Here is a 57671-nt window from a genome sequence, read left to right on the forward strand (position 1 = left end):
ATACCGGTCAGGGTCGCAATGTTGTCCCAGAACGTGATCGTGGAAACGCGCAGGCCCTGCGCCTCAAGCCACTTACGCAGTGCGGCTATCTGGGTGCTCTTGCCCGCGCCGTCCACGCCGGAAAAACTCACAAACATTTTGCGAGGCATCATCGTATCCGCATCATCCTTCTCAACGAGACTCGTACACTCAAACGCTATGGCCGGCTAGAGCTGGCCATGGAGAGGCCGGCGACCGTACCCACTGCTACTGCTCCGCCAACGATCAACCCGACCCGAATCATCAGCGCCTTCTTGCGCTTCTGTTTCGATGGGGCGATGGCCGCACCCGCCGGCCGTGATCCCGCCACGCCGCTGGGCCTTGTGTAAGGCCCTGCCGCGGTGCCCACCGGTTTCTGCACATCCTGCGGCTGCGCATCCTGCGAGTGCGACGCGAAACCAGGCTCGGCATCAGGCGCCTGCGGAATATCCGCGCCTGACTTGGCAGTCTGCTGATCACCACTCTGCGCGGGTGCTTGCTGCTGGGCGGTAGACTGCTGCTGCGCCGGCTTAGATGACGCAGGCTCTTGCGCCTGCAGCACCGCCGCTTCGCTCATCTGCGCCGCGACCATCAACACCAGAACTGCCGCGATCTGCTTACCGAATCTAAGAACCAAGGTGTGTTTCATGTCCTGTACTCGCTCCTTTCCGGGCCCAGGATGCGTATCTCTACGCAGCGTTTTCGGCGGGAACATTGGCCGCAGCCACCCCAAGGGGCGCAACAAATGCTCCTCGACGTTGAAAGCTATCCACAGCCTGCTCACTGGTTTCAAAGATCCGGAAGAGCTGGTCGATGCGGAGGCCGCGGAGGCCCTCCTTCCCCGCAACAGACAGGCCGGCGAGCCGAACGTCGCCATTCCGTTTCATTGCTTCTTCCAGGCAGCAGAGCAGCAGGTGAATTGCAGTCACATCCATCTCGCGCATGCGCGAGCAGTCAAGAACAACCGCGGGGCGCTCAACGTTCATTGCCGCCCTCAGATCGTTCATCAACACAGTCTCACTGCGGCGATCGAGCTTTGCCGGAAGCTCTCTCACCACAACGGGCTTCGATCGAAAGGTCATAGTTAAAAATTCCTTGAGCATCTCTATTCTTCCTTCGCAAACCTTCTTTTAACTTGCATCCCGCAGCACGCGTGCCAGCTCCGATTCCGGATTCCGCACCGCGTGCGACAGCACATTGCGCCCATAGCGGAACAAAGTGACAAGATTGCTGTTGTACCAGCAACACTCCGTCATGTGCGGCGATAGCCCGCAGAGGAAGCGCAGTTTCCTCAGTCGCGGCGGACTCGCCAGAATGGCTGCCGTCAAACGGTGGTTTCCATCCAGCACCGTCACCGGCTCGTTCTCGTTCACGCCGATGAGGATCACCGCTGCAAAGTCCGCCGCGTCGTGACTCAGGCATTCGCTCATTGCGTGGATCTTCTTCACAAAAGAATCCTCAAGCAGGTGCTTCCGGGTCCGCATGCCTTCGGCCACTTCCACGGCTGAGAAGCTTCCACGCGCCACCTTGCGCCATTGCGCGCGGGGGAAGATCCGGATGTTCTCGAGATCCGCGTGCCCAACTTCAACCTCGTACCACTCGGTATCGGTGGGAAGTTCCTTCCACAGCGCAAGGTGGCGGATGAACAGCAGGGCCTTCCTTTTGGCGTTCTCTTCAACATCTTCAAAATGCGGATTCTCTATCAGCCACTTCATCGACTTGTAGTCGCGGAACTCGGGGCAATGAAAGTCGCTCTTCAGGAACTCCGCAATGACCTCGTCCTCCGCCACCCGACGAATGAGCCGGAACGGCCGATCGCTCGGGCCGTGCGCCAAATCTGCCCCGCCGGTAAGCGAGTTCCACAGGAATGGCACCGCAATGAACACGAACAGCACAACCATCAGCGCCAGCTGCACCAAAACCACTTCTCGCAGATTCGAGTGGAAGAAGCAGATTGCAGCAATCAATACGCCACTGAATGCAAGCTGCACGTAACTGGTGTTGGCAATCTTGTACGACATTTCGAAGGTGATGATTACCGCACCGAGCGAGTAGATCACCGTAGCGAATGCGTAAAGCGCCAGCAGATAAGAGATGCTGTAATGACCCGACGCCTTGAACTCTGCGCCGAACAGATGCGTCCAGAGTGATGACGGTGCGATACATAGCCCCAGCGCGATCGCTGTCCCCGTGCCCAGCACCAGCATCAGCGACGTTGCTATCACGCGCAGGTCGCGCCGCTCTTCCTCGTCTCCGCCCGCCACCAGCGGGAATGTGGAATTGACCACCGCCTGCGACAGCGAGAAGATCACGCGGCCCACCATCGCTACCGCCGCGTAAAGGCCGGCTTCCTTCGCGGCAAAATAGTGGTTCACCATCACGATGCCGCAGTTGTTGATGAGCATCTGCCCGGCAAAGAACACCGCGGACTGGCACGTCTCGCGAATGACATACGAGCGCTCCAGCGGGTTGCGCATGTTGCCCTGCGTCTTCACCCGAACCGCGTAGTAGGCGACCGCGATCGCTGCGGAGTTCGCCACGATCACCCCGCGCACGCCCATGCCCATCAGGATCAGCGTCAGCGATCCCCCCAGCCGCACCGCCTGCTCGAGAATCATGTTCATCGCGAGTGCGCGAAAACCGCAGGCGCCCTGAATGTAACCGCGCCGCGTGCCCAGCGGAACATAGAACGCGGCGCCGATGGCGATCAGCGCCACGAGGCTCACGTCAGGCAGATTCAGATAGTCGGCAACCGGACGTTCGAAGATCGTGAGCCCCAGCGCAACGATGATGCCGCAGGCCCACGCTCCCCGATGAAAGAAGCGATAGACCGCCGACTTGCCTTCCAGCGTCGGCTGCTGCGCCACCACCTTAGCGGAGATGATCTGAAACGCGAGCGTCAGAGCCGACAGCAGTGTCAGGATCGTATAGACGACTGTTGCGTGACCGAACCCCTTGGGACCAAGGAAACGGGCGATGGCAATGTTATAGGCCAAATTGATGGCCATCGTGAGCCCGGAGCCCGAAAGCAAAACAAAACTACCCCGGATAATGCGGGCCTGAAGCGACCTCGGCTGTTGGGTGACGGAATTCACCACTCTACTTCACTCCAGTGCGGGAATAAATTGGGATCAGAGGCAAATCGAAGTTAATTTTCGGCAACAAGTATTCGGATGCGCAGTTCGGAATCATGGCTGCTCCGAGGGCAGGATTTGCACTCCTGCAACCTGCAGCAACCCCCAACGCTTCTAATCATGTACCGATGTTGCGACTTACTTCTGCAGCCCTCTTGCTATTTCTGTCGTTCCATGGTTGTTCCGGCCCCGACGCCGCGCAGATCCAGCCTTTGAAGCACAAGGCGGTCGGTCCCGCGCCCCAGGTCCTCGCCCTCTACGAGGCATGGTGGGGACATCCCAACCACATCAATATTGGCTATTCGTCTCACGATCCGGCAGTGGTGTCGCGCCAGATGAAACAGGCCAAGGCGATGGGCATCTCCGCGTTTGTCGTGGACTGGTACGGCGATCGCGAGCCCTTCATCGACAAGAGCTACGAAGTCCTTCAAACACAAGCCGAGAAGAACAAATTCCAGATCGCCATGATGTACGACGAAACGAACGACGATGACGGCGCCACCGACGAGGCCATTGCCGATCTCACCATGTTCCACGAGACGTATCTGTCACCGAAGGCTTCCGGCCACCAGGCTTATCTAACCTATGAAGGCCGGCCCGTCATCTTCATCTTTCCCAAGGGCGGCCACACTGACTGGGACAAGGTGCGCAAGCTCGTCAATCAGTGGAAACCCGCTCCGATCCTCATCCAGGAGAACCTGCCCGGCAAATACGCGAACGATTTCGATGGCTTCTACGCGTGGATCAATCCCGGCCAGGCCGGCTGGAGCGCCGACGGCAGCAACTGGGGCCAGCAGTACCTCGACGATTTCTACCGCACCATGGGCTCGAAATACTCTGACAAGATCGTTGTGGGCGGCGCGTGGTCGCAATTCAATGACAGTAAGGCATCCTGGGGATTGAATCGCCGCATCGCCGCGCGTTGCGGACAGACCTATCGCGAGACATTCGACTACTGGCGCAAGATCTTCCCCAGCGATCCGCCGCCCTTCATCATGGTGGAAACCTGGAACGATCACGAAGAAGGCACAGCAGTGGAGAACGGCCTGCCGAATTGCAGCAACCCGTCGCAAGGCCCGCTCTCACCCGCTGCGGCCGTCACAACGCCGACGGATAAAAGCTCGCCGCCCGCTAAGGACTAACCTCCTCACGACCGTAGTGCAAGGCCGGAGCCCACATGCTCCGGCCTTTCGTCTTTTACCAGAACGGCAAATCCGCGCCGTCCGATTCCCTGCGGTGCGCCTGCTCTCCTATAGTGGTGTTCATCGCTTTCGCGCTGGACGAACACCCCGAACATGCTTCTTGCCCTTCTCGGCACTCTCACCATCCTCGGGCTCATGGCCGCGATCCTCAGCAAGAGGGTCTCGCCCATGGTCGCGCTCACAGCCTTCCCGGTCATCGCATCGCTGTGCGCCGGCTTTGGCCTTCAGACGGGCAAGTTCATGCTCGCCGGCATAGAGGCGATCTCGGGTGTCATCGGCATGTTCGTCTTCGCCATTCTGTTCTTCGGCATCATGACCGACGCCGGGATGTTGCAGCCGTTCATCGCATGGCTGCTGCGGGTGGTCGGCCGCAAGCCGTCGCGCATCGTTCCCGGCACAGCGCTGCTCGCGCTGCTGGTTCATCTGGATGGATCGGGCGCGGTCACGTTCCTTGTGACCATTCCGGCGCTCCTTCCGCTCTACGAAGAATTGGGAATCGATCGCCGCATCCTGGCATGTGTCGCCTCCATGGCAGCCGGCGTGAACTTCCTCCCCTGGACCGGACCCATGCTCCGCTCCTCGGCGGCATTGCACATTCCGGTATCAACAATCTTCGTGCCCATGGTCGCTGTTCAGGCAGTGGGACTCGTCTTCGTCTTCACCGCATCCATCCTGCTCGGCCGCCGCGAAGAACGCCGCCTCCAGGGCTCCGCAAGCATGATCCCGAATGCAGTCAATGCGACTGCACCAAAAGCACTGCCGCGCAACTTCGCCTTCAATGTCGTGCTCACGATTATCGTTCTTGCGGTCATGATCAGCGGCAAGGCCGATCCCGTAGTCGTATTCATGCTCGGAACGATCATTGCGCTCACCGTCAACTTCCGCGATCTCAAATCACAGCAGGAACGAATCACGGCGCACGCACCGGCCGCCATCCTCATGGCGAGCATTTTGTTTGCAGCCGGCGCATTCACGGGGATCATGAAGGGGACCGGCATGATCAATGCGATGGCATCAACCGCGGTGCAGCATCTGCCTCAGCACGGATTGCGCTTGATGCCGCTTGGGCTCGCCATCCTTTCGATGCCGCTGAGCCTCTTCTTTGATCCCGACTCGTTCTACTTCGGAGTTCTGCCCGTGCTTGCCGGCGCCGGAGCGCATGCGGGCATTCAGCCTGTGACCATGGCTCAGGCCTCGCTGATCGGCTTGCACACCACCGGATTCCCCGTCAGCCCGCTCACGCCCGCAACCTACCTGGTCGTCGGCCTGTCAGGAATCAGTCTCGCGCAACATCAGCGTTACACCATTCCATTTCTCTTCGGCGCGTCGGTGCTGATGACCGTCGCCGCGCTTGTATTGGGAATCATTCCGCTCTGAACAACTGGAGGGAACGCATTGAAGACTGTACGTATCGGCTGCGGCGCCGGCTACTCGGGCGACAGAATCGAGCCAGCTGTGGAACTCGCCGCCAAGGGCTCTCTCCAATACCTCGTCTTTGAATGCCTCGCCGAGCGCACCATTGCCCTCGCACAGAAAGCGCGCATGGCCGATCCGGACGCGGGATTCGATCCTCTTCTCGAGGAGCGCATGGAGGCCGTGCTTCCCCTCTGCGTGAACAACGGCATCCGCATTATCAGCAACATGGGAGCCGCAAATCCCGAGGCCGCCGTAGCGCGGACCCAGACCATCGCCCGCCGCCTTGGCTTCAGCGGATTGTGCATCGCCGCAGTCACTGGAGACGACGTGCTGGCGCAGATGCGTTCGGGCGAGGTCCCAATCGAGTCCCTCGAAACCGCACTTCCCGATCCGCAGACATGGGTCTCCGCCAATGCCTATCTCGGTGTCGCGCCGATTCTGAAGGCACTCGAAGATCGCGCGGACATTATCCTCACCGGCCGCGTCGCCGACCCTGCGCTGTTTCTTGCGCCGCTGATCCACGAGTTCGGCTGGTCGCTTGAAGATTGGAACCTCCTCGGGCAAGGCACGCTCGTCGGCCATCTGCTGGAGTGCGCGGGCCAGCTCACGGGCGGATACTTCGCCGATCCCGGCTACAAGGACGTGCCCGGCCTCGCGCATCTCGGGTTCCCTATCGCTGAGGTCATCCCTGATGGGAGCGCCATCTTCAGCAAAGTGGAAGGCTCGGGCGGCGTGCTTAATCGCGCCACCTGCACCGAGCAGCTGCTCTACGAGATCCAGGACCCGGCAGCTTACTTCACGCCGGATGTCATTGCCGATTTCTCTCAAGTCATCATCGAGGAGATTGGCCCGGATCGCGTTCGCGTCACTGGAGGCCGCGGGCGTGCCCGCCCTGCTACTCTCAAGGTCTCCCTTGGCTACAACGATGGATTCATTGGCGAGGGTCAAATCTCCTTCGCCGGTCCCAACGCAGTGCGTCGCGCTGAACTGGCACGCGACATCCTGGCCGAGCGCCTTAACGGAAGCGGCATTTCTGAGCTGCGCTTCGATTTCATCGGAATGAGCTCCGTTCACGGCCCGCAGCTCTCAGCAAGCGCCCCCGAGCCGTACGAGGTGCGTCTGCGAGCCGCGGGAAGAGCCTTTTCGCGACGCTCCGCAGCGCGCATTCAGCAGGAAGTCGAGGCGCTCTACACCAATGGCCCCGCGGGGGGAGGCGGCGCTTCCGGCTCAACGAAAGAAGTGCTGGCCATCCATTCCGCACTCATTCCGCGCGATGAAATTCAGTACAACATCAACATGAGGGCTTCCTAAGATGCGTCTGATCGACATTGCTCATGCCCGCGCCGGCGACAAAGGCAGCATCGTCACGCTGTCACTCACTGCCCGCCGCGCAGAGGACTTCCCGCTGCTGGAGCAAGGCGTCACAGCGGCTCGCGTCGCCCAGCACTTCGAAGAATTTCTTGACGGCCCTGTTCAGCGCTACGAACTTCCGCAACTTGGTGCGCTGAACTTCGTTCTGCGCAGGAAGAGGGAATATGGCGTAACGCGCTCGCTGGCGCTCGACGCACACGGGAAATGCTTCTCGTCTGCCCTGCTTGCAATGGAGATTTAGGGCGAGAAAAGAAAAAGCGCGGCAGGTTTGCCGCGCCTCTCTTCCGTTGAACCGGCACTCAAGCGCCGGCACATAAGCAGTTAAGCAGCCCTGGTGACATCGTTTCCGTAGGCTTCGGCAGCGGAGATGGCGTAAGCTTCGCCCACCGTGCCGTACCCGCCCGGCAGCGCGATCATGCCAACCTGGCTCGCGATCTTGACCTGCGAACGGTGCACCTGGCTAATAAGCGACAGCGGACGGTTGCGGACTTCATCATACACGCGGCCAATGTACTCGCCCAGGATGCCGATCGACAGCAGCAGCAACCCGCCCATGAAGAAGACCGAGGCAGCGACGCCGAAGCCGGCCGTCACAATGGCCGACGTAGGCAGCGCCATGCAAAGCGCGAGCATCATCGCCACTGTCGTTGAAAAGCCCATCAACGCAAAGCTGAGCCGCAGCGGCTTGTAGCTGAAGCTGGTGATGGCATCCATCGCATACTTGATGCGGCTGATGAACGAGAGCTTGCCCTCGCCACCGAGTCGGTCGTTGCGATCGTAGTAGACGATCGAGTTCTTGTAGCCCACCCATGCCCGCAGGCCAGGCAAATACCGGTTCTTCTCACGCATCGCCAGCACTGAGTCAAGCGCCTTGCGATCCATGAGGCTGAAGATGCCCGCGTTGAGCGGAATCGGATAGTCGGCCAGTGCGCCGAGCACGCGATAGAACATCGGGAACAGGAATGCGAGGAGTTTGCGGCTCTCCTGGCGGCTGCGGCGCACGCCCACAACCACCTCGGCGCCTTCACGCCATGCGTCGATGAGCTGCGGCAGAACCTCAGGCGGATCCTGGAAGTCGCCGTCCATAAGGATGATCGCGCGGCCGCGCGCGGTTTGAAGGCCAGCCGAGATCGCGCCCATGTGGCCCCAGTTGCGAGAGAGCTCCACGACGACGACGTGAGAATCTACGGCCTGCAGTCCTTTCAGAAGCTCCAGTGAGGAATCTGTCGATCCGTCGTTCACGTAGACGACTTCCCAGTCGTCCACCACGCCCTTGAGAGCGCTGGCTACTGCCTCGTGGAAACGAACGACGAGTTCTTCCTCGTTGTAGATGGGGACAACTACTGAGACCATATATCCAAACTCCTGAGTCTTATTCTTTTTTTGCGTGCGAATGCACTTTCTTGTCGTTCTATCTTGCTAATCTTCGGGCCCGTTCTATCAGCGCTTCCCGGCCCTACTCTGCCTGCAAAACCCGAACCCGCCAGCGAACTTCCGTCGGCGTCATCACCACCACATACCGCGCGTGCACCGGCTGCGTGGCTACAACCTTGTCCTTATCGCTCACCTGCATGTCGTACTCGACATTGTCGACCAGTTCCACGGAGAGACCCTCAGGCGAATAAAAAGCGATCTGAATATCGTGCGAGCGATCCTGATAGCTTGTCTTCATTCCCAGTTTGGCCTGTTGCCGAATCGTGTCGGCTAGCTTTTGCTTTGCGGTTCCGACAAAGTCGCGATCGAGCAGTTCGGGGCGATTCTGTTCGAGCGCAGCCTTCAGGCTCTGCCATGATTCGATGTAGTTTTTAACCACTGCGGTTGCAGTCTGATCTGCAAGAATTCGCGGTCCCTCTAGGTGAGACGGCTCCACGTGCACCGCCGCCTGCGCCAGAATCCCCACGGATGCCGCGCCAAATGCCGTGAATAGAACAAGAACGGACCTCAGCATGGCCTACTTCCCCCAATGAATCTGGTTGCCGAGCACAACGCCGCTGGCCACCGAAATGTTCGCTCCTGGATACGCCGGCATCTCCACCTTCGCCACTCCGCGCTTCAGCGGGACATCTACGATGGATTGCGCGCCGTTATATGTCTCCGTGAACGTGACGATCGTGCCATCCGGAACAGCATTCCCACTGCAGTCGTGCACCGGATCTGTCTCAAGCGCAATCTTTTGCCCTGAAGGCTTCGCGCTCATTCGCAGCGTGCACGGATCTCCCGGCACCTGGCCGATAATCCTCGTCGAGGAAACGTCGCCGGCCTTGGCGATGAAGTGCGCCGCGCCTTCTTTCGGCGAAGAATCCATCGCGATCCAAGCAGCGCCGTTTTTCGACTGCGCCGTTCGGTTCTCGCTTGCACCCGACGGAGTGGTCAGGCTGAACGAGATCGGCGTCGGCGATGTCACCAGGTTCTTGTACGAATCGAACACGTACACCGCCCCGGTGATGCCGTTATGCAACCCCACGGGCAGCCGCGAAGGCCGTGCCAGGAAGTTGACATCGGCCACCTTCGCCGGCGTCACGTCGAACGACACCACATCGTTGGGCGCGCTCGACACGAAGGCCACGTAGCGTCCTGCATTATAGAGCGTGCCTTCCGGAATCGAGATCGCGCCACCCAGTTGCGCGTCGCGCTTGATCACCTGCCCGATACCGACGATGTAAAGCGTGGCCTGTCCGCTGCCGCCGCTTTCAATCGAGAACGCGCTGCCCGCCTGCACCGTCTTGGGAGCCGTCAGCTGTCCGAACGCCGGCGTAACAGCCATGGCGGCCAGCAGCGCGATCACCTTGCGCTTCACGCCGCACCTCCCATGCTGTAGGTCGACACAACCGTGCGCTGGCTCGCAATCTTGCGCGACAGATCCTCTGGAATGTGGATGTTGAACGGAACGGGCGTCTGCGGTAGCAGCGCGCGATCCACATACTGGTCTGCCACCCACACAATGTTGCCGTCCTTGTCGTAGAACGTACCCAGCACGTGCGCAATGTTTGCAATCTGGCCGCTCTGGTTCACCACACTGCCGGTCAGCGAAGCGTCCGGCGCAGGATTGATCTTGACGTTCTGAATCTCAATCACCGGATCAGCCGATGCCGGAATGAGCTGCGAGAACGGCTGCATGTTCACGCTGCCCACACTCGACAACTGCACATCAGGGAACTTGATGAGGAAGGGCGTGACCGCCTTCGGCAGCAGCAGGTGCGAAATCTTGTCGAAGCTGCCTTCGGTCGCAATCGCCTGTTTGTTCTTGTCCATCACCGTCGCGTTCACGGCAACATAGGCAGGCACCACGTCCTCGTTAAGAAGCTCGCCCATGATTACGAGGCCGTCGGCGCGCTGCACAGGGTGCATGTCGATGATGCGCACATGCGGCGCATCCACGTCCTGCGAGCCCCAGTCATCGCCGGCGCCGCGATAAATCACGTCCCACCGCAGGTAGTTCACCGGAATGACCTGCGGAGGCAGCGCAGCTTCTTTCGTTACGGGCCACTCCACTTGCCACTCGCCGCCGTTGCGCACCACGCGCACGTTGCGGGTCGACACGGAATCACCAACCACCGTAGCCCAGTGCAGCTTCACCTGGTAGTCTGCCTCGCTGTCGGACTCGTGCGTCGGACGCGTCTCGAAGTTCTCCAGATGCGAGTAGGTGCGCAGGTTGGGATAAGCGCCCGTCACGTCGTGCATGAAGTCCGATTCCGTGAACTGAGCCTTATTTGCCAGGCTGTTATAGGCCTTGCCCCAATTCAGCGCGCGGATATCAGCGCCAAGGTTCTGCAGCGCAGCAGCAGGCGTGCCGCTCGACTGCACCAGGTGCTTGTCTGGCGCGTACCCCTGCGCGGCCTTTACCGGCCATAGAGTGCCCCAGACAACGAGAACAATTGTGATGGCACCAAGCACAACAGCAAGAAAACGTCCGTTCTTCACGACGCCAACCTCCCGGGCACAAGCCTTTCCTCTTGGGGATATTCCTCTTCGGCAAGTTCTTCATCGCGGCGCTTCGAGGGAATCAGAACCACCAGAATCGCAAGAATGCTGCTGCCAAAGGGCAGAATGCCCCACATCAGTCCCTGCCAGTGCGGCGGAATCTGCGGTGCGTTAACGGGCTGGAAGGGCGGCACCCCATCCTTGCCCCAGACAGTGACCGTGTTGTCCTCGAGTCGGTCAACCGGACGCCAACCTGCGAATGCCAGCAGAGGATCGTAGTAGTTGTCACGAGAGATGATCCACTTCAGACCGTATTTGTCTGCGTGGTTGAGGATGGCGCGCAGCGCGTCCAGACCAGCCTCGCCAAAGCCCCTCGAGTTCGTCAGCGTGCCGGCGCCGTACTTCTGAAGTTCGGGCAGCAGACGGCCGGAATTCCATTCGCCATCTTCACTGGGCGCGTCCGTCAACATCGCCAGCCGCGCAATCTTGTTGCCAAATCCCAGAGTGATGTAGCTGTACTTATCGTGGCCATCGCGGTTGAGCCACTGGGCAATGCTGTCGACCTTGAAGTCTTCAGCCTCGGGCGGATGGTAGGTCGTCCAACCCACCGCCAGCGCGCAGCTCAGCGCTGCCAGAACCCCCAGCGTGGCCGCCCCTTTCATGCGGAAGCGATCGATGACCTCAACCGCAAGCAAGCCGATGAACGGCAGAGCCAGCAGCGAAGCCCAGTAGCTGAATCGCTCCATGGTGAGCACTTCGAATGCGCGGCCCAGCAAGATCCGGCCCACCGGTGTCGTCCCGCCCAGCCCGATGAGGAACGCAAGCCAGAAGCCGAAGAACAAGGGCCGCAGGCGCGGGGATGCCGCGCCCCGCAGGAAAATAAACGGTAGGGCCAGAATCATCGCGCCATAAGGAACGATGAAGTAGTTCATTCCGTAGAGCGGCGTCAGGATGTAGTTGGCGCGGCTGGGGTGCGGAATCGGCGTCTGCGTTACCGGATAGTGAATCAGCGCGATCCAAAACGGCAGAATCACAATCGCGACTGCCCCTGCCACCAGCAAAACCATGGCTACTGTACGGGCGAAGAGGCCGCCGGCTGATGTTCCATCGCCCTCGCGGCGATCGATGAACGCCAGCGCAACTACCGGCAGCGCGAAGAAGAATGATCCAAACAGCAGCGTCGCGTGGTGCGCTGCGGCAGCGGCTGCGAACAGCACCAGGGCCTTGATGAATGCGCTGAACCGTCCGTGACGAATCCACTCATAGAGGAATGGCAGTGCGTTCAGATAGATAGGCGCGGCCGAAGTCGTGCCCAACTGACCTGCGTTGTAGACTAGGAAGCTTTCCGCGCCAACAAATACGCTCGCCAGCGCCGCGAACGAAGCCGCGCGCGGGCTCACCCAAAGAGCGGCAAACCGATACACGCCTACAGCCAGAAGCAGGATGGCAATCAACTGCACTGCCATGTAGGCCAATTCGAGCCCAAGCACGTGCGAGAACATTGCCACCCACTGCTGCGGCAGCGGCGGATACGTAGCCTGCGAGAAGCCCGCATACCACTTCGTGTTCCATGGATCGAACCAGTGGTGCACGTAGTGGGAAGCAAAGAAGATGTGGAAGTTCGTGTCGTACGACTTCAACGGTAACTTCATCAGCAGAAGCGGCAAATGCACTGCAACGACCGCCATCAGAATCATGCTGATTGGGATCGGCCGTTGAGACGGCGTGAGCGACTCAGAGTTCTTCACAAGAAGCCTCGTTGAAAAGAGCGAAAAGCCAGATTCCCCCAGGTTTGCTCTCTTCGGAATTTGCGTCGCGCCGAACTCCCGCCAACCAGATCAGGCCTAAAAGCCACCGGGGTTTGTCGGGAGAAATGACTCGGACACGCAAGTTGTTCGATTCATAGAGAGCGCCGAGTGGTTGCTTTGCGGAGAAATCTCGAGCTCCGTGTCACCCAATCGGTCGCCACTCCGGACCTCAAGCCAACATCAGGAGCAGATTTCGAATCCAAATACACAACGCGAGTCCGCCGATTCTGCCTGGGGTTTTTTCAAAAAGAAAAATGAAAGCTACGATTGCACCACTTAAGATCGCCTTTGTATGGGCACTGCTCGGAGCCGCCTGCACGCTCAGTGCTCAGACGTTCCAGGTTGGCCCCGACACGTCTCAGAGCCCGCAAGCCAAGCAAGGCCAGAAGAGAGACCAGAATCAGAGCCAGCAGCTTGGCTTTGGCTCCGGTCTGCAGAACGCGCGTATTGCCCGTGCCGCGGAGATGGCGTTGCAGCGCGGCGACAAGGCGCAAGCCCTGAATTATGCACGCCTTGCGGTGAAAGCCGCGCCCAACGATGCGCAGCTTTGGTTCCTCCTCGGTTACGCCGCGCGCCTCAACAATCGGCTCTCCGAGTCGGAGCAGGCGTACAAACACGGCCTCAGCCTGAGCCCTTCCGCGCTCGGCGGACAGTCCGGACTCGCGCAGGTCTACAACCAGGCCGGCCGCTCGAGCGATGCCGAGAAGCTGTTGAAGCAGGTCATCAGTGCCGATCCCAACCGCCGCGACGACGTCCTCCTTCTCGGCGAGCTGCATATGCGCGCCAGGGATTACGAAGGCGCACTCGACTGGCTCATGCGCGCCGAGCGGCTCCGGCCCGACGCGCGCGCCGAAGTTTTGCTCGCAATGTCGTATCAGCAGCTGAAACGCATGGATCAGGCCAACCACTATCTGGAACTGGCGCGCCACCGTGACCCCAACAATCCCGACGTGGAGCGCTCGCTCGCAGGCTTTTACCGCGATGTGGGCAAGTACGAGGAAGCGATCAAGGCGCTCCAGGCCATCAAGAATCCAAAACCCGACGTCATCGCCGAGCTTGGCTTTACATACCAGCTCGCCGGCAAAATGAATGAGTCTGCGAAGACCTATGCCAGGGCCGCCAACGCCGCGCCTAAGGACATCAATCTGCAGCTCTCCGCCGCACAGGCTCAGGTGGCAGCAGGCGCCCCGGAGGATGCCGATCCATTCCTCAGCCGCGCCGCCTCCATTGAAGCCGACAACTACCGCCTGCACGCAATCCGCGCCGGCATCGCGCGCATGCAGGATCGCAACGACGATGCGATCAAGGAATACCAGGCAGCCATCGCTCACCTGCCCGCCACCCCGAGCGAAGGTCCGCTCTACGGCGTTCAGTTGCATGTCGAGTTGATGCAGCTCTATAAGAGCACGGGCGACGACAGCGCCGCCGCCCAGCAGCTCGCCACCGCCCAGCAGCAGATCAACGCAATCAACGAGCAGGGCCTTGGCCGCGACGCATATCTCCGCCTTCGCGCCGTCATCAAGCTCGCTCTGGGCGATACCGACGGCGCGCTCGCTGACGTTCGCGAGGCGCTGGCCTTAAACGCAGAGAATCGCGACGACCTGCAGCTCGATGGCGACATCCTCATGAAGTTGGGCCGTGCGGAAGACGCTATCGCAGCCTACAAGAAAGTGCTCGTGATCGACCCGAAGAATCGTTTTGCGCTGATCTCTCTCGGGTACGCCTCACGCGCCGCCAACCGCCCCGATGATGCGGAGAAGTACTTCAAGCAGCTCGCTCAACTTGATCCTTCGTCCTACATTCCCTATCTCGCTCTCGGCGATCTTGAAGCGTCACGCCGTCAGTTCACCGTTGCACAGACGAATTACAGCAAGGCCTACGCCCTGGCGCCGAAGCGCTCCGCCATCGTTGCAGGTGGTATGAACGCGGCTATCGAAGCTCACAACATGAATCTCGCTGGCGAATGGGCCGGCCGCGTGACCGAGGCCATGAATCGCGATCCGCAGGTGCTGCGCGAACGTGAACGGTACCTCAACTTCAAGGGAGACTACGCACAGTCCGCCGCGATTGGCGAGCAGGCCATCAAGGTGCTTCCGCACGATCGCGATGTCGTGGTCTACCTCGGATACGACTATTTGCGCCTGGAGAAGTGGCAGCAGCTTCTGACGCTTGCCAACGACAACACGCCCAAGTTCCCCAAGGAGCCTGACCTTCCGCTCCTTGCCGGTTACGTGCACAAGCATCAGGGCGAAAGCGAGCAGGCTCGCCAGGACTTCACGGAAGCATTGACCCGCGATCCCGAAGTGGTCACAGCCTACGTAAACCGCGGCTACATGCTGAACGATCTGCACCAGCCGCAGGCTGCCGCCAACGACTTCGAACAGGCCATCAAGCGCGAGCCGAAGAACGGCGAAGCGCATCTTGGCTTGGCTTACTCCTACCTCGACCTGAACAAGCCGTCCGCTGCTCTCAAGCAGGCCGAACTCGCCGAACAGACCATGGGCGATCACAAGGATATCCACGTGATCCGCGCGACTGCTTATGGCCGTCAGGCCATGCTGAACAAGGCTGTCGAAGAATATCGGGCCGCGCTCAAGTTCGATCCGAACGACGGCTCCCTTCACCTTGGTCTCGGCAACGCGCTCTTCACTGAGCGCAAGTATCACGATGCCGTCGATGAGCTCAACACCGCCGCCAAGTTCTCGCCGAACGATGCGAACATCTACGCAATGCTGGCGCGCGCTTACGCCAACCTCGACGACCGCGATCAAACGACGAAGAATGCCGAGACAGCCGAGCGCCTGGCGAAAAACGCCCCCGCTCCGGACAATGACTTCCAGGAGCCTTTGCAGAGCACCATCTATGTCCAGACTGGCCAGGCCTTCAGCACCATCGGAGACCAGAAGGCCGCAATGGATCGCTTCACGCGCGCTCTTGAAGTTCCAAAAGCCAATCGCCTCACCGTACGTCTCGCCATCGCGCACCTTATGGCTGAGCAAGGCCATGAAGACGACGCGCAGCGGCAGGTCGCGCTCGGCCTGATGGAAGCCGGCGCCGGCGAAACCAAGCCTGCCTCCGGTCCTCAGTTCATTCAGGCTGCCGACGTCTTCCGCAGCCTCCATGAGTACGATCTCTCGCAGCAGTATCTCGAGCGTGCAAAGATGGCTGGCGCGCCTGATCCGGAAGTGCGCATCGGCATGGCGAACAACTACCTCGCCGTGGGCGACACCGCGCGCGCAAAGGCCGAGTTGGCTGCGGTCAGTGCATCCACTGACGGTACGCCCGATTACCAGTTCCTTCTCGCGCAGGCCAACGTCTTCCGCCAGGAGCATCAGTCCGCTCAGGCACTCACCTCGTTCGCGCAGGCCTCGAATGCCGAAGGCGAAGACCAGACCGCCCAGCAAGGATTGCTGCAGGCCGGGGGCGAAGAAGGTTGGCGCATCACGCCGACCGTCAGCATGCTCTCCGACGTCTCGCTCAGCCCCATCTACGAAGACTCCACCGTCTACGTCCTCGACGCGAAGCTCGATACCGCCACACCCATCACTTCGGGTCAGACCAGTCTGCTTCCACCACCGCGTTCTTCACTCCAGACGCAGTGGACGAACGCATTTCACCTTCACTTCACGCCGGCGTTGCCGTTGAGCGGATTCTTCCAGTTGCGGAACGCCCGCGGACAAATCTCCGTTCCCGCGACCAACTCGATCGTGAATCGCGACACGACCGACTACACGTTGAACCTGGGTGTCGCTCCCACGGTCCGCATGGGGACCAATGTCGTCACGTTCAATAGCGGCGTCCAGACATCGATTCGCCGTGATTCCGAGTCGCCTGCCGAGATGAACCAGAACCTGCTCCGCCTGTTCACCTATGTGAACACGGGCTCGTTCTTCAACGCGCTGTCGGTCAGCGGCTACGTGATTCACGAGTCCGGCCCGTTCACTGATAACAACGGCCTCAGCTCAAGCCTGTTCACAGCGGCCGTCGACTTCCGTGTCGGCTCGCCCTGGGGCAAGACTGCACTGCTCACCGGATGGGGAACAAGCAAGCAGACGTTCTCTCCACGCAACTTCCAGAACTACTTCACCTCCAGCTACATCGGAATGGAGCGCCGCTTCGGCGAGCATCTCGATGTCCGCGCGATGCTGGAGTTCCTGCGCGCCTGGCGCGTAGTAGACACGAACAACGGAATCGCGCAGAACCTTCGCCCCGCCGGCTGGCTCAACTACAGCTTCAAGCGCAACTGGAACGCGCAGGTCTCCGGCTCCTATTCAAGCGTTCGCAATTTCCACGACTACGACGCGATTCAGACGGGCTTCTCGGTTTCGTACGCAATGCCTATCCACCGCAAGTTCGCTGATGAGAGCGGACAGATGATGCTGGCCTACCCGATTCGCTTCTCGGGCGGCCTGCAAAATGAAACCTTCTTCAACTTCCCCACTGGGAACAATAATCAGCTTCGGCCGTATATCGGAATCACAATATTTTAAGGCGGATAAATCATGAAAATTTGCCTGGTAGGCACCTTTCCTCCCAGTGGACGCCAGTTGAACGAATATGCATTTCACATCGCGCGAGAACTGCGCCGGCATGAAGACATTGAACTGACAATCCTCTCTGATGAATTGACCGAGTGCGAATTCGCCACCGACGAAAACGGCAACCCGCTCAACATTGAAGAGCAGTCCGAACTGCCCGGGTTCAACGTGGTGCGCTGCTGGAGATTCGGCAGCATGAGCAATCCGGTGCGCCTGCTCAAAGAAATCCGCAAGGTCGATCCGGATATCGTCTGGTTCAACCTCGTCTTCTCCAGCTTCGCCACGCCGGAGAATCCCGTTGCCGCCTTCGCCGGCTTATCGGTTCCTGCGCTTGTGCGCGCCGCTGGATACTTCACACACATCACGCTCCACCATATCCTCGAGCACGTTGACTTCGCCGCCGCCGGCGTGAAACGCGAGCGTCTCTTCCGCATCGGGACAGAACTCGCCACCAAGGCGCTCCTCAAGGCAAACTCCGTCTCCGTTCTGCTGCCTGGTTATCACCACACTCTGCTCACCAAATACGGAGCCGAGAATGTGCTGCTTGGCACGCATGGAACTTTCGCCACGAGCGCCACTCCACCCGACTTCAGCATGCGCGGCAATCCTAACAAGCGCATCCTCGCGATCGGCCATTGGGGCACTTACAAGCGCCTTGAGACTTTGATGGAAGCCTTTCCCAAGGTGCTCGAGAGAGTCCCCGAAGCGCGGCTCGTCGTCGCTGGTGCCAATCATCATCAGCGCCCCGGCTATTGGGAATCCATCCGCGCCGCTCAGCCCAAGGATCTCCCCATCGACTTCAAAGGCTACGTCGCTGAAGAGGATATTCCCGAGCTCTTTCAGAGCACCTCAGTCCTCGTGCTCCCCTATGACTCAGCTACCGGATCCAGCGGGCCCGCGCACCAGGCTTGCGAATATGGTGTGCCCATCGTCAGCGCCGATCTCCCCGATTTCCGCGGAATGGCACGCGACGAAGACATGGCGATTCGCTTCTACGAGCGCGGCAACGCCGATGACCTCGCCGATCAGATCTCGGCCATCCTGCTCTCCCCTGAGCTTGAGCGCGAGATGGCGATGCACAACTACGCCGCCGGTGTTGATATGACGATTACAAACGTCGTTAACAATTACCTACGCTGGTTCCGACTGAACAAAGCCAAGCGCGACCTGCGCGATTCTGCCCATCTGCACGCCGCCCAGGCTGCCGACGGCATCGATGGTGAACACGACATTGACTCAGCGGGGCAGCGGCAGTCTCATCCAACTCTGGTGCAGCCTCAGGAAGAGCTGGACGCGATCGGTCGCCTTGAGCGCGCTCATACTTATGCCGACGGCGGCGAGTATCCGGCCAATCCTCCTGCACGTCTCTGAAATTTTGCAATTGGTCCCACCACGAATGATGCTTCTCGGCCATACATTGCGCCGGGAAGCATCCGTATGTCCGCGACTGACCATCCAAATCAGTACGGACCTATGGGGACACTGGGGCCCTTTCTGTCCGCTCGTGATTTCGCTTTATTCATTTTCAAAATCTCGGCCGCTTTTGCCGGGCATTGACAGCACCGCGATTCGAGCACTTGATCAAGGAGTCTTGTCTTGCTGAATAAATTCCACCTGTCCATCAGGCGCATTCTGCTTCTCTGCTTCACCGTAATCGCCGTCTCAGTTCTCGCCGGCTGCTCCGCCTACAGCAACAACAAGACCCCCAAGCCCTTCGTCTCATTAAGTGCAAGCCCAAGTTCAATCAATGCCGGAAGTTCATCCACGCTCACGGTCACTGCAGACAATGCAACGACGGTCACAATCGCCGGCAGTGACGGATCGAGTTATAAGCTTCCTGCGGCCGGCGGAACACAGGTCGTCAGCCCGAAGGCAACCACGAATTACACTGCCACTGTTGAGGGGACCGGCGGATCGAATACCGCCACGGCGACAGTGACAGTCGCGCCTCCTGCTGGTGCCACCGTAAACATCAGTGCCAATCCAACCACCATCAACGCCGGATCCTCCTCAATCCTGACCGTGGCCGCCACGAATGCCACGCGGGTCACCGTAACCGGTACTGATGGCAGTTCCTATACGTTGCCGGCAACGGGTGGCACGCAAGTAGTCACTCCCGCTGCCACCACCACTTACACGGCCACAGCAACGGGCGCTGGCGGCAATGCCACCGCCACCGCAACCGTCACCGTCAATAGCGGCACGGCTACCACAGTCACGATCAATGCGAATCCCGCTACCATCAACGCGGGTGCATCATCCACCCTTACCGTTGCCGCCACAAATGCGACACAGGTTACCGTCACCGGTTCTGACGGAAGTTCCTACAGTCTCACGCCAACCGGCGGAACACAGGTAGTCTCCCCCGCCGCAACGACCACTTACACCGCCACCGCGACAGGCGCTGCTGGTAATGCCACCGCCACAGCAACCGTCACAGTCAATGGCGGCGCGGCTACGACCGTCTCCATCAATGCGAATCCCACCACCATTGCAGCCGGTTCGTCCTCTACGCTGACCGTCGCGGCCACGAATGCGACGCAAGTCACGGTCACCGGTTCTGACGGAAGCTCTTACAATCTCGCCGCAACCGGCGGAACACAGGTGGTCTCCCCCGCCGCCACCACCACCTACACGGCAACCGCGAAAGGCGCGGCCGGCAATGCCACTGCGACAGCAACTGTCACAGTCAGTAGCGCGCCAGCTCCCACCGTCACCATCAATGCCAACCCAAGCACCATCACCGCCGGCACCGCCACCACACTCACCGTGGCCGCCACCAACGCGACGCAGGTCACCGTAACCGGCACTGACGGAAGTTCCTACAACCTCTCCGCAACCGGCGGAACGCAGTCGGTGAGCCCCACGTCCGACACCACCTACACCGCCACAGCGACAGGCGCCGGCGGATCGGCCACAGCGACTGCGACCGTAACGGTAGTCCCCGCGGCCAGCCTGCAATCCATCAAGCATGTCCTCTTCATGCTGCAGGAGAATCACTCGTTCGATAACTACTTCGGCATGCTGAATCCCTACCGCAGCAAGAACGGCTTCACCACCGGAGACGACGGCCTGGTCTACCAGGTGGACGGGATCGACGACAAACGCTCCACCATCACAAATCAAGACGATGAAGGAGACTCCTACTCCCTCTTCCCGCTGAAGAGTACCTGCGTTGACGACATGAGCTCCGATTGGCTTGCCAGCTTCGGCGATGTCAACCGCTATAACTTCACAACCACCCGGCCCATCAACATGGATGGCTTCGTCCACGACGCCGAGGGCTACGCAAAGAGTTGCACCGCCAATGGCGCTATCTGCTCCGGTAGCTTCACTGATCTCACCGGCCAGCGCGCGATGGGCTACTACGACGAAAACTTCCTCAATTACTACTACTACATGGCGTCGCAGTTCGCCGTGTCAGACCGTTGGTTCTCCCCCATGGCCAGCAAGAGTGTCGACAATCGCATCGCTACGTTCTCCGGCGGCACCACCCAGGGTCTCGTGAAGGATCCCGGCAATGACGGCGTAGGGCAGCTCAACATCGCGAACATTTTCCAGGAGCTCGACCAGAACAATGTCTCCTGGAAGATCTACTACACCGTCACCCTGGCCTACTGCACCGACCCCGAAGACTGCGGCACTGGCCCAGCGCAGTACCCCGCCACCTTCTTCTCCAACTTCACCTATGCGAACAAGTATCTGTATGAAAATCCAACCGGGGCGGCCTGCGCCGCGCCCACGCAGCCCTCAAGCGTTGTGGGTGACAGCGGCAACACATTCTGCATTGATCCCAACCACATCGCGCCCATCAAGCAATACTTCACTGATGTCACGAACAACACGTTGCCAAGCTTTGCCTTTATTGAAGCGGGCTACGGCCGTAATGATGAACACCCCGGCTCGGGCCAATCCGTCATCACCGGCCAATACGAGGTCGCCAGTGTCATCAATTCGCTCATGCAGAGCGCATCGTGGAGCAGCTCGGCATTCTTCCTCAGCTACGACGAGGGGGGCGGCCCCTACGACCACGTGCCCCCGGTGCCCAATCATTCCAACGATTACACCGACGTTTCTCTCAAGACTACGATTCCTGACATTTCGTCCATCGCCGTCAATCCCGACGGCTACTACCCATGCGTCCCGTCCAGCGGCACGCCGACTACTCATTGCGATCTCTCAAAGATCGACCCAGGCGCAAATGCAGCAGATGCAGCGGCCGTCAACGGATTTGCCGCTCAACTAGGTTTCCGCGTTCCTAACTTTGTCGTCTCTCCCTACGCGCGCAAACACTACGTCTCGCACATCCCCATGGATCACACTGCGGTCATCAAGTTTGTTGAGAACCGCTTCATCAATGGTTCCGCTCACCTCACTGCGCGCGATGCCGCCCAGCCCAACCTGCTCGACTTCTTCGACTTCACTACCGCGCCTTGGATGACCCCGCCGTCTCCACCTGCGCCAGTCACAACCAGTACACTCGGCTACAATCCCTGCACTCCGCAAACCATGCAGTAGTCAACAAACCACGAATGAACAAAAGATCGGCGGCCTCGGCCGCCGATCTTTTGTTCCCCTTGTTTTGCCCTTGCCTTTCTTTCTGTCATTCCCGAAAGAAATCTGCTGTTTACAGGCGCAGCGCACGCCCACACGCCTTGCCTCCCCCATCCAATCTCCAATAAAAAAGCCCGGCCACTTGCGGCCGGGCCTTCAAACACAACCAGGAACTATTGCACTGAAATCTCCGTCGCTACATACCGCTTCCCGTCGTAGTCCGCGGAAACCCGCACATGCTGCCCGGGGCGCAGGTTCGTCGCCGACTGGTGCGTCGGATCGAAGAATATCTGGTACGACCGGTTCGACTTCGCATCCACCAGAGTCAAAGATCCGCTGGCTACATCCAGCGCTGACAGAGCCCCGCTGAAAATAAACGTGGCACCGGGCGCCGCCAGAACCGAAACCTCCTGCGCAGTACCCTTTCCCTTGTTATTGGAGCCGAACGTCACGGAAACCAGCGATCCCGGCATCAGGTCGTTGGCGCTCGACTGCTGCGACGAAAACGCCGACTGCCCTTCCCGCTTGAACGACGTCTGGTTCGTTACCTGAATGCGGAACGGCTCGCGGCTCGCAGCAGAGGTCAGCGTCAGCTCGCCCGTCTCCGGGTTGAAGCTCTTCACCCGCCCCTGGTAGTCGCCCGACGGCTGCTCCGACAGGATATGCACCGTAACCGCGAAGATACTCGCTCCATCCAGTGTCGTCTGCACGGACGCATGCGCCGTCGGCCCCAGGTCGTGCAGCGCGATCTTCTTGCCGTCGCGGAACACTTGCGTGCGCTCGTCGTAGAGAATCCGCATCGGCTTCTCGCCATATACGTTCAGCACAAACCGGTCGCGCACCTGGTCCACATCGCGAATCGAGCCGCCCATGACGGTGCTCTTCCCTTTCGGCATAGGCGGAATGTCCGTAAGCCGCGACGCGGTAGATTCCGTTCGAACAGAGGAGGCAGAGACCGAGGCCTGGCCTGATGCCGATGCGGCAGACCACTGAATTACAAAGGCTCCGCCAATCATGGCCAATACAAGAACTGGTTTCATAGGGTTACACACCTTGCAGTGGGAGAAATCCGGTTAGACATTTATTTTGATGGCATTGTGACGCTCCCGGTGGCCTCTCTAATTTCCATTTCATCCCGGGAGCAACACCCCTTCCACTTGCGCATCTAACAAATTGTGCCCACCTATCTCTGAGAACCTCTTAGGGCTTATCCGGAAGGGAATTCGTTCAGCACAATGCAAAAGACTTCACTTACGCTGGGCGCTGTAATTGCACTCGTTGCTACGGTTGCGCTGCCTTCTGCATGGGCGCGCGAAGGCCACACCATCATGATTCCCCTGCGCAGCAAGCTAAGCCCTGTGCAGCGCCTGAATCGTGAGGGCGTCGAGGCCGTTAAGCACCATCAGTACGACAAGGCGCAGGGCCTGTTCTATAAGGCCTACCTCTACGATCCTGCTGACCCCTTCACTTTGAATAATCTCGGTTACATCTCCGAGGTACAGGGTGAATTGGAGCGCGCGCATAAGTTCTACGAGCTCGCCGCCGAGCAAGGCAGCGACGCCAACATCGACCTCAGCAGTCAGAAGCATCTCCAGGGAAAGCCGATGAAGGCCGCCCTCATCGAATTGCAAGACCGCACCATGCGCGTCAATCGCATGAACATCGACGCCATGCGCCTCCTCAAGCAGGGACGCAACTTTGAAGCCATCGACCTGCTCAAGCAGGCCCAGACGCTCGAGCCCCAGAATCCCTTCACGCTCAACAATCTTGGCGTCGCCAACGAATCAGTCTCCGATCTCGAATCCGCTCTTCGCTACTACCAGGATGCAGCAGCGGGCCAGTCGAAGGAACCTGCGGCGATCACGCTCGATAAGAACTGGCGTGGCAAGTCAGTCACCAACATGGCCCGCACCAGCGCCAAAATGCTCCAGAAGCGCATGGAATCCGGCGACATGACGGCGAGCAAGGCGGTGATGTACACGCTTCGCGGCGTGCACGAGGAGAACGCAAACAACTGGAGCGCCGCGCGCGAAGACTTCCTGCACGCATATGCGCTCGATCCCACCAGCGCATTCTCCATCAACAACCGCGGATACATCGCAGAACGTGAAGGCGATCTCGAGACGGCCCAGTACTTCTATGACAAAGCGCGCCGGGCCGAGGGCTCGAACGCCAAAATCGGACTCGCCACCAAGCTTTATGCGCAGGGTCAGGCCCTCGCCGCCGTCGCGAGCGACAGCAATGAAAAGGTAGACACCGCACTCGATATCTACAGCAGGCAGCGCAAACGCCAGGGGACGCCGATCGAACTGACTCCCCGCGGCGGCGCCACTGAGCCACCCGAGACCAAGCCGGATGAAAACCCCGGCACCAATCCTGCTCCCCGTCCGAACGAGCAGCCGAACCAGCAACAAACTCCTCAATAACTTTAAGGGCTACCTAAACATGAACACTACGACTCCTCGGTTTCCATCTCACAATTCAATGACTCTCCTGTCCCGCCTCCTCCTGGTTCCGCGGGACACCGACCCGTCGTCTTCGTGGCTCCAGGAGGAATTGAGGGACGACATCCTCTCCCTTTCTCGTGAGGATTTCGATGACCTGTCGACCTTGGCAAGTCTCAACCACGTCGTGGTCCGCGGGATGACGACCTTTATAGAGATAGCTCGGTCCGCCAATGACGACATCCGTGCCGAATGGGCCCTCAATGCGCTGAACGCCGAACAGGAGCGCATCGACAACGCCATCCCCTTCCTGCACGACATCTGCCGCGCGTTCGAGGAAAACGGCAACGACGTCACCGTTATCAAGTCCCTGGACCACTGGCCCGATCTCGGCAGCGATCTCGACCTCTACACCAATGCCGCGCCCGAACAGGTCATCAAGCTGATGACCCAGCGCTTCAACGCCACCGTGTCCGCGCGCAGTTGGGGCGATCGCCTCGCCGGCAAGTGGAACTTCGAGATTCCCGGTCTGCCTGAGTCCGTCGAGATTCACGTCGGCCGCCTCGGCCAAACCGGCGAGCAGAGCGCGATCGCCTCCTCGCTCATGGCCCGCACACGCCAGGTGCAGGTCGCAGGCCGAACTTTCCGCGTGACATCCAAATCGGACCGCCTGCTCATCTCAACGCTGCAGCGCATGTACCGGCACTTCTACTTCCGCCTTTGCGACATCGTCGACAGCGCATCCCTGGTGGAGAACGATGGCGTCGATTTCCAGGACCTGCACGACGCCGCCAGCCGTGCGGACATCTGGGAAGGCACGGCCACTTACCTGGCCATCGTCTCAGATTATGTGCGCAAGTATCGCGGCAAGGGGGTTGACCTGCCCAAACTGGTCACGTCCTCGGCCCGTTTCGGCGGCGACGCCACCTTTTACGCGCGCGGCTTTATTCGCGTGCCCATTATGCCCCAGTCAGCAAAACTATACGGATCGCAGCTTGCCGGCATCTTAAAGAAGAGAGAACTGCACAACGGAGCGCGGCTTAGCTTGTTACCTTGGCTGGCCACCGCTGCGGTTGTCGGACAGAAACTCACCGGCAGCGATAAAGGCATCTGGTAATGCGCCGCCTTTGCATTTCCCGGGCGGTTAGACTCAGTCACTCTAACCATAGTCCGAAGACAGGGGGCTGCGAGGAAGACTCGCAGGAGACTAAATGAGCAATGGACCAGTAAATCCCGGTACACGCGGCAGGCTCGTCGTTGATAATTCCAGCCGCAGGGCCCAGGCGCCCGGAGCCTACAATCGCTCCAGCCTCGCCTACGATGTCGAAGACTCATACCCCGCAGAGGTGCCGATGCCGCGCCTTGTGCCGGCGCCCGCGGGTGCTGCCGCCATGGTTGGGATCCCCTCGTTCGTCGGCCTTGATACGGCGACGGCGCAGAAAGATCCCACCTCAAAGTGGGTCTCCGCCGTAATCCACGTTGTCGCCATCTCAGGAATTCTGTGGCTTGGCTACAAGGCGAAGACCACCTTCGTGCCCCCGGTGCAGAAGCCCGTCAACATCACGCTCTATGCTCCGGTTCCGCCTCCCAAGGTCCTTCCCGTTGCTCCCAAGATGGGTGGCGGCGGCGGCGGTGGCGCGCATCAAGTCATCGAGCCCACGCGCGGCAATCCGCCCAAAGTGGTCGCGCCTAAGATGACCGTAACGGCACCCCAGATCCTCAAGGTCGACAACCCCAAACTCGCGGCACCGCCCTCTGAGATCGTCAAGATGCCCGAGAACCCGAACCTGCCTAATCTCGGCCTTTCGAACTCGCCGCAGATCGCACTCGCTTCGCAGGGCAAAGGCAGCGGCTCCGGCTTTGGCTCCGGCAGCGGCGGCGGACTCGGCATGGGCCGCGGCATCGGCGCCGGCCCCGGCAGCGGTGGCGGCTATGGCGGCGGTCTCATGAGCGTGGGCGGTGGCGTGAGCGCACCCACCGTCATCCACTCCGTCCAGCCCGACTTCACTGAAGAAGCGCGTCAGGCCGGTTTCCAGGGCAGCGTCGCCATTCAGCTCATCGTCGACGCGCAGGGCAATCCGCAGAACGTGCACGTCACCCGCCATGCCAGCTACGGCATCGATGAGAAAGCCATCGCGGCCGTTCGCCAGTACAAGTTTCGCCCCGCGATGTACCAGGGCCACCCTGTCGCCGTCCAGATCGTCATCGACGTCGACTTCCACCTGCATTGATCATCCCCGCATAAACGAAGAAGAGGAGCCCCCGCGGCTCCTCTTTTTTGCTTTCTGTCCCTTTGTCCCTTGTCCCTCTGTCCCTTCAGCTTTTCAATTCTCTCGCCGCCTCCGCCACATTCTCCGGCTTGCCCAGGTCCCGCCACTGATACGCATCGGCCCGGAACACCAGAATCCTTTCCCCCTCGCCAGCAAGCCGCAGATACGTGGCGATAATCGAGAACGCTCCGTCCTCACTCATCCTCTTGAGCAATCGCGGCGACATAACATGAATCCCTGAAAACGCCAGCGCCTTCGCCTCCGCGCACGTGCGCACCATCTCCGGCACACCATCGCGGGCCGCCCGCCTTCCGCACAACTGCCCTTCTTCATCGAACAGCAGATACCGCGACGTCGTCCGATCCTGCACCGCCAGCGTAGCCAATGCATCCCGATCTGAGTGCGCGCGGGTCAACGCGGTCAGGTCAATCGTGCTCATCACGTCCACGTTGTGCACCAGGAACGGCTCGTCCCGTCCATCTTCCAAAAAGAACCACGCGGCCTTCTTGATCCCGCCGCCCGTATCCAGCAGCTCCTCTTCGCGCGATACCTCGATCCGCATTCCGAAGTTCTGATGCGCGCGCAGATACTCGATCATCATGTCCGCATAGTGATGCACATTTACGATCACCTCGCGCACACCAAACGCCCGCAGTCGCTCCAACGTGATCTCCAGCATCGTGCGGCCGCCAACTTCCACCAGCGCCTTCGGCCGGTCGTTCGTCAGCGGACGCAGCCGTGTCCCTAACCCCGCCGCCAGCACCATGGCCTTCATTTGCCCATCTTCTCCAGCTCGATGTGCCGCACCGCAACTTCAATGCCGTTGTTGGCGAGCAAATGCCTCGCCAGTTGCTCCGCCAGAAACACTGACCGGTGCTGCCCGCCCGTGCACCCAAACGACACCATCAAGCTCTTGAACCCGCGCCTCGTGTATGTCGCCACGCTCGCATCCACCAGCGTTGACGCGCTCGCGAAGAAGCGGTGCACGCTCTCCTGCTGGTTCAGATAATCCATCACCGGCTCGTCCTTGCCAGTCAGCGGTTTGAACCGCTCTTCCCTTCCCGGATTAGGCAAACACCGCGCATCGAATACAAACCCGCCGCCGTTCCCCGAGTCGTCGCTGGGCATCTCGCGATGGAAGGAAAAGCTGAATATCTTCACCTTCAACGTATCCGCTGACGTCGCCAGCGCCTGCAACTTCTCTGAGCCCAACATCCCCTGGAACGCCTCCATTAGTGCCGGCAATGCAATCGGCAACTGCGCGTTATGCGCCAGCCAGCGCAAATTCTTCAGCGCATAAGGAACGCTCTGCAGAAAATGCGCCTTGCGCTCATAAAACCCGCGGAATCCATACGCGCCCAGCGCCTGCATGATGCGCACATACACAAACGCGTAGTAGTGCTCCATAAAGGCATTGCGATCTATGCCGTAGTTCGCAATGCACTCGAGATAGTAGTCCAGCAGCTCCTGCCTGAGCGCCGGCGGCAGATCGGCCTTGCCGTCATAGAGCAGCGAAGCAACGTCATACTGCAGCGCGCCCTTGCGCCCGCCCTGGTAGTCCAGAAAATATGGCAGCCCCTCGCGCAGCATCACATTGCGAGATTGATAATCGCGATACAGAAAATAGTCCCGCGGCGCCGCCAGCAGAAACTTCGTCAGCCGCGCAAAATCATGCTCCAGCGCCTGTTCGCTAAAAGGAGTCCCCGCCAGCCGCAGAAAGTAGTACTTGAAATAATTCAGATCCCACGAGATCGACTGCCTGTCGAAGCTCGCTCGCGGATAGCACACCTTGTAGTTCACATCGCGACCGGCCTCGATCTGAAACCGCGGCAGCGCCGCCACAACTTTGCGATACGCCTCCACTGCCTCCGGCGCAATCGCATCGCCCGCGCGATTCGCACTCAGAAAATCGAACAATGTCGTGTCGCCCAGGTCCTCCAGCAGATACGCGTCTTCGTTCAGCGCCTCGCCATAGATCTCCGGCACCGGCAATCCATGCCGCCGAAAATGCTTCGTGAACTCGAGAAACGCAATATTCTCTTCGCGCACCGCATACTGAATTCCGATCGCCGTAAAGCCGCCGCCGCTCAGCCGAATGATCGCGCGCCCTGAGCCGCCCAGTTGCCCTTGGAGCGGCCGTGCCTGTTCCGCAGCAACGCGGAACTTCTGCTCAAAGAGCCTCTTCAACACATCCATATCGCTTCTTTCCACTTGATTGTTCACTGCTGCTCTTCAAAGACTATCGGCCCAGCTAAACCCACGCAAGGCGCGGTGTCCCGCCTATCGCGAACGCAAAAAGGCCGGCCTCCATCCGGAGACCGGCCTTCCATCCCACTATGAGGACTCTATTGTTGCGGAGCCGCGCTGCTCACCCTCTGCGCCGTCATATTGTTGCGCTGCCCTGGCTTCGCATAGTAGCCCTTGCGGGTACGCACAATCAGGTGCTTGTGATTGGGCGAGGCCGCTTCCACGTGCACAGTCCGATATCCACCCTGCGAAGCCGGCCGCGTCGAGTGATATCCCACCACATACTGGTTGCGGATATCGCGCGCCACTTCCGAAGCAATCTCGTCTACCTGGTCCAGCGACCTCGGGAAGTACGCCAGCCCGCCCGTCTCCGCTGACAGCATCTCCAGGTCGTTGCGCGCCTTGTCGGCTTCCTTCCTGTCCGCGTCATACAGCAGCCCAATCGTGTACACCACCGGGCCGCCCAGGTTTTGCACACGCCGTATCGCCTCTTCCAGCGCCAGTCGCGAAGCGTTATCCGCGCCGTCCGTCACAATCAGCAGTACCTGCTTCGACTGCTTCGCATGGTGCGACAACTCATCCGCCGACGCAGCCACCGCGTCGTACAGCGCCGTCGCCCCGCGTGCGTCAAAATGGTTGATTCCACGCCGCAGCGCCACGCGATCCACCGTGAGCCCCTGGTCGAGATAGGCCTTCTCGTTGAAGTTCACCACAAACGCAGTGCTCCGCGGATGCGACTCATTCAGCAGCTTGTTCGCCGCCGCGTCCACCGCCGTGCGCTTATCCAGCATCGACCCTGAGCTGTCGATCAAAATCCCCATCGACACGGGCAGATCCTGGTGCATGAACGAACTCGTCTGCTGCGGAACGCCGTCCTCAGCAATGCGGAAGTCGTTGCGATTCAGGTCCAGCACCGGCCGGCCCCTATCGTCCACGACCGTGCAGTTCAGCAGCACTTCGTCCACGTCCTCGTGCATCGTGTAGACGCCATCGGACTTCTTCGTGAGCTGACCGGCGGCACCAGGCGCATTTCCCGCCGTAGTCTCCTTTTCGGGAGTGACAATATCCGGCGACGGAATCGGATCGCGGTCCGCGTCGAGCGAAGGCTGAACCTCAGGCTTGGTCGGGTTTTGCATTCCCGGCGGCAGCGCGGCAGGCGCAGCCTGCGCGGACTGCGTGGGCCGATTCTGAGCGGGTGCATTCTGAGCTGCCAGCGGGCACACCCCCGCTAAAGGCAGCGCCAAGGCGGCAAGAGCGAACAATCGAAACGAATTACGCATGTTTTGGGAAAGCATAGGCAGACTTCGAGAACACTGCTTCAATAGGTTTGGATGCAAACCCGCGCCAAAATGCCGTCAGAGGCTATGGCACGGTCTCAATTTCCGCTAGTTCCCTGTAGCGCGTCTCCGGCAGCATCAACACCGCGGCCACCATCACCGCATACGCCGCCCCTGCAAACCACGCAATCGCGGTCCCCAGCGCCATCCGGGCGCTGAAATATCCCACCAGCGTCGGAAACAGCGCCCCCACCGCCCGCCCGAAGTTATAGCTGAACCCCTGCCCCGATCCGCGCAACGACGTCGGAAACAGTTCCGTGAAGAAACTCCCCATCGGGCTGAACGATCCTGACGGAAAGAACCCCAGCGGAAATCCGAGGACCAGCGTCGCAGCATTCCCCAACGGCATCACCATGTAGATGGCAATCGCAGCAAACGACCCCGCCGCAAACACAATCAGCGATGCCCGCCGCCCAATCCGATCCGTCAAATGCGCGCTCGTCAAGTACCCCGCGAACGATCCCGCAATCACAATCAGTAAATACGCGCCCGTCGAAATTACACCCAGCCCGCGCGCCCGCAGATACAGCGGCAGAAACGTATTCACCGCGTAGTACCCGCCCTGCGCTCCCAACGCCACCGCCGAGGCAAGCAGTGTAGTCCGAACCATTGGCGCCGAAAAGATCCTCAGAAAATGAGACGGGTGCACAGCAGGTCGCCGCACAAAAATCTCCGGCTCATGCACATGCCGCTGAATCCAGATCGCCAGCAACGCCGGCAGCAGTCCCACCCAGAACATCGCGCGCCACGCATAACTCTCCGGCAGCAACTTGAACGCAATCGTGTAGAACACAGCTGCAATGGCCCACCCCACGGCCCACCCAGCCTGCGTGGTTCCCACCGCGCGCCCGCGAAATTCCGCGCGAATCCGCTCCCCGATCAGCACCGAACCCACAGCCCATTCGCCGCCGAACCCCAGCCCCTGCAACCCGCGCACCACCAGCAGTTGCTCGAACGAGTTGGTAAACCCGCTCAAAAACGTGAACACCGCAAACCACACAATCGTGAGTTGCAGAATACGCACGCGCCCCCAGCGATCCGCAGCCAGCCCCGCCAGCCATCCACCCAGCGACGAGACAAGCAGCGCCGATGTCCCCAGCCATCCCGCCTGAGCCTTCGTCATGTGCCACAGCACAATCAGCGCCGGCAGCACGAAGCTGTAGACCATCACGTCCATGCCATCCAGCATCCAGCCCGCAAACGTAGCAATCAGCGTGGCCCGCGCCTCGCGATCCAGCCGCGTCAACCACCATCTCTGCTGCTCTTGCGTTTGCTGTTGCATTTGCTGGTATCTGTTCTTTCGGTGATTCCCGGAAAGATTCTGCTTCCACTACAGATTTGTCATCCTGAGGTGCAGGCGAAGGACCCGTTTTGCTCTTGCAGTTAACGCTGTGTTCGCCCCAGGGAGTTGCTCTTCGCCAACACTCATCGCGCTGACTCGCTGACTTGCTGGTCCGCGCAGCGGACGCTGACTTGCTGAACCGAGAACCGTCTCTTCCCTATTCCCTATTCCCTGCCTTCCCCCATCCTCCTCCTCCCGGCGTCTCCACCCTCACCGCGTCCCCCTTTTCCGCATAGACGGATCCCTTCCCGCGCAGCTCAACTTCTGATCCATCCGCCTTGATCCACACCGCACGCCCCTTCGCACCTTCCTCGCCACCCGCCAATCCATACGGCGCAAACTTCCTTCGATCGGCCAGCATAGTCACCTGCGAATCCGCCAGCAGCTCAATCTCCCGCACCAGCCCATCGCCCCCGCGAAACTTCCCTTTACCTCCCGACCCCGCACGATATCCATACCTCCTCACGCGAAACGGATACGCATACTCCAGCGCCTCCACCGGCGTATTCAGCGAATTCGTCATGTGGCAATGCACACCATCAATGCCGTCGGCATTCGGCCGCGCCCCCATCCCGCCCGCAACAGTCTCGTAGTACGCAAACGGCCCACCCGTGCGCGGATCAAGCCCGCCAATCGTCAGATTGCTCATCGTCCCGTAACTCGCCGCCGGCACCCGCTCCGGCGCAGCCTGCGCCAGCGCCCGCAACAGCACATCCGTAATCCTCTGGCTGCACTCCACGTTCCCGCCCGCCACTGCCGCAGGAGGAACCACATTCACAATCGTCCCCACCGGCGCCTTCACCGTCACCGGATACATCACACCCGCCGTCGCCGGCGCATCCTCCGCCAGCAGACACCGCAGCACATAAAAACACGCCGACCACGTAATCGGATACACCGCATTCACCGCTCCCCGCACCTGCGGCGACGATCCGTTGAAATCAATCTCCACCGACCCCGCTTCCGGATCGAACGTCATCTTCACCGCAATCCGGATCGGTGCGTCTGTGACCCCATCGTCATCCAGAAAATCCTCCGCAACGAACGTGCCAGCGGGCATGGACCGCAACTCCGCCCGCATCAGCCGCTCTGAATAAGCGACAAGTTCTCCTGCCAGTTCCTCCACCTTCGCGAGACCGTACTTCTCCACCACTTCCAGAATCCGTCTCTCACCCACGCGGCACGCGCCAAGCTGCGCTGCCAAATCGCCTTCCCGCTCCTCCGGCGTCCGCACATTCGCCAGCAACAGCGACAGCACCCCGCGTTCCATCTCACCGCGCCGCATCAGCAGCACAGGAGGAATCCGAATTCCTTCCTGGTAAATCTCCTGCGCCGGCCCCATCGACCCCGCATACATCCCGCCCACATCCGCATGATGTGCACGCGCGGCCGCATAGAAGGCAGGCTTGCTTCCGCCGCCAACAAACACCGGCAGCACCAGCGTGATATCCGGCAAATGCGTCCCGCCCGCATAAGGATCGTTCAGGATCGCGACATCGCCTTCCTCCATCCGCACCGCATCCACCGCCGCCTTCACACTCATCGGCATCGCGCCCAGGTGCACCGGCATGTGATCGCCCATTGCGATCACGCGCTCTTCTGCGTCAAACAGCGCGCATGAATAATCCCGCCGCTCCTTGATATTTGGCGAGATCGCCGTCCTCCGCAGCGCCGCACCCATCTCCTCCGCAATCGAGTGCATACTGCTCTGAAAGATCGCCAGCTCTACTGGATCAACACTCTTCATGCGCGCACCTCGATCACCAGATTCCGCAACTCATCCACCCGCAGCACATCGCCCCTCGGCACCACAGTCGCCGAACTGTACTCCGTCACAATCGCTGGCCCGACAAACACATCCCCCGCCCGCAACCGCTCGCGATCGTACACACCCGTCGCAACCCACTCGCCCTCAAAGTACACATCGCGCGTCGACACCAGCGCATGCCCTCCATCACCCTCATGCACCTTTTCGCGCATCTGCTCGAATGCAGGCGCGGGTGCAACCATCCGCACCCGCACATTCACAATCTCCACCGGCCGCTCAGCGCTTGCAAATCCGTACCGCCGCTCATGCAGTCGATGAAACTCTTCCGCCATCGATTTACCGAACGGCACATTCAACTCATACCCCTGGCCGCGATAACGCAAATCGCACGACCTCTGACTGACTCCCTCCAGTCCCTCGCGCTCGAACTCCTCGCGCCCCCCGCGCTCCATCTCCGTGAACACAGCGTCGATCTCCGCACCCAGCGGCAGCATCACGGTCCGCGAATACTCGCGCATCGTATCCGCGAGCAGAATTCCCACGGCCGACAGCGCACCCGGAAGCATCGGCACCAGCACCCGCGGGACCCGTAGCGCGCGCGCCAGCGCGCACGCATGCACCGGCCCGCCACCGCCAAATGCCACCAGCGCAAAATCTCGCGGATCGAACCCGCGCTCAATTGAGATCACGCGAATCGCCTTCGCCATCTCCGTCTCAATCACGCGCAGAATCCCCGCCGCGAACGCCTCGACACTCGCGAGCGGCCCCTTTGCCTGCTCCATGAAATGGCGCGTGCGTTCCAGATCGAGTTTGACCGCACCCCCCAGAAAGCTCTCCGTATCCAGCCTTCCCAGAATCAAGTTCGCATCCGTCACCGTCGGCAGCTCGCCGCGCCCGTAGCAGATCGGCCCCGGCATCGCGCCCGCCGATTCCGGACCCACGCGCAGCATCCCGCCTGCATCAAACCGCGCCAGGGATCCGCCGCCCGCACCCGCCGTGTGAATATCGAGCATCGGAACGCCCAGCGGCACGCCTGACACCACCGACTCGTTGCTGATCCGCAGCCCGCCCGCGCCCGCATCCACCAGGCACACATCGGTCGATGTCCCGCCCATGTCAAACCCGATAATCCGCTCGAACCCCGCGGCACTCGCCAGTTTGTAAGCGCCCACCACACCACCCGCCGGCCCAGACAGCACCGTGCGCACCGGCTCCTCCGCCGCCACCCGCGCCGAAATGATCCCGCCCGACGACTGCATCACCTCCAGCCTCGAGCCCAACCTCGACCAGGAAATCGCACACGAACTCGCCTCCCCTTCAATCGCACCCGCCAGCTTGCCCAGGTACCTCCCCACCAGTGGCGCCAGATACGCATTCGCCACCACCGTCGAACCGCGCTCATACTCGCGAAATTCCGGCAGAATCTTGTGTGACAAACTCAGCGGCAATCCAAGCCCGTCCAGCGCCGCCGCCACCGTGCGTTCATTGGCATCATTCGCAAACGAGAACAGCAGTGATAACGCAATCGCATCCACACCGGCCGCGCGCACTCGCTCCACCAGTCGCTTCAACTGCTCCTTAGAAGGAACCCGCAACCGCTCGCCTTCCGCGCTCGTCCGCTCCTCCACTCCGAATCGCAACCCCGCCGGCACAAGGCACACTGGCGCCGGCTGGAACCAGTCATACAGCTTCGCCCTTGCCTGTCTTCCAATCGCAATCGTGTCTTCGAATCCCGCCGTCGTCACAAACGCCACGCGCGCGCCTTTGCGCTCCAGCATCGCGTTCGTCCCCACCGTGGTCCCATGCCGAACCACCACGGCGCCCCTCACACCCAACTCGCGCAACCCGTTCAGCACCGACTCGCCCGGATCCCGCGGCGTCGAAAACACCTTCAGCGCCACCAGCTTCCCCTCGCGCAGCATCACGCAGTCGGTAAACGTCCCGCCCGTATCAATCGCCACGCGCTCCATCGCCGCCTCTGCGTTCCCTGGTGACTCCCCTACCAAACTCCCTCCTCTACCCCACTCCGACCACTGATCAAGGTAATCACATCCCTCTCATCCGCGTACCTAAACCTCGTAGCCACGACAACCGGTCCCATCGCCCGTCGTCCTACTCCCTATTCCCTGTTCCCTGTTCCCTGTATTCTGTCCCTGCCCCTATGGAACCTCTCTCCCACATCGACGCACTCAACCACCGCTTCGGCATCGACGGCATCGCGCAAATCGTCTCCGGCAAGGGCGGTCTCCCCGTCGTCCAAATCACCAGCCCCGCCGCCCATGCGGAAGTCTCCCTCTATGGCGCGCAGGTTCTCAGCTGGCGACCCGCCGGCCAGGAAGAAGTCCTCTTCCTCAGCAAGCAGTCGCACTTCGAATCCGGCAAAGCCATCCGCGGCGGCATTCCCGTCTGCTTCCCTTGGTTCCGGGCTAAGGCCGACAACCCGAAAGCCCCCACCCACGGATTCGTCCGCACCCGCGAGTGGCGTCTCGACTCGCTCAGCGTCGACGATGACGGCTCCGTCACCCTGGTCTGCCTCACCTCCAGCGACGACTCCACCCGCGCCCTCTGGCGTCACGACTTCCTCGTCGCCTACCGCATCCGCATCGCCTCGACGCTCCGCCTCGAACTCAGCGTCATGAACCGCGGCACAAGCCCGCTCCGATTCGAAGAAGCCCTGCACTCCTACTTCCGCGTCGGCGACATCCACCAGGCCCGCGTCCACGGACTCGATGCCGTCACCTACCTCGACAACACTGACGGCAATAAGTCCAAGCGCCAGGACGGCTCCCTCGCCCTCGCGGCCCCTACTGACAACGCCTACATCGACACCGAAGCGCCGGCCGAGATCCTCGATCCAGTCCTCCACCGCCGCCTACGCACCGAGAAGCTTCACTCCTCCACCACCATCGTGTGGAACCCCTGGCAGCAAGGCGCCGCAGCTCTCTCCGACCTCGGCAACGACGAGTGGCAGCACATGCTCTGCGTTGAAGCTGGCAACATCCTTAGCGCCGCCGTCTCCCTCGCCCCCGGCGAAGAACACACCATGCGCTCCACTCTCTCCATCCATCCCGAATAGATTTGCCGCACGGGGAACCAAAGAGCTCCGTGTCTACTCCGGCCGCCCGCATGCGCACGACGGATTTCCTGAATCCGTATACGTGTCCGCATTCGTCTTCAGTCCCGTGATCTTCAGCACGAATGCCTCATGGGCTTGCGTCGGTGCGGACAGGCTCACGACCAGTCCCGAAGCATCCTGCTTGAACCGCTGCGGTTCGCCTCCCAGCAGCGTCACAGAGTGGACAGATCCCGCGGGTCCACCCTGCGGCAGTGAACTGATAGTGACGTTGCTCCCACCGCTCTTGCCCATCACGATCGCAAACAGATCATCCTTCTTCACCGTGAAGTAGATGTGGTCCTGGCCCTTCTCCTCGAACTTGGTCCAGGCGTGGGTATCGTAGATCGCCTCGCCGTTGGTATCGAGCCATTTGCCGAGGGCCAGGAGGGTATCCTGCTGATCCTGAGGAATGGTTCCATCCGCCTTAGGCGAGACATTCAGCAGCAGTGTGCCGTTCTTGCTTACTGTGTCCACCAGCCACCCAATCACTGTCTCGGGTGAATTGGCCTTGAGCCCCTCCACGTACCCCCAGCTATTCGTGCCGATCGGCCGGTCCACAACCCACGAGCCGTTGCGGATGCCGTCCGGCGGCCCTCCTTCAAAATCCAGAATGGAGGCGATCGTTTTCGTATTCGTTCCGGAGGGCGCGAACGCTGCTTTCTTGGTGGTGAATGAGACCTCTTTGCCCCAGCTCTTCGCGCGGTTGTAATAGTAAGCGGCAAGCTCCAGCTTCAACGGATCAATGTGCCGCTGGTCCACGCCGTTATCGAAGTAGATGAGGTCGGGCTGGTACTTGTCGATGAGTTCCACATTGCGCTCATACCAGTTCACCAGGAAGCGCTTCATAGCCGCATTGCTGCGGTCTGCGTAGTTGTAGAAGTCAGCCCACTTCGGATCGTACAGGTCGACCTTTTCGGCCTTCATTTTCTCGGCTAGTTCATGCGGAGGATTGATGAACTCGAAGTTTTCGATCCCGTGATTCGCCACTCCCAGCTTCATTCCGTGCTTCCGCACGGCCACAGCGAGTTCGCCAATGATGTCCCGCTTCGGCCCCATCTGCATGGAGTTGAACGGCGTCACCTTGCTATCCCACATGGCGAAGTTCTCGTGGTGCTGAGCACCAGGCATCACGTATTGGGCGCCTGCCTTCTTGAACAGCGTTGCCCAGGCATCGGCATCAAAATGCTCCGCCTTGAACATGGGGATGAAGTCCTTGTATCCGAACTTCTCCGGTGGCCCAAAGTGCTGTGTGTGCCATGCGCGCGTGCTGTTTGGACCGTCATTGGCTTTGAGAGCGAAGTCGTTCCCACCGAGCACCTTCAGCACACTGTCATCCCCGCCCGCATAGAGGAACTTCTCGTACCACTCATTGCCGTGCGCCGGCACTGAGAAGATGCCAAAGTGCATGAAGATACCGAGCTTCGCTCCTCTGAACCAGGCCGGAACCTTGTAGTTCTCCTGGAGCGACTCCCATGTTGGCTTCACCGGTCCGGGAGCCATCGGCGTCGGGATCTGCTTGACCGCGTCTTCCACCACACGCTGGCTCGTCTCCGGAGCCATATCGAACCCCAGGCTATTCCCACCCTCGCCTGCACACTGCGCTGTCAGGTACCCGGAAGAACTCATCAGCACAGAACAGGCGATCACCAGAATTGCGCACCTCGCCGTGCCCATGCCCGCCTTCGAATTCCGATAACGAATAAAGTCGCTCATTTTGACTGACCTTTGCTTGGAAAAGAGTGAGGAGATTACACGCTTTTGCGCATGCATTTCTCCGGGTTGAAGAAGGCATTGAAATGCCGGAGCCCCCTCCGCGTTGACGACACAGAAATATCTCAATGGATGGCGCCTTCGCTTGGGCAGAGCCAACTGCAATAGTAAACGGGGACATTGCCAGGAGCCGCGCATCGGCTTGCGCGTTATCGCGAATGCACCCATCGAGCGACTCGGCCGGGTTCTTCACCTGTCGCAGCCCCTCATCGAATGCCAGTTCGTTACCCAGAGAGGGGCGACTACTCGCCGCGAACTAGTCAATGAGCGGGTATGGGCTGTTCACGTCAACACACAACGAAGATCCACTTTGTGGAGATCAGTTTGTGGCCGGTGGAATCCGCTTACCCTTCTTGCCATCGAGTCCGACCTGCTGCTCACAGTTCGCGAATCGCACTCACGGGGTTCCGGCGCATCGCTCGACGCGCGGGAAGATAGCATGCCAGCAACGACATTGCTCCCAGGAGCATGACGACGGATACGACGGTGACGGGATCGTTGGCTCCGATTCCGTACAACAGCCGGGCGATGAAACGTGTCAGTGCCAACGCGAACGCCAATCCCAGCGCAAGCCCGATGCCTGTGAGACCCAATCCCTGCAGCAGCACGAGTCTCAGCACATCCACGCGTGAAGCGCCCAGAGCCATTCGCACTCCGATCTCGTGGGTGCGCATCTGGGTTCGATAGGCCACGACTCCGTAGATTCCGGTTGCCGCGAGAACCAGCCCGATCAGAGCGAACATGCCCGCCAGGGTGCTCTCGATTACGGCGAAGCTGCTCGCCAACTGGGTGGTCTCTCGCATGGGCCGCACGTCGAAAACCGGCAGCCGTGTATCGATTGTGTGGATGGCGTTTTCCACCGCAGGCGCCAGGTCGGCCGGATTTCCCTCGGTCTTCACCTGCACGATCGTCTCGTACCCCGCCTGAAAAAAGCTCATATACACCATAGGTTCCGGTGACTCATTCATTAACATATGTATCGAATTTTTCGCGACGCCTACTACCGTGAAAGGGCGGCCCCACACCATGAGTTTCTTTCCCAGCGGATCCTGCCCTGGCCAGTAGCGCCTCGCAGCGGTCTGATCTACGATCATTACCCTCGGAGCCTTTTCACCGTCATCCGGTGTAAACTCGCGTCCTTCCAAAATGGGTATTCGTAGGGATTCGAAGTACCGCGGGCCCACCTCGGCGTGGTACACCTCCAAAGATTCGTGGGGATGTGGCACATATCCTTCCGGATACGCATCGTCCCCCTTGTGGCTAAGGCTCATCGGAATCCAGTCCGTAAACGACGCAACCTTCACGCCGGGCAGTACCGACACGCGATCCAAAATCTTATGACGGATCAGCTGTTCCTCGTCGCCGCTGTAGCCGGCGATATTCAGACCCACGGACGCAGTGAGAATGTGGTCCTGCTCAAATCCGGGATTCGCGCCGGCGAGGTTCCTCAGTGTTCGCAGCAGTAGCCCGGAGCACAACAGCAGAGGGAGTGAAAGCGCGATTTGCGCCACCACCAGCGCGCTGAGCAACCTCCGGTTACGTGAGCCGCCGGAGATACTTCCGGACTCAGCCTTGAGTACCTCAATGGCCGGAGCGTGCGACGAACGCCAGGCAGGGAGCGCGCCGCAGAATATGCCGGCCAACAGCGAAAACACCGCAATCCCGATCACCACGTTGTGGTCCATTCTCCCGTTCAGGGTGGTAGGACCCGAGCTCGCCCGAAAGAACCATGCAAATGTCTTCGATGTCCACGTTGTCAACGCGAGGGCCCCGGCTCCTGCGACGATGGAAAGCATCACGCCCTCCAGCACCATCTGCCGCACCAGTTGCATGCGATTCGCCCCGAGCGACTGCCGGATTGCAAGCTCACGCCGCCGGGATACAAATCGCACCAGGGTGAGGGTCGCAACGTTCGCGCTGGTCAGCAACAGCACCACAGCAGCGAAGGCCAGCAGGATGGGCAACGTCGCCGCCATGAATCCGTTGGCGCCGAATGGCGAGCGCCACATGGGATCCAGTGATATCCGGTTCTCGCCCAGATGATCATTCGGGTACGCCGCCACAATGTGTTGCATCAGTGTGTCGAGATCCTGGGCTGCCTGGTCACGGCTCACTCCCGGCCGCAATCTTCCTATTACGTTCAGCCAGACCGCACCACCACTGCGATGGGTCATCCGCCACGCACTCGTCCCGAGCGGATCGAGCGTTATCCACAGATCGTCACGCAGCCCGGGCATTGCTCCTACAAACCCCTCCGGCGCCACACCGATCACGGTCACAGGATGCCGGGCGATCTCGATCGACTTACCCACAATTGCCGGGTCTGCGGCATAACGCATCTTCCAGACCGAGTAACCCAGGACGACGTTGGGAACGGCATCTGGACGCGTCTCTTCTTCAGGCAGAAAGAAACGTCCCAGCACCGGCTTGATGCCGAGCACGTCGAAGTAGTTCGCCGTCACGTTCGCAATATAGGCGCGCTCCGGCTGCGCTCCCCCAGTCAGCGTGGTCCAATCATGATGAAAGGCAAGCATTCCGGAGAGGCTATGATTCTGCTCGCGCAGATCGCGATAGTCGAGATACGAGAAAGGCGGAACCGGAGAGAAGTTACGTTCCCCCCGCTGCAGGCTCACAAGATCTCCTGTGTCCCGCGCGCCCGGAATCGGACGCAACATCGTGCCGTCAATCCAGCTAAATACGGTGCTGTTGGCGCAGATGGCTACCGTGAGCATCACTGTCGCGGTGATCGTAAAGCCGGGACTCTTGCGCAGCTGTCGCAACGCATAGCGAACATCCCGGCCCAGTTGTTCAAACCAGCCCCGGCCCCACATCTCGCGCGTCACGTCCTGCACTAGTGGAACGTTTCCGAACTCCCTCGACGCAGCTTGTCGCGCTGCCTCCGGCGTCTCGCCACGCTCCACTCGATCGGCAATCGCCATCTGCAGGTGCGCATCGATCTCTTCCTGCAACTCGCGCTTGCGCCGCTGAAAACCGAAGCTCGGAAACCAACTCACGACTCACTCTCCTCCGGCTTGACGTACATCACCGAACCAATCGCCTCGACAATCCGCTCCCATCGGCCCAGCATTATGGTTTGTTGATAGCCGAAAGGCTCTTATTCCCACTCAGTTCATTCAATGCGCAAGGCTCTCACCGGGTCGATTGACGCCGCGCGCCGTGCCGGGATGATACCGGCAATGGCAGCCGCAAACGTCAGCACTCCAATCGCGACAGCCATCACCGGCACATTTACACTCGTGATTTCATAAAGCTGCGATTTGACGTAGCGCACGCAGAAGATCGCCACCGGAATACCAATCGCGAGTCCAGCAACAGTCTGCAGCATGGCCCCGCGCATCACCATTCCGATTACCCGGCTCCGCGCCGCTCCCAGTGCCATGCGGACCCCGATCTCCGGTGCGCGGCGGACCACTGTATAGGCAGTTACCCCATCGAGTCCAATCGCGGCGAGCAGAAGCGCCAGCAGACCGAAAAGAGAGGTGAGGCGCGATATCAACCGCTCCTGCGTGAACCGATTGTCAATCTGCTGCCGGAATGTCTGGAACTTAAGGATCGTGAGATTTGGGTTGATACTCGCCAGGGTGTCACCGACGACCTTCTCAAACCCCGGAATAGAGTGGGACGTCTCGATCACAATAGCTCCCGCGTACACAGATTGGTCGGGGTCGCCCGGCGTGCGAAGGCCTGCAGGCTGCGCGAGAGGAAGGAAGTACATGGCGTGGTTCTTCCAATAGACGCTTGTGTAGGTGGTGTCTTCCACCACTCCAACGATCTCATGCGCTCCATCCGTTCCCGGGTGCAGGGGATCGTCAAATCCAAATCGATGCCCGATGGGATTTCGGTTGCCGAAAAACTGCTTCACGAATTCCTGGTTGACGACGGCGACCGGAGGAGCGTTCATCGTGTCCTGCGGTGTGAACCCCCGGCCCATGACGACGTGCGTTCCAACCGCACCGAAGTATTCCGGTGCCGCCTTCACCCAGGATGCGGTTTTGTGCAGATCCGGATCGCCCTGAACCTTGACTCCGGAGTTCCAGTCGTTCGCTTCCATCGGCGTGTAGGTCGAGACGCCGACTTTGAGAACGCCGGGAATGGCATGGAACCGGTCAACGATGGTCTGGTAAAGCAGTTCAACGTCTGTCGTTTTGTAGCCCGCTCCATGGGGATTGAAGTGGACAACATAGCGGTTCGTTGTATCCAGTTTCATGTTCACTTTCTCTGCCTTGGTGAGGCTCTGTGCAAATAGGCCCGCAGCAACGAGCAGCACCAGGGAGAGCGCGGCCTGCATAACAACGAGTCCCCGCTGGAGGAACGAAGCTCCATGCGCAGTTGTGCGCGAGTTGGCGCGCAGGGCACCAGCGGGTCGCGTTCGCGCGGCCATCAGGGCCGGGGCCAGGCCAAAGAAGATTCCCGTCGCCAGCGAAAGCGCAAAAGCGAAGCCGATGACCAGAGGGGATGGGGAAGCCGCGACCGGCATGTTGTGCTGATCCGGAAAAGCAAGCGCCAAGAGGGCATGCGCCCCCAAATAGGAGATGGCGAGTCCCAGCAGGCCTCCCATACACGAGAGAACAATACTCTCCTGCAGAAGCTGACGGACGAGGCGGGTGCGTTGTGCGCCAAGCGCCGAGCGAAGGGAGAACTCCGCGTGGCGGCTCATGCCACGCACCAGTAGGAGGTTCGCAATATTGGCACAGGCAACAAGTAGAACCAACACAGCGATCCACTGCAGCAGTTTAAGACGATCCTTATAACCGTTCTGCATATTCTGAATTCCGCCGCCGCCGGGAGTGAGGACAACATGCGCGAGAGGAAGTACCTTTTGGGCGCGCGGATCGGTAAACATCTGGAGCGTAGCAAGCTGGTGCTTGAGCAGCGCACTCGCATTGGCCTGAAGCGCCGGCAGGGATGTGCCCGGCTTGACGCGTCCGATGATGTAGGCCCACTGTTTGTTGGGATCGGTGAAGAACGATGCCCCAATCAGTGCATCCATCGCATGCATTGGGAAAAAGAAGCTGGGCGGATTGGTGTCGATACGATCTCCGTAAAATCCCTTTGGCGCAACACCAACAATCGTGACCGGCTTGCCATTGATATAAAACGTGCTTCCAGCCACGCTACGATCGCCTGCGTAATCCCGCTGCCACGCTTCGTAGCTGATTACCGCTGTAACAGGCGCTCCCGTCTGGTCATCGGCATCCATAAACAATCTGCCGGCTGCAGGCGAAAGCCCGAACATCTGGAAGTAGTTCCCGGAGACGAACGTTCCCACCATAGATTTCGCCACCGTTTCGGGCCCGGCGCGACGAACAGTAAGGGGCCCCCCGCCGTAGAACGATGCCGTTGCGGCCAGTTCTTCGAATTCAGGCAAATTCTTCTTGAACATGTAATACGTGTCGGTGGCAAAGAGCGAATAATCCCCGGAGTCACTCCACTGGTCGCTGATGCAGCAATCGTTTCGGTCCCCGATCCGGATCAGGCTTTTCGGATCGGTGACGGGCAGATTTCGGAGCAGGATGGCGTTGACCAGCGTAAAGATGGCCGAGTTGGCGCCAATGCCAAGCGCAAGCGTCAGCAGCACGGTAACGGTAAACCCCGGCGTCCTTCGTAACTGCCGGAGTGCATAGCGGATATCCTGAACTACAAGCTCCAGCCGCAACCAGCCCCATTGCTCCCGCGTCACATCGGCAATCATCGGAACACTCCCGAATTCGCGGAGCGCCGATGTCTTCGCTTCAGCGGTCGATTGACCTCTTGCCATTCGATCGCCAATCGCCATCTGCAGGTGCGCATCGATCTCTTCCTGCAACTCGCGCTTGCGCCGCTGAAAACCGAAGCTCGGAAACCAACTCACGACTCACTCTCCTCCGGCTTGACGTACATCACCGAACCAATCGCTTCGACAATCCGCTCCCATCGGCCCAGATCCGAGGCCAACTGCCTTTTCCCTTTGGCCGTGATGCGGTAGTAGCGGGCTCTTTGCTTGCTCTCTGACTGCTTCCACTCAGACTGCACCCACCCCTGACGCTCCAATCGATGGAGAGCAGGATACAGTGATCCGGTCTCCACCTGAAGCACTTCACCGGATCGCAAGCGTAAGGCCTGGACAATGCCATATCCATGCTGCGGTCCCCATTGCAGGGTCTGAAGAACGAGCATGTCGAGTGTTCCCTGCAGCAGCTCAATCCGGTTCTTATACTGGTCTGCTCCGCCCATGATGTAGACACTCTACTCCCAAAGGACGTAGATCGTCTACTTGGTTTTTATGGCGGCGACCACCCTTGCCCCCGCGTTGCCAGTGCACACACCTCCGCTTGCGCGGCATCCCGCTTCCGCTTCGAGGCGTGGCCATTCCGGATGTCCCTTCAAATGGGCAGTGCAACCGTTGTCACCGAATGTTGTATTCACAGTCACTGACAATGTGGCTCTCGAGGCGTTACTCAACGCTAATCGCCGTGATGGCGTACATGTGCCATTCAGGTGGCGTCGCTACAGGTTCCCTCATCGCTATCGTTTCGTAGCAGGCCATTCGAATCTTGGAAGATTCTCCAGTGAGTCGTGCACGTGGGCAGCGGCATTGAACGGGTCGAGCTCTGCATCAAGAACGCGAGATGACCATGTCAATTTCCATCAAACCTAAGTTTCCATACCTATCAGCTCTAGCGCTGGCATTGGCATTTTCGGCTTCCGCGCAAATTGTCAACACTGTTGCCGGCGGTGGCAGTTTGAACGGCAAAAAAGCAACCGATGTCTCCCTCAGTTGGCCGCCGGCCATCGCAATCGATGCCTCAGGTAACCTCTTCTGTGTTGTGGCTAGCTGGCAGGTGTATAAGGTCAGCCCCGAAGGCATTGTGACTCTTGTGGCGGGCAATGGCGGGCCTGGTCCTTCGGGTGACGGAGGTTCGGCTATCAGCGCTGCAATGGGTCCTATGGTCGGGTTTGCGGTCGATCGGTCTGGGAACCTGTTCATCGCGGATCGGGGGGTCATCGGAATTCGCAAGGTCGATGCAGCCACGGGGACGATCTCCATCTTCGCCGGCAACGGAATGGTGGGCTATTCCGGTGACGGAGGTCCCGCAACCAGCGCTCAGCTGGGCGATATGTCCGGCCTAGCTGTTGATGACCGTGGGAATCTGTACATCGCAGACTCCTCCAACAATGCAATCCGTAAAGTGGATGCTTCCACTGGCATCATTTCCACTGTCGCGGGCAATGGGACACCAGGGTATTCGGGCGATGGCGCCGCCGCAACGAAGGCTCAGCTGGGCACGCCGTGGGATGTAGCTGTCGATAGTTCCGGAAATCTGTACATCGCAGACTCCTGGAACTCCGTAATCCGCAAAGTGGATGCTTCCACTGGGATCATCTCCACTGTCGCGGGCAACGGGGAAGGGGGATACTCGGGTGATGGCGGTCCGGCGACCCGTGCACAGTTATCGGATCCAACCGGCGTTGCGGTGGATAGCACGGGCAATCTGTACATTGCGGACTGGGCAAACCTTAGAACACGCAAAGTCGATGCTGCTTCAGGAAACATTTCTACCATAGCCGGCAATGGCACGACGGGTGATCCGATCGATGGCGGCCCCGCCACGAGCTCCGCGTCTTACGCTCGGGATGTAGTGGTTGACACAACAGGTAAGCTCTACATCGCCGACGCCGGCCATTGGCGAATCCGCGCTGTCGATCTGTCTTCTGGCATCCTCTCCACGGTCGCAGGCAATGGCTATGCGAGTTACTCGGGCGATGGATTTGCCGCTGTGAGTGCTCAGATTGATCAGTCTTATGGCGTGGCGGTGGATGGTTCAGGAAACCTCTACATTGCCGACACCAAAAACCTGGTGGTCCGCAAAGTCGATGCCGCCACCGGGAGGGTCTCGACCGTTGCAGGCAACGGCAAGTGGGGCTATTCAGGAGATGGTGGCCCGGCGAGGAGTGCCATGCTGGGACGTGTGCTCGGCCTGGCGGTCGACACGTCAGGCAACATCTACATTGCTGATCCGGACAACGGGGCCATCCGCAAAGTCGACGCAACGACCGGCGACATCTTTACAGTCCCCAGCAACGGTATCGGGGGCTACTACCCACGAGCCGTTGCGGTAGATAAGCCCGGAAGCCTCTACATTGCGGATAGTGGTAATCAAAAGGTTCGCCTGATCGATGCCTCCACCGGCGATATGTCCACCATCGCGGGCACGGGCAACACCGGATACTCTGGCGATGGAGGTCTTGCCACAGGTGCCGAGTTGAATATACCTGCCGGCTTGGCCCTGGACAGGTCAGGAAATCTTTACATCGCGGATTCTGAGAACGGTGTCATCCGCGAAGTAGTGCTTGATCCCAACGACGCAGCCAATCACGGCAAGATCACGACGGTAGCGGGGGGAGCTTCAAGTCAAGATCCTTCAAATGCACTAGGTCCAGCGCTTTCCAAGCCGATCGGGGTCTATGTGGATTATGCCGGAACAATCTTCATTTCCGACAATGAACGCGCCAGGACGTTCAAGGTCACCGGCAGCAGTTTCTCATCTCCAGAGAAGGGCACAATTACTGTGGTGGCCGGAACCGGGCAGCCTGGCTACTCCGGGGATGGAGGGCTCGCCACCGCCGCCGAGTTCAACAAGTTGTACATGATCACTGGCGACCCACAGGGCAATCTGGTAATGGCTGACGGCGGAAACAATCGCATCCGCACCGTGAGCGGAACGGTCGCTCCGACTCCGGAACTGGGGCTCTCACCCACGGCGTTGACCTTTGATACTCAACTGCTGAACAGCAGCGCATCCTCCATCAAGGCTCTTACCATCACCAACCAAGGAATCAAACCGTTGACGCTGTCCTCGGTAGCGATTGCGGGGCCAAACAGCGCCGACTTCACGCAGACAAACAACTGCACAACGACAGCCATCGCAGTGGGAGCGAATTGCACGGTCAACGTGGTGTTCAAGGCCACGGTGGCGGGTCGCGAGCAAGCTACCCTGACGATCGGTAGCAATGCCTCCACAAGTCCCCAGACCGTGTCCCTCGCCGCAGCGGGCATCACGTTTGCTGCACCTGCACCGGGTCAAGGCGGATCAACTTCCGCGACCATCGCAGCAGGCACCACAGCGTCTTATGCCATGCAGATCTCGGCGACTGGAGGCGCAATCTCCACGGACCAACTGACATTAGCATTGAGCTGCTCAGGCGCCCCAACCGATGCTGCATGCACAGTTCCCGGTTCGGTTGTCGCCACTCCGGGAGCGCCGGCAGCATTCACAGTGAAAGTCACAACCACCGCGCATGGCACAGCGAGTCTGAACAGCACATTTTCAGAAAAGGGTCTGCAATTCGCGCTGATTCCGATCGCCTTGGTCTTGATGGGAGTGGCGGGAAGACGTCGGATGTGTCAGGGTCTATCTCTGCTCGGGTTGCTTGCGGTGTTCGCCTCCTTGGTAGCCTGCGGTGAGCATTCAAACAATTCAAACGAGAGAGCGACCGGAACTCCATCCGGGAGTTATAACCTGACGGTCAAAGCCACATCAGGCACCGTGTCGCAATCCGTCTCTTTGACGTTAATTGTGCAGTGAAACTGAGCGCTCGAGGCGGCGACGCCCGTGGAATACTCTTCGGCCATTCCAGAGGAGTCACTCTACCGGCCTGACCACTGCCCTCTTTCCCCGTGATCACCATCCCAACTGGAGCATCAGATCCTGATGGTTACGATTTAGTAAATATGGATTCAAGCCACCCAATCGCAACCTGTACGATGAATTCCAGACCGCACTTAGGGACACGCCACCTTGAAAATCGCCAGCTGGAACGTCAACTCCGTCCGCGCCCGCATCGAGCACCTCAAACGCTTCCTCGACCGCCAATCCCCTGACGTCCTGCTCATGCAGGAGCTCAAGGCAGAAGTCTTCCCCACCGAAACCTTCCAGGCCCTCGGCTACAATTCCGTCGCTGTTACCCAAAAGGCCTACAACGGCGTCGCCATTCTCGCCCGCACACCCATCGAGGTCACCTGCACCACGCTCCCTGGCGATGACCAGGACAGCCATGCCCGCTTCCTCGAAACCCGCATCGCCGGCCTGCGCATCGTCAACATCTACGCGCCCAACGGCAACCCGCCGGCTAGCGACAAGTTCCTCTACAAGCTCGCCTGGATGGACCGCTTCTACGTCGAGCTTCATCACTGGCTCGCCGACGGCATTCCAACGCTCATCGGCGGCGACTACAACGTCATCCCTGAAGACATCGACTGCCACAAGCCCGCATCCTGGGCCCGCGACGCCCTCTTCCAACCAGAGCCCCGCTCCCGCTATCGCGACTGGCTCGCCCTCGGCTACACCGACGCCTTCCGCTCGCTCCACCCCGGCGAAACCGGCCAGTTCACCTACTGGGACTACTTCCGCCTCGCGTTCGAGCACAACCGCGGCATCCGCATCGATCACTTCCTCGTCTCACCCTCGCTCGCCCCACGCGTCCGCTTCTGTGAGATCGACCGCACGCCCCGCTCCGAGCAGAAGCCGTCGGACCACACGCCCATCCTTCTCGAACTCGACTAAGTCGCCGCCCAGAATGTCTCCGCGCACTTCCGATTCACGTGCCGTAACGAAAAGAATCCAGCGCTTCTCACCTGCCTGTGCTCCCGGTCACACCGGACAGCCGCAAGCCCCTGTTAAAAATGACCATTGGAAAAACTCGACCACTTGCGCAAAACTGCGCATAGCCCTGTTTTGTACCATTTGCAATTTGCCTTGTTTCGGAGGGACCTTTGGGTTCCAGGTCATTGGCTTCATCAGGTCTTCACATCCAGACCACGTCCACGCACTGCTCTGACTGCAGTCTGAGCAGCTGGACAGAATCGTCCCTAAAACGACTCTTCGACATCGCCTGCGTTCTCTGCGCGCTGCCTTTGGCTCTGCCCATCCTGCTCGCAACAGCCCTGGCGGTCCGCATCACCTCCCGCGGACCCGTCCTCTTTCGTCAGCAGCGAGTAGGCCGGCATCATCGCCCCTTCACCATTTACAAATTCCGCACCATGCCCGTCACGCGCAACAATGGCGACAGGCCCGTCCTCACCACCACGGCAAACCAGGCCTTCACGCCCATCGGCCCGTTTCTTCGCCGCTGGAAACTCGATGAGCTCCCCCAGCTCCTCAATGTGCTGCTCGGCGACATGAGCCTCGTCGGACCCCGTCCCAAGCTCCCCCAACTCCACGCCGGCCAACTCACCTGCCGGCCCGGCATCACCGGCCGCGCCACCGTCGTATTCGCTCGTGAGGAGTGCGCCCTTTCCGCCATTCCCGCTGCCCACGTAGGCCCCTACTATCGCGATGTCGTTGCTCCCCTCAAGCAGCAACTCGACGAGAACTACATGGCTTCCGCCACCTTCACGTCCGACCTCGACCTCATCCTTCGCAGCGTCGCTCGCCGCTTCGACGACTCCGAGATCCGCGCCCTGCTCCCTGCACTCGAATCAACCACCACTCACTAACAACTAATCACTAGCCACTGCCTTTCAGCAGCTTGCCCCCTGGTTGGGATTCGGAAACGTGTCCGCATTCTCCCCATCGCTCTTGTCCAGGCACGCCCAATCCTTTTCCACCGCAATCTCTAATCTCCCGCTCGACACCGCCACGCCGCCATACACGCCAACATCTTCGCCCCGCGCCCACGCCCGCGCCATCTCTACAGGCAGAATCACCACAACCCGTGTCCCTGCATGGCGCACCGCGATCGGCTCCTCACCGCCGACCTCAAGCGCATACGTCAGTCGCGCATCCTCTTCAAGCCCGAAGTGAACCGTCTCCTCGATCCTCCCGGTCTCTATCAGCCGCTGCAGTTCTGCCGGCCCCACCCGCAGCCTCAACGAATCGCCCTTGATGCGCAGTTTCATCTTGTATCCCTCTCACTCGCCTCCTTCGATGCTAATCAACCCGTCAGCTAAGCGCGAACTCCGCTGCTTCGCCCCTGTATCATCTCCACCATGCTCCCGCTCCGAACGGTCTTCGCCGTCATCCTCACTCTTCCGCTCTCTACCGCGGCCCATGCCCAGACCGACCCCCTCCAGCAGAAATTCGACTCCCTCCTGACCCAGCACGGCATCATCGGCGGCTCTCTCTCCCTTGTCCACCCCAACGGCCAGCCCACCGAATACTTCCACGGCGCCGCACGGACCGAAACGCAGCAGCCCATCGACGCCGCCACTGCCTACAATTGGGCCTCCATCACCAAGACTTTCACCGCCATCGCCATCCTCCAGCTTCGCGACCGCGGCCTGCTGTCTCTCGACGATCCCGCTGTCCGCTACGTCCCTGAGCTCCGCCAGGTCCATGACGCCTACGGCTCCATCGACGACATCACCATCCGCCATCTGCTCACCCACACCGCCGGCTTCCGCAATCCCACCTGGCCCTGGGACTGCGACGACTCCGCCAACTGCGACTGGCAGCCCTTCGAGCCCACAAAGTGGTCACAGGTCGCCGCCATGCTCCCCTACACCCACGTCGCGTTCAAGCCCGGCACCCGCTGGAGCTACTCCAACCCCGGCTACGTCTTCCTCGGCCAGATCATCGAGCGTCTCTCCGGCGACGACTTCGAGGTGTACATCACCAAGAACATCCTCATGCCCCTCGGAATGACCCGGAGCTACTTCGATCGCGCGCCATACTTCCTCGAGCCCAACGTCTCCGCCAGCTATCTTCGCGCGGGGACGAAACTCACGCCCCAGCCCTTCAACTTCGACACCGGCATCACCACCTCCAACAGCGGCCTCAAAGCCCCCATCCCTGACATGGAAAAGTACGCCCGCTTCCTCCTCGGCGACCCCGGCAACAAGCTCTACGACATCGTACTCAAGCGCAGTTCGCTTGAAGAAGCTTGGACCGCCGTCATCCCCGCCGTTCAAGCCGGAGAAGCCCCCACCGCCTACACCTCCGGACCGCACAACTCGCAGCCGCAAATGGGCCTCGGCTTCTTCACGCTCGCCATCGACAACCACCGTTTCATCTACCACGACGGCGACCAGGGCGGCTTCTCCTCAGAGCTTCTACTGGACCCCGCGCGCCGTTGCGCCTCCATCCTCATCGTCAACACCACAGACACCGGCGTCCCCACCGATGCCAATCACGCCGTCTCCAACACCGAGCCCGATCCCAACATTGACCTTCGCATCACCCTCCGCAACGAACTCATCGACCACGTATTCCCCACTTGCACGGCAGGCAAGGATTAGCTCCGCGATGAGCCTGTTGAACCGCGTCGGAAGGACATTCGTCAGCTCCTCCGGCGTGCTAACATTTCCCCGATGAATCGCCGCCAGCTCCTTGCCAGCGCAGCCGTACTGCCGTTCACAACTCACAGCTTTACCTTGCGCGCGGCAAACCCTGGCGGCGTCGACCAACTCACCGGCCGCCCCCTCTATGACCGGTATCAACTCACGCTCGATCGAGTCCTGCGCGGCGCGCAACCCTCGTACACGGCGGAGTTCCTGCTCGAGGACCTTCACGGCACGCCCGGCCGTCGCTTCACCAATTTCAGCGGTGACCTCTCCGGCCGCTGGATCGGTTCACTGGCCACCTCAAGCGCACAATTCGGGGAGCGCTTCCCCGTTCTCGATAAGTTTGTCGCGCAGGCAGTGGCGCTCCAGCATCGTGAAGGCTACTTCGGCAAGTCGTTCAATGCTGCAAATCCTGGTGACGACGACATGGCGCTCCTCTGGGGCAACGGCCGTCTCCTCGTCGGATTGCTCGAATACCACGCGCTTAATCATGATCCGCAAGTCTTGGCTGCTGCACGCAATCTCGGCAACTTCCTTCTCCGCATCGCGCCGCAGTTCAACTCGCAGCAGATGGCAGACGAGTTCAATGCTGCGCACTTCGCATCGTCTTACATCTGCTGGACACAACAGACAGAAGGACTCGCAGCCCTCTTCGTGGCCACCGGCGATACTCGCTATCGCGATCTCTGCGCCGATATCGCCGCTCGCATTGAACGTCGCCCAGGCGATCACGTCCACGGATACCTGTGCAGCGTGCGTGGCGTCCTCGATCTCTACTTGGCTACCAAGGACGAGAAATTCCTTAATCGCGCCATCGCCGCGTGGAATGATGTCGCCCAATCCGGCGATCTCCTCATCACTGGCGGAGTTCCCGAGGCGTGGTCGCCGAAGAAGAAGCGCACCGAAGGATGTGCTGAGTGCGATTGGCTCCGCCTCAACCTCGCGCTCCACGCCGCCACGGGAGAGGCCAAATACCTCGACGCCGCGGAAGACGCCCTCTTTAATGAGTTCGCAATGAACCAGTTTTCCACGGGCGACTTCGGCCATGCCGTGCTCGATGATTTCGGCGCCCCTGAGTCCGTCCAGGTGCGCGCCTGGTGGTGCTGCACGCTGCACGGGCTGCGCGCCTTTCCGGATGTCGCTCATCACACGTTTCGCATCCGCGACAATGAAGTCTTCTTTGATCTCCCTTTGGACGGATCTCTCGACACCGGTTCCATCAGCCTGACGTCACAGTCATCGCTCGCGACAGATCGGCGCATCCGTATCAAGGTGCTCCACGCCTCCGCCCCGCACGCGCTCAACATCCGCAAGCCCGCATGGAGCGATTCCGTGAAGGTAATTCGAAACGGACGGCCTCATGAGAACTCCCGCGTTGAAAACCTCCGCGCCGGAGACCAGATTGAAGCCTCATATGACATGTCGCTTCGCCTTACCAGCGCGGATAAGGTCCTCTCCACGCGTGGCCGAACTGCTTTCCATTACGGCCCATGGCTCCTCGGCGCATCGACAGCGATGCAGCCCGAGTACTTCAACGAGCTTTATCCATCGAATGTCCTGATCGCGGGCTCCGCTACGCGCAACTCCACGCCGGCAACGGAGCGGTTCACCATCCCCCTCGCCGCGACCACGGTCGATGCGATTCCTGCGGAGTTCCCCGGCCAAAAGTTGAAACTTGATTTGCGCGCCGTCGCAGAGCAAACGGGGCACGAACCCGCGCGATGGGCCACATCTTTCCTGGTGCGTACTTCCTGAACGCTCGTTGCTTAGCCCACTCGCGCGGCTAACAATGGCCCACTTCTATACTGAAGATATGGGTTCCGTTCAGGACACGCTTGCTCTCGTCACCCTTGAGGAGATTCGCGCCACTGCCGCTCGCATCGCCAATATCATTGTTCATACGCCGCTCATCCGCGCTCCATTCGACGGCGTCGCCGGCCGCGGCACAGGCCGCGAAATTTTCCTCAAAGCCGAGAGCCTTCAGCCCATCGGCAGCTTCAAGCTGCGCGGAGCCTCCAACAAGATCCTCCAACTCACTCCCGAGGAAGTCCGCCGAGGCGTCATCACCTACTCCAGCGGCAATCATGCGCAGGGCGTTGCCTACGCCGCCCGTGAAGTCGGCGCCAAAGCTGTCATCGTCATGCCCTCGAATGCCCCCGCGATCAAGAAGGCCGCAACCCTCGCGCTCGGCGCAGAAGTCGTCGACGTCGGCCCCGCCTCGAGCGAACGCCTCGCCAAATCCGACGAGCTCATCGCACAGCACGGTTACGTGGTCGTGCCGCCCTACGACGACGAAAAGATCATCGCCGGCCAAGCCACCTGCGGCCTTGAAATCGTCAACGACCTTCCCGATGTCGATCTTGTCCTATCGCCCGTCTCCGGCGGCGGACTGCTCAGCGGCACCGCCACGGCCGTCAAGCTCCTCAAGCCCGGCACGAAAGTGTTTGGCATCGAACCCGAGCTCGCAGCCGACGCAACCGAAAGCTTCCGCAGCGGCAAGCTCACCACCTGGCCCGCCGAGCTAACCACACGCACCATCTGCGACGGTCTGCGCACGCAATCCCTCGGCGAGCGCAACTTCGCCCACATCCAGCGCTATGTAGATGGCATCATCAACGTCACGGAAGCGGAAGTTCGCGCCGCCATGCGCGCCATCGTCGCCACAGCCCGCATCGTCCCCGAGCCCAGCGGCGCCGTCACCACCGCCGCCCTGCTCTTCCACGCCAACGAACTCCCGCCCTACAAAAAAGCCGTAGCCATAGTCAGCGGCGGCAACGTCGATCCAAAACTCCTCGCCGAAATCCTTACCGAAAATCAGGTGATTGCAGCGCATGCCTCGAGATAAAGCACTGGAAGCGCTTATCAACGACGCTCTGGGTCCCCTGCCGGGACTCACCCAGAAAGGCATGTTTGGCGGCTGGGCATGGCTGCTTCACGGCAACCTGCTCTGCGCGGCGCGCACGAATAGCATGATGATTCGCCTCGGCAGGGAGAATGAACCATGGGCACTTGAGATCTCCGGCATAACGCCAACCATCATGCGCGGGCGCCGCATGCACGGCTGGGTTCGAGTCGCGCCCGAGGCCTATGGACACGACGAACTTCGCGACCGGCTCCTGAAGGCAGCTCTCGAATTCAATCGGACTCTTCCGAAGAAATAGTCCGCGCAACATATCGTTACGCCAGCCTCTTCAACTCCGGATACTTCGAGAAGATCATCCGCTGATCCTCAGCCGCCAGCTCCCCCAGCCTCTTCGGCTTGTCCTGCGGACGAGTCCCCTTCTGATTCAGTACGTTCATCAAGCTCCACTCGCGCTGCAAGCCCTGCGGCTCGTGCACCGGCAAGTCATATCGCGTAAAGTCAATCGCCATCCGCTTCGACTTATCCGCCGCCGGGCCCAGCAGCGCCAGCCGAAACTCCTGGTTCATATACCACTCAAGCTCGAGATCCTTTTCCGAACCCGGAGCGCCCGTGCCCTTCGCATCGAATCGGTAATTCAGCCCTGCGTTATTCCGCACATGCTTGCGCCACTCCAGCCCGAACTCGCCTTCCGTCATCACCCGGGTATCGGGCCAGCGCTCGCGCACCTGCTGCAACCACCACTCCAGATGCTGATGATTCCCCAGCGACGTCTCCCAAATCCCCGTCACAAATCCAAACCCGTTCAGCGCATGCCCAGCATCGAAATGCATCGCGGTGGTGCCCATCATCTCCTGGCGGCCCACAGCCTCGCCCAGGTCCTGCACCGTCTCGATCGGCCCCACGCCCTGCCTGCTGTTGAACTTGCCTTCAAACCCCTCGCGCCGCGCCGTCAGAAAATCGCACGTCCATCCATCCAGGCACACGCAGTCGATAAAGTCCGCTTTCCCCTGCGCCGGCTTCAGATAATGCTCTGTGCTCGGATAGTACGGATAGCAAATCCCGCCATCCCCATCGCCGTTGTCGATCCCATGCTGGCTCCAGATCTGCCCCTGGCAGACGTGGATCCCCTCATCGTTCGCCAGATGCTGCTGATTCTCCGCATCCAGAAATCCCGCCACCAGGCATTGCGGCCGATACCCGCCGCCCACCATCTTCGAAACCTCTCCCAGCGCCGTATGAATCGTCTTCCGATTCTCCTCGCGCGTGGCATACATCGGCGCAAAGTATCCGCCGGGAATGAACGTCACTTCATCGCCAAACTTATCGTGATACGAAGCCAGCAGCCTGCGCACGTCTTTGTACTGCTGCCGCTGGTCATAGAGCGCCAACCAGCTTATCGCCCACGTCATACGCCCGCCGGGACACCCGCGCCCAAACGCCTCGCGCCGCGCGCTCACATGTTCCACGCTGTTATCGGCAACCTCGTCCTGGCCTATCGACCGCGTCGGCGTCACCTCGATCTGGTTCACCCGTACCACCGACACATGCGTCAGAAACCTGCCGCGCAATCCCGTCTGCACCGGCGCAGCCACCACTCCGGCTGCCTTCGCCATCGCCACAGCGCCCGCCGCTGACCGTACGAATTCCCGCCGAGTCCATCTACTCATCATGCCGGCCGCTCTTCCTCCAACCACCGAATCGCTGCGGAAATATCGTTATAAAACACGCGATAATCCCCTTCACCAAACCCCAGCCGCGCCAGAAACGCCACCCGCGTATTCGGCACGATAATCGCTCTCCGCAACTTCACCCCAGACCCCAATTCCGACTCAAGCTTCTGCTGAATCAGCGCCGGATCCACCGTCGGCAGTTCCAGTTCCAGTGCGTCATACAAAACCCGTCCCCGCCCCGTATCCTGCACAAGCTGAAGGACGCGGCTCTGGCACTCGCGCAGCAACTCTTCCGTCGGCACGCCTCGTATGCGCGCGATGATGAGCCCGCCGTTGACCTCCACCCACAATTGCGCCGCGTCCATCATTCAGCTCCGTTCTACTTTGCCTTCTGGTCCAGCCGCAAAAAACGCGCCGCGTTGTTATACAGAATGTCCCTCTTCTGCTCCGGCGTCAGATAATCCGCGTTCTGAATAATGCTGATCGAGTACGCCATCAGCTTCGGCCACTCCATCTGGTCCGTGCCAAACATCACCCGGTCTTCGAACCCCGCATCCACCAGCCGCTGGATATACCGATTGACCTCCGACAGCGGATAACTCCATATAAGTCCCGCCACATCCACATACACATGCGAGTTAGCCTGGAGCAGAGTCAGCATGTTGTCGATCATCGGATAGCCCGCATGCATCACCTGCACACGCAGCTTGGGATGCCGCGCCAGCAGATCCTCCAGCAGCAGCGGATTCCCCGCTGACCCGCGAAACTTCGGCGTCGTGATATTCGCGCGGCCCGATCCGCCTGTGCCCATGTGAATCGCCACTGGAATATCCAGTTCCTCCGCCAGCGCGAAGTACTGATCCACCGACATATCGCTCGGCGACAGCCCCTCATACTGCAGCCCGATCTCGCCCATCACCTTGAAGCCGCCGCTCGTGAACTCCTGCCGCAGCTTGTCCAGCGGCACGCGCCCCGTGCCCATGCCCGCGGTAAACGACGTACCCGGAATCACGCGCCCCGGCATCGCGTCCTGCCACTTCTTCACACCCGCCTCGTCGCCGAACACCACCGCCGTCACGTTCAGACGCTCCATCTCGGCCTTCATGTCCTTCAGATATTCGCCCTTCGCGGATGGATACAGCTTCGGCGTACAGTTCTCCACGTCCCACCCAAACGGCGCCTCCTTCGTCTTCGGGTCCGACGCCAAAAACTTCGCCTCATTCGGACACATCGGCCCACCCCCCGGAAACGACTCGTCCATCGCGTGCACATGCACGTCAATCACTGGCGGAACATCGCTCGGAGTATTCTGCCCCGCAGCACAAGCCGCGCCACACGCCAGCACGCCCCCACACACCAACGCAAATCTCAGATTCGCCATAATCCCCTGCTCTCCTGTGCCCACAATCCTAAACAATGAGCCTGTCATCCTGAGCCAACTAAGAAGCCTGTCATCCTGAGCCGCAGGCGAAGGATCCGCGGTTGCTCTTGCTTTTCTTTCTGTCATCCCCGCAGGGGGATCTCCTGAGCGCAGCGAAGGATCTGCTTTTCGCAAAACGCCGCTACCCCACCGCGCCAGGATCAAACAGCAGCGGAAAGAA

At 60.2% G+C, this 57671-nt stretch carries 42 protein-coding genes and 1 pseudogene (2 of these 43 running past the window's edge); 18 read left to right on the forward strand and 25 right to left on the reverse strand.

The window, feature by feature from the left end:
• The 4 genes in view from MOP44_RS25640 to MOP44_RS25655 are tightly spaced (at most 48 nt apart) and all read right to left on the reverse strand, a layout consistent with a single transcriptional unit that may run on beyond the window.
• Positions 1–152, reverse strand: the start of a protein-coding gene (locus MOP44_RS25640) for a dTMP kinase (RefSeq protein WP_260793420.1). It extends 547 nt beyond the left edge of the window; only the first 152 of its 699 coding nucleotides appear in the window; it begins with the start codon at positions 150–152; the stop codon falls past the left edge of the window.
• Positions 153–196: 44 nt separating this feature from the next.
• Entirely contained in the window at positions 197–667 is a 471-nt protein-coding gene (locus tag MOP44_RS25645; protein ID WP_260793421.1) for a hypothetical protein, read from the reverse strand.
• A gap of 40 nt (positions 668–707) precedes the next feature.
• Complete coding sequence (locus MOP44_RS25650; protein WP_260793422.1) at positions 708–1100, reverse strand: STAS domain-containing protein; 393 nt, start codon at positions 1098–1100, stop codon at positions 708–710.
• A gap of 48 nt (positions 1101–1148) precedes the next feature.
• A complete protein-coding gene (locus tag MOP44_RS25655) occupies positions 1149–3116 on the reverse strand; it encodes a lipopolysaccharide biosynthesis protein (RefSeq protein ID WP_260793423.1) in 1968 nt (655 codons plus the stop codon).
• A 164-nt stretch (positions 3117–3280) separates the two neighbouring features.
• On the opposite strand from MOP44_RS25655, the gene MOP44_RS25660 reads away from it, so the two are divergent.
• From MOP44_RS25660 to MOP44_RS25675, 4 genes and pseudogenes are all read left to right on the forward strand, one after another.
• Positions 3281–4294, forward strand: coding sequence for an endo-1,3-alpha-glucanase family glycosylhydrolase (locus MOP44_RS25660; RefSeq protein WP_260793424.1), 1014 nt, complete (start codon positions 3281–3283; stop codon positions 4292–4294).
• A gap of 141 nt (positions 4295–4435) precedes the next feature.
• A pseudogene (locus tag MOP44_RS25665) lies at positions 4436–5731 on the forward strand (CitMHS family transporter); the annotation flags it as partial.
• 18 nt (positions 5732–5749) lie between these two features.
• Positions 5750–7081: an acyclic terpene utilization AtuA family protein gene (locus MOP44_RS25670; protein ID WP_260793425.1), complete on the forward strand. Its 1332-nt coding sequence runs from the start codon at positions 5750–5752 to the stop codon at positions 7079–7081.
• Between the two features lies 1 nt (position 7082).
• On the forward strand, positions 7083–7382 hold the full coding sequence (locus MOP44_RS25675; protein WP_260793426.1) for an AtuA-related protein: 300 nt from the start codon (positions 7083–7085) through the stop codon (positions 7380–7382).
• Between the two features lie 80 nt (positions 7383–7462).
• Here the strand turns inward: MOP44_RS25675 and MOP44_RS25680 are convergent, their stop codons facing one another.
• The 5 genes from MOP44_RS25680 to MOP44_RS25700 form a co-directional block, all read right to left on the reverse strand.
• Positions 7463–8494: a glycosyltransferase family 2 protein gene (locus MOP44_RS25680; RefSeq protein ID WP_260793427.1), complete on the reverse strand. Its 1032-nt coding sequence runs from the start codon at positions 8492–8494 to the stop codon at positions 7463–7465.
• A gap of 103 nt (positions 8495–8597) precedes the next feature.
• Entirely contained in the window at positions 8598–9089 is a 492-nt protein-coding gene (locus tag MOP44_RS25685; RefSeq protein WP_260793428.1) for a hypothetical protein, read from the reverse strand.
• Positions 9090–9092: 3 nt separating this feature from the next.
• A complete protein-coding gene (locus tag MOP44_RS25690) occupies positions 9093–9938 on the reverse strand; it encodes a hypothetical protein (protein WP_260793429.1) in 846 nt (281 codons plus the stop codon).
• Entirely contained in the window at positions 9935–11062 is a 1128-nt protein-coding gene (locus MOP44_RS25695) for a hypothetical protein (RefSeq protein WP_260793430.1), read from the reverse strand. The genes MOP44_RS25690 and MOP44_RS25695 overlap by 4 nt, the downstream gene beginning before the upstream one ends.
• Entirely contained in the window at positions 11059–12810 is a 1752-nt protein-coding gene (locus MOP44_RS25700) for a hypothetical protein (RefSeq protein WP_260793431.1), read from the reverse strand. The genes MOP44_RS25695 and MOP44_RS25700 overlap by 4 nt, the downstream gene beginning before the upstream one ends.
• A 314-nt stretch (positions 12811–13124) precedes the next feature.
• Between MOP44_RS25700 and MOP44_RS25705 the strand changes: the two genes are divergently transcribed.
• The 3 genes from MOP44_RS25705 to MOP44_RS25715 all read left to right on the forward strand — a co-directional run bounded on the left by MOP44_RS25705 (position 13125) and on the right by MOP44_RS25715 (position 21926).
• On the forward strand, positions 13125–17360 hold the full coding sequence (locus MOP44_RS25705) for a tetratricopeptide repeat protein (RefSeq protein ID WP_260793432.1): 4236 nt from the start codon (positions 13125–13127) through the stop codon (positions 17358–17360).
• Positions 17361–17372: 12 nt separating this feature from the next.
• Positions 17373–18779 carry a glycosyltransferase gene (locus MOP44_RS25710; protein ID WP_260793433.1) on the forward strand — a complete coding sequence of 469 codons (1407 nt, stop codon included), beginning with the start codon at positions 17373–17375 and terminating at the stop codon, positions 18777–18779.
• A gap of 225 nt (positions 18780–19004) precedes the next feature.
• Positions 19005–21926 (forward strand): alkaline phosphatase family protein, encoded by a 2922-nt coding sequence (locus MOP44_RS25715; RefSeq protein ID WP_260793434.1) that lies wholly within the window; start codon positions 19005–19007, stop codon positions 21924–21926.
• 209 nt (positions 21927–22135) lie between these two features.
• On the opposite strand, the gene MOP44_RS25720 is transcribed toward MOP44_RS25715, so the two are convergent.
• Entirely contained in the window at positions 22136–23002 is an 867-nt protein-coding gene (locus tag MOP44_RS25720) for a DUF5666 domain-containing protein (protein ID WP_260793435.1), read from the reverse strand.
• 195 nt (positions 23003–23197) lie between these two features.
• On the opposite strand from MOP44_RS25720, the gene MOP44_RS25725 reads away from it, so the two are divergent.
• From MOP44_RS25725 to MOP44_RS25735, 3 genes are all read left to right on the forward strand, one after another.
• A complete protein-coding gene (locus tag MOP44_RS25725) occupies positions 23198–24388 on the forward strand; it encodes a tetratricopeptide repeat protein (RefSeq protein ID WP_260793436.1) in 1191 nt (396 codons plus the stop codon).
• A 130-nt stretch (positions 24389–24518) separates the two neighbouring features.
• Complete coding sequence (locus MOP44_RS25730) at positions 24519–25523, forward strand: hypothetical protein (RefSeq protein ID WP_260793437.1); 1005 nt, start codon at positions 24519–24521, stop codon at positions 25521–25523.
• A 94-nt stretch (positions 25524–25617) separates the two neighbouring features.
• The gene (locus MOP44_RS25735) at positions 25618–26637 is read left to right on the forward strand and encodes an energy transducer TonB (protein ID WP_260793438.1); all 1020 of its coding nucleotides are present in this window, start codon (positions 25618–25620) and stop codon (positions 26635–26637) included.
• 85 nt (positions 26638–26722) lie between these two features.
• On the opposite strand, the gene MOP44_RS25740 is transcribed toward MOP44_RS25735, so the two are convergent.
• The 6 genes from MOP44_RS25740 to MOP44_RS25765 all read right to left on the reverse strand — a co-directional run bounded on the left by MOP44_RS25740 (position 26723) and on the right by MOP44_RS25765 (position 35376).
• Entirely contained in the window at positions 26723–27451 is a 729-nt protein-coding gene (locus MOP44_RS25740; RefSeq protein ID WP_260793439.1) for a nucleotidyltransferase family protein, read from the reverse strand.
• Entirely contained in the window at positions 27448–28899 is a 1452-nt protein-coding gene (locus MOP44_RS25745) for a RapZ C-terminal domain-containing protein (RefSeq protein ID WP_260793440.1), read from the reverse strand. The genes MOP44_RS25740 and MOP44_RS25745 overlap by 4 nt, the downstream gene beginning before the upstream one ends.
• A 122-nt stretch (positions 28900–29021) precedes the next feature.
• Entirely contained in the window at positions 29022–30203 is a 1182-nt protein-coding gene (locus tag MOP44_RS25750; RefSeq protein ID WP_260793441.1) for a VWA domain-containing protein, read from the reverse strand.
• Positions 30204–30285: 82 nt separating this feature from the next.
• A complete protein-coding gene (locus MOP44_RS25755) occupies positions 30286–31542 on the reverse strand; it encodes an MFS transporter (RefSeq protein WP_260793442.1) in 1257 nt (418 codons plus the stop codon).
• 217 nt (positions 31543–31759) lie between these two features.
• Positions 31760–33349 carry a hydantoinase B/oxoprolinase family protein gene (locus MOP44_RS25760; protein WP_260793443.1) on the reverse strand — a complete coding sequence of 530 codons (1590 nt, stop codon included), beginning with the start codon at positions 33347–33349 and terminating at the stop codon, positions 31760–31762.
• Positions 33346–35376, reverse strand: coding sequence for a hydantoinase/oxoprolinase family protein (locus MOP44_RS25765; protein ID WP_260793444.1), 2031 nt, complete (start codon positions 35374–35376; stop codon positions 33346–33348). Before MOP44_RS25765 ends, MOP44_RS25760 begins: the two co-directional genes overlap by 4 nt.
• A gap of 155 nt (positions 35377–35531) precedes the next feature.
• Here MOP44_RS25765 and MOP44_RS25770 point away from each other — a divergent pair, with 155 nt between their 5' ends.
• Positions 35532–36446 (forward strand): D-hexose-6-phosphate mutarotase, encoded by a 915-nt coding sequence (locus MOP44_RS25770; RefSeq protein ID WP_260793445.1) that lies wholly within the window; start codon positions 35532–35534, stop codon positions 36444–36446.
• Positions 36447–36479: 33 nt separating this feature from the next.
• Here MOP44_RS25770 and MOP44_RS25775 read toward each other — a convergent pair whose 3' ends face one another.
• The 4 genes from MOP44_RS25775 to MOP44_RS25790 all read right to left on the reverse strand — a co-directional run bounded on the left by MOP44_RS25775 (position 36480) and on the right by MOP44_RS25790 (position 44489).
• On the reverse strand, positions 36480–38198 hold the full coding sequence (locus tag MOP44_RS25775; RefSeq protein ID WP_260793446.1) for an alpha-L-fucosidase: 1719 nt from the start codon (positions 38196–38198) through the stop codon (positions 36480–36482).
• Between the two features lie 434 nt (positions 38199–38632).
• A complete protein-coding gene (locus tag MOP44_RS25780) occupies positions 38633–41269 on the reverse strand; it encodes an ABC transporter permease (RefSeq protein ID WP_260793447.1) in 2637 nt (878 codons plus the stop codon).
• A gap of 116 nt (positions 41270–41385) precedes the next feature.
• Complete coding sequence (locus MOP44_RS25785; RefSeq protein ID WP_260793448.1) at positions 41386–44127, reverse strand: ABC transporter permease; 2742 nt, start codon at positions 44125–44127, stop codon at positions 41386–41388.
• Positions 44124–44489 (reverse strand): PadR family transcriptional regulator, encoded by a 366-nt coding sequence (locus tag MOP44_RS25790; protein ID WP_260793449.1) that lies wholly within the window; start codon positions 44487–44489, stop codon positions 44124–44126. Before MOP44_RS25790 ends, MOP44_RS25785 begins: the two co-directional genes overlap by 4 nt.
• 401 nt (positions 44490–44890) lie before the next feature.
• On the opposite strand from MOP44_RS25790, the gene MOP44_RS25795 reads away from it, so the two are divergent.
• From MOP44_RS25795 to MOP44_RS25805, 3 genes are all read left to right on the forward strand, one after another.
• Positions 44891–47842, forward strand: a complete 2952-nt coding sequence (locus MOP44_RS25795) for an NHL domain-containing protein (protein ID WP_260793450.1) — start codon at positions 44891–44893, stop codon at positions 47840–47842.
• Positions 47843–48055: 213 nt separating this feature from the next.
• Complete coding sequence (gene xth, locus MOP44_RS25800; protein ID WP_260793451.1) at positions 48056–48820, forward strand: exodeoxyribonuclease III; 765 nt, start codon at positions 48056–48058, stop codon at positions 48818–48820.
• A 350-nt stretch (positions 48821–49170) separates the two neighbouring features.
• Entirely contained in the window at positions 49171–49752 is a 582-nt protein-coding gene (locus tag MOP44_RS25805; RefSeq protein ID WP_449290004.1) for a sugar transferase, read from the forward strand.
• A 24-nt stretch (positions 49753–49776) separates the two neighbouring features.
• Here the strand turns inward: MOP44_RS25805 and MOP44_RS25810 are convergent, their stop codons facing one another.
• The gene (locus tag MOP44_RS25810) at positions 49777–50154 is read right to left on the reverse strand and encodes a DUF7009 family protein (protein WP_260793452.1); all 378 of its coding nucleotides are present in this window, start codon (positions 50152–50154) and stop codon (positions 49777–49779) included.
• Between the two features lie 90 nt (positions 50155–50244).
• Here MOP44_RS25810 and MOP44_RS25815 point away from each other — a divergent pair, with 90 nt between their 5' ends.
• The 4 genes from MOP44_RS25815 (at position 50245) to MOP44_RS25830 (ending at position 54698) form a co-directional block, all read left to right on the forward strand.
• Complete coding sequence (locus MOP44_RS25815; protein WP_260793453.1) at positions 50245–51492, forward strand: serine hydrolase domain-containing protein; 1248 nt, start codon at positions 50245–50247, stop codon at positions 51490–51492.
• A 72-nt stretch (positions 51493–51564) separates the two neighbouring features.
• On the forward strand, positions 51565–53292 hold the full coding sequence (locus MOP44_RS25820; RefSeq protein ID WP_260793454.1) for a glycoside hydrolase family 127 protein: 1728 nt from the start codon (positions 51565–51567) through the stop codon (positions 53290–53292).
• A 58-nt stretch (positions 53293–53350) separates the two neighbouring features.
• A complete protein-coding gene (locus tag MOP44_RS25825) occupies positions 53351–54382 on the forward strand; it encodes a threonine ammonia-lyase (RefSeq protein WP_260793455.1) in 1032 nt (343 codons plus the stop codon).
• Complete coding sequence (locus tag MOP44_RS25830; RefSeq protein ID WP_260793456.1) at positions 54369–54698, forward strand: TfoX/Sxy family protein; 330 nt, start codon at positions 54369–54371, stop codon at positions 54696–54698. Before MOP44_RS25825 ends, MOP44_RS25830 begins: the two co-directional genes overlap by 14 nt.
• A 16-nt stretch (positions 54699–54714) precedes the next feature.
• Here the strand turns inward: MOP44_RS25830 and MOP44_RS25835 are convergent, their stop codons facing one another.
• The 4 genes from MOP44_RS25835 to MOP44_RS25850 all read right to left on the reverse strand — a co-directional run.
• On the reverse strand, positions 54715–56070 hold the full coding sequence (locus tag MOP44_RS25835) for a DUF3863 domain-containing protein (protein ID WP_260793457.1): 1356 nt from the start codon (positions 56068–56070) through the stop codon (positions 54715–54717).
• On the reverse strand, positions 56067–56438 hold the full coding sequence (locus MOP44_RS25840) for a SpoIIAA family protein (RefSeq protein ID WP_260793458.1): 372 nt from the start codon (positions 56436–56438) through the stop codon (positions 56067–56069). The genes MOP44_RS25835 and MOP44_RS25840 overlap by 4 nt, the downstream gene beginning before the upstream one ends.
• A gap of 11 nt (positions 56439–56449) precedes the next feature.
• A complete protein-coding gene (locus MOP44_RS25845; RefSeq protein ID WP_260793459.1) occupies positions 56450–57451 on the reverse strand; it encodes an amidohydrolase family protein in 1002 nt (333 codons plus the stop codon).
• 181 nt (positions 57452–57632) lie between these two features.
• A protein-coding gene (locus MOP44_RS25850) for a phytanoyl-CoA dioxygenase family protein (RefSeq protein WP_260793460.1) crosses the window boundary here: on the reverse strand, positions 57633–57671 show its end. It continues 864 nt past the right edge of the window; 39 of the gene's 903 nt are visible here — the last part of the coding sequence; its start codon lies beyond the right edge, outside the window; it ends in the stop codon at positions 57633–57635.

This window comes from Occallatibacter riparius, from assembly GCF_025264625.1.
Taxonomy (GTDB): Bacteria; Acidobacteriota; Terriglobia; order Terriglobales; family Acidobacteriaceae; genus Telmatobacter; species Telmatobacter riparius.

Bases quoted from the DNA above. Each gene is read 5' to 3' on its own strand.
- MOP44_RS25840 (WP_260793458.1), bottom strand. From the start codon at position 56,438: ATGATGGACGCGGCGCAATTGTGGGTGGAGGTCAACGGCGGGCTCATC.
- MOP44_RS25835 (WP_260793457.1), bottom strand. From the start codon at position 56,070: ATGATGAGTAGATGGACTCGGCGGGAATTCGTACGGTCAGCGGCGGGC.
- MOP44_RS25815 (WP_260793453.1), top strand. From the start codon at position 50,245: ATGCTCCCGCTCCGAACGGTCTTCGCCGTCATCCTCACTCTTCCGCTC.
- MOP44_RS25740 (WP_260793439.1), bottom strand. From the start codon at position 27,451: ATGAAGGCCATGGTGCTGGCGGCGGGGTTAGGGACACGGCTGCGTCCG.
- MOP44_RS25650 (WP_260793422.1), bottom strand. From the start codon at position 1,100: ATGACCTTTCGATCGAAGCCCGTTGTGGTGAGAGAGCTTCCGGCAAAG.
- MOP44_RS25760 (WP_260793443.1), bottom strand. From the start codon at position 33,349: ATGAAGAGTGTTGATCCAGTAGAGCTGGCGATCTTTCAGAGCAGTATG.
- MOP44_RS25820 (WP_260793454.1), top strand. From the start codon at position 51,565: ATGAATCGCCGCCAGCTCCTTGCCAGCGCAGCCGTACTGCCGTTCACA.
- MOP44_RS25830 (WP_260793456.1), top strand. From the start codon at position 54,369: ATGCCTCGAGATAAAGCACTGGAAGCGCTTATCAACGACGCTCTGGGT.
- MOP44_RS25720 (WP_260793435.1), bottom strand. From the start codon at position 23,002: ATGAAACCAGTTCTTGTATTGGCCATGATTGGCGGAGCCTTTGTAATT.
- MOP44_RS25735 (WP_260793438.1), top strand. From the start codon at position 25,618: ATGAGCAATGGACCAGTAAATCCCGGTACACGCGGCAGGCTCGTCGTT.
- MOP44_RS25810 (WP_260793452.1), bottom strand. From the start codon at position 50,154: ATGAAACTGCGCATCAAGGGCGATTCGTTGAGGCTGCGGGTGGGGCCG.
- MOP44_RS25825 (WP_260793455.1), top strand. From the start codon at position 53,351: ATGGGTTCCGTTCAGGACACGCTTGCTCTCGTCACCCTTGAGGAGATT.
- MOP44_RS25795 (WP_260793450.1), top strand. From the start codon at position 44,891: ATGTCAATTTCCATCAAACCTAAGTTTCCATACCTATCAGCTCTAGCG.
- MOP44_RS25675 (WP_260793426.1), top strand. From the start codon at position 7,083: ATGCGTCTGATCGACATTGCTCATGCCCGCGCCGGCGACAAAGGCAGC.
- MOP44_RS25710 (WP_260793433.1), top strand. From the start codon at position 17,373: ATGAAAATTTGCCTGGTAGGCACCTTTCCTCCCAGTGGACGCCAGTTG.
- MOP44_RS25660 (WP_260793424.1), top strand. From the start codon at position 3,281: ATGTTGCGACTTACTTCTGCAGCCCTCTTGCTATTTCTGTCGTTCCAT.
- MOP44_RS25705 (WP_260793432.1), top strand. From the start codon at position 13,125: ATGAAAGCTACGATTGCACCACTTAAGATCGCCTTTGTATGGGCACTG.
- MOP44_RS25750 (WP_260793441.1), bottom strand. From the start codon at position 30,203: ATGCGTAATTCGTTTCGATTGTTCGCTCTTGCCGCCTTGGCGCTGCCT.
- MOP44_RS25725 (WP_260793436.1), top strand. From the start codon at position 23,198: ATGCAAAAGACTTCACTTACGCTGGGCGCTGTAATTGCACTCGTTGCT.
- MOP44_RS25685 (WP_260793428.1), bottom strand. From the start codon at position 9,089: ATGCTGAGGTCCGTTCTTGTTCTATTCACGGCATTTGGCGCGGCATCC.
- MOP44_RS25845 (WP_260793459.1), bottom strand. From the start codon at position 57,451: ATGGCGAATCTGAGATTTGCGTTGGTGTGTGGGGGCGTGCTGGCGTGT.
- MOP44_RS25775 (WP_260793446.1), bottom strand. From the start codon at position 38,198: ATGAGCGACTTTATTCGTTATCGGAATTCGAAGGCGGGCATGGGCACG.
- MOP44_RS25755 (WP_260793442.1), bottom strand. From the start codon at position 31,542: ATGCAACAGCAAACGCAAGAGCAGCAGAGATGGTGGTTGACGCGGCTG.
- MOP44_RS25645 (WP_260793421.1), bottom strand. From the start codon at position 667: ATGAAACACACCTTGGTTCTTAGATTCGGTAAGCAGATCGCGGCAGTT.
- MOP44_RS25770 (WP_260793445.1), top strand. From the start codon at position 35,532: ATGGAACCTCTCTCCCACATCGACGCACTCAACCACCGCTTCGGCATC.
- MOP44_RS25680 (WP_260793427.1), bottom strand. From the start codon at position 8,494: ATGGTCTCAGTAGTTGTCCCCATCTACAACGAGGAAGAACTCGTCGTT.
- MOP44_RS25790 (WP_260793449.1), bottom strand. From the start codon at position 44,489: ATGGGCGGAGCAGACCAGTATAAGAACCGGATTGAGCTGCTGCAGGGA.